The organism is Streptomyces sp. HUAS MG56 (genome assembly GCF_058673395.1).
This window is the reverse complement of the sequence record NZ_CM178722.1, coordinates 7,344,780-7,401,046: the sequence shown is the minus strand read 5'-3', so window position 1 is coordinate 7,401,046 and position 56,267 is coordinate 7,344,780. Positions and strand designations below refer to the sequence as shown.

Below are 56,267 nucleotides of genomic sequence, written 5' to 3'. Positions count from 1 at the left end.
ATCGGGCCCTCGCCGCGGACCACGACCGTGTCGCGGAAGATCTGCTCCAGCAGCCCGGCGGCCTGCGGCTGCACGGCGCCCTGGCCGGAGATCACGCCGCGCAGGAACCAGCGCGGGCCGTCCACGCCGACGAACCGCACGACCTGGAAGCCGCCGGTGCCGTCGGGCAGCTGCACCGGCACCTGGGCCCGCAGTTCCCAGCCGAGGGGGCCCTCGACCTCGTCGACGATGCCACCCTGCTGGGTGATGCCGGCCCCGATCTCCTCGCGGACCTCGCCCCAGATGCCCTCGCGCTTGGGCGCGGCGAAGGCCTGGAGCTGGACCGCGCTGTCGCGCAGCACGACCGTCGCGGCGACGATCGCGTCACCGGCGACCTCGACCCGCAGTTCCATGCCGTCGACGCCCGGGATGAACATCCCGCCGAGGTCCACGCGGCCCTCACCCGGGTCGCTCACCTCTTCGCTGTCCCAGGGCCCCTCGGGCCGGGGCCCGGGCTCCAGCCGTACGCGCTCGGCCGGCTCCTCGTTCTCGTCCGCCTCGGTGTCGACGCTGTCGACGACCTGCTCGGCCTCGCCGGCCGCGTCCTCGGCGGCACCCTTCTTCTTGCGACGTCCGAACACGTCACTGTCCTTCCCGGTCGGATACGACCGAAGCGTATCGATTCCCACCCGTCGGACCGCCAATGGCGGCCTGACTGCTTGTGCCGCTCTCGCCGCCCACCGCGGCATGGCCACCGGTGGACCCGAAGCCCCCTTCGGCCCGCGCCGAGCCGGGAAGTTCCGCCACCTCCTGGAAGCGGACCCTCTCGACCTGCTGGACGACCAGTTGGGCAATCCGGTCGAAGCGCTCGAACCGCACGGACTCGCGCGGGTCGAGATTCACCACGATCACCTTGATCTCCCCACGGTACCCGGCATCAACCGTCCCCGGGGCATTCACGAGGGCGACACCGCAGCGGGCGGCAAGGCCGGATCGCGGGTGCACGAAGGCCGCGTACCCCTCCGGGAGGGCGATCGACACTCCCGTGGGCAGTACGGCCCGCTCGCCGGGCTTCAGCTCGCAACGCTCGGTGGTGCGCAGATCGGCCCCGGCGTCACCGGGATGCTCGTACACCGGAAGCGGTACGTCGGGGTCGACGCGCCGGAGCAGGACGTCGAGGGGGCTGGGACTCACGGGTTCACCTCGAAGGCGCGGGCGCGCCGGATCTGGTCCGGGTCGTTCATGGCGGCCCGGATCTCCTCCTGGCGGCCGTGGTCGACGAAGTGGTCGACCTTCACCTCGATGAAGAGGGCGTCGGCGCGGACGGCGACGGGCCCGTCGGGGCCGCCGATGCGCCCGACGGCCCTGGAGTAGATCTTCCGCCCGGCGACGGCGGTGACCTCGGCCGCGAGGTGGAGCGTGGTGCCCACCGGGACGGGCCGCGCGAAGTCGGTCTCCAGCCGGCCGGTGACGGCGATGGTGCGCAGCAGCCAGTTCAGCGAGCCGAGGGTCTCGTCCAGGGCCGTGGCCAGCACGCCGCCGTGCGCGAGGCCCGGGGCGCCCTGGTGGGCGGGCTGGACGGTGAACTCGGCGGTCAGCGAGACGCCCTCGCCGGCCCGTGCCTCCAGGTGCAGTCCGTGTGCCTGTCCGGGGCCACAACCGAAACAGTGTTCGTAGTGGGCACCGAGGAGTTCTCCGGGCGCGGGCGCGTCGGGGTGCCGTACCGGTTTCGAGGCGTCGGCAGGAGGCTGAAGGCTTGCGGAACTACCACTCACAGGCGCAGACCTTACCCGCCCGCCCGTCACCCCAGGATCCCGTGCCAAGCTTGGCGTCATGCAGCTCTCCGCCACCCCGTACGAAGAACGCCTCACCGCCCCGCGCTCGTGGTGGTTCATCAGCTTCCTGGTGGGCGTCTCGTTCGCCCTGATCCTGCTTCCGTTCGGCACGCTTCCGCTGCTCGGCGGTCTGGTCGGCGGTACGGCCGCGGCGGCGGTGGTCGCCAGCGCGTACGGGTCCCCGCGCATCCGTGTGGTGGGTGACTCGCTGATCGCGGGCGAGGCGAAGATCCCGGTGTCGGCACTGGGCACGTCGCAGGTGCTGGACGCGGAGGAGGCCCGCGCCTGGCGGACGTACAAGGCCGACACACGCGCGTTCCTGCTGCTGCGCGCCTACATCCCGGGGGCCCTGCGGGTGGAGGTCACCGACCCCGCGGACCCGACGCCGTACCTGTACCTCTCCACGCGGGAGCCGGAGCAGCTGGCGGCGGCGATCGAGGCGGCACGGACGGCGCACGCCCAGGGCTCGGGCGCCTAGAGCTCTTCGAGTCCCTCCAGGGGCTTCGCCGGCTCCTCCAGGGGCGGCAGCTCGGGCAGCTCGTCCCAGGGCACCTGGATCCTGCGCAGGTCGGTGCGGATGCGGGCGGCGAGCTTCTTGGTGTCCCGGCGGTTCATGGCCGCGCCGACGGCCGCGCCCACCATGAACGGCATGAGGTTGGGCAGGTCGCGCACCACGCGTTTCATGATCTGCTGGCGCAGTTCGCGCTTCATGTGGCCGCTCAGGGCCGCGTCGTACGTCGACGGCTTCAGCACGTCGATCCCGCGCTCCCCCGACCAGGAGGACAGATACGCGGTGCTCCGGGTCTTGAGGCCGCCCGGCGGGCGTACGCCGTAGACCTCGTGGAGCTCGGCGACGAGCTTCAGCTCGATCGCGGCGACCCCGGTGATCTCCGCGGCCAGTTCGGTGGGCATGGCGGGCGGCACCGGCAGCATCGCCGCGACGCCGACCCCGGCGCCGACCGTCGAGGTCCCGGCCGCCGCTCCGGCCACCAGTTTGTCGGCGAGCTCCTCGGGCCCGAGGCCGGGGAACTGCCTGCGCAGGGTCGCGAGGTCGCGTACGGGGACACGAGGGGCGATCTCGATGATCCGGTCCGCGAGGTACGCCAGCCCCGCGCGAGCGCCCCTGCTGCCCTTACGGACCCCTTCCCGGGCCAGGTCCCGGGCCTTGTCACGCATCACCGCGGCCCGTCGGGCGACGGGCGCGGGCTGGCGCCGCACCGGCGCCGGGTGGTCGGCCCGGTCGTCCACCGGCGCGAGCGAGGCTCCCCTGCCGGATGAGCCCCGCTCTTCTTCACGTGCGCCGTACGGGCCGTCGAACGGCCCTGAGTCCGCTTTCCCCAGAGGGAAGCGGCGCTTCCGGGGAGGGGTCGAGCCAGTCATGGCCGACCCGTCCTCAGTCGCAGTCGCGGCAGATCGGCTGACCGTTCTTCTCGCGGGCCAGCTGGCTGCGGTGGTGCACCAGGAAGCAGCTCATGCAGGTGAACTCGTCCTGCTGCTTCGGCAGGACCCGGACGGCCAGTTCCTCGTTCGAAAGGTCGGCGCCGGGCAGTTCGAGGCCTTCGGCGGCCTCGAACTCGTCGACGTCCACCGTGGAGGAGGTCTTGTCGTTCCGCCGGGCCTTCAGCTCTTCAAGGCTGTCGGAGTCGACATCGTCGTCGGTCTTGCGTGGAGTGTCGTAATCGGTTGCCATATCGCTCTCCCCCTCTGGGTGTCTGCGGTGTCTCCAGCGCACGTAACGCGTGAGAGGCCGGACTTGTGCCCGACCTGAGGCGGAGATTTTGCCTCACATCAAGGTCTGTTACTCAATCGACACCCAACCCGACCCCTCAAGTGTGATCGGCTTGGATGGCGGTGAGGACCGTACACGGTCCGAATGGGGCACCTCAAAGGCGCCTCACCGTGTACTTCCCGTGATCAAGAGCCCCGAAAACCCGGACTTTCCCGGCTTTCCACTATGTGTCATGATCACAGAGAGTGCATGGCTGAAAATCCGCCCATGTGATTGATCACACAGCAAGAACCTCGTGAGAGGTCCGGAAAATTCCGCGTAAAGCGAACACCCTCCGCGTGTGTCAATGGATCACAGCGGCAAGGTGACACGCATCACCAGGCCGCCGCCCTCGCGGGGTCGGGCCGCGATGTGCCCGCCGTGCGCGCGCGCCACGGACCGGACGATGGACAGGCCGAGACCGACCCCCTTGTCGCTACCCGTACGCTCCGTGCGCAATCGCCGGAAGGGCTCGAACAGATTGTCGATCTCGTACGCCGGCACCACCGGCCCGGTGTTCGAGACCGTGAGCACCGCCTGCCCGTGCTCGATCTCGGTGGTCACCTCGACCCAGCCGCCCTCGGCCACGTTGTAGCGCACCGCGTTCTGCACGAGGTTCAGCGCGATCCGCTCCAACAGGACGCCGTTGCCCTGCACCACGGCGGGCTTGCGCTCGCCGCGGATCTTCACGCCCTTCGCCTCGGCCTCGGCGTGCACCTGGTCGACGGCCTGGGTGGCGACCTCGGCCAGGTCGACCGGCCCCCGCTCGACGATCTGGTTGTCGCTGCGGGCGAGCAGCAGCAGGCCCTCGACCAGCTGCTCGCTGCGCTCGTTGGTGGCGAGCAGGGTCTTGCCGAGCTGCTGGAGCTCCACGGGCGCGTTCGGGTCCGACAGGTGCACCTCAAGGAGCGTGCGGTTGATCGCGAGCGGGGTGCGCAGCTCGTGCGAGGCGTTGCCGACGAAGCGCTGCTGGGCCGTGAAGGCGCGCTGGAGCCGGTCCAGCATGTCGTCGAAGGTGTCGGCCAGCTCCTTCAGCTCGTCGTCCGGGCCGTCCAGCTCGATCCGGCGGGACAGGTCCGAGCCGGCCACCTGACGCGCGGTGCGGGTGATCCGGCCGAGCGGGGACAGCACGCGGCCGGCCATCGCGTAGCCGAACGCGAAGGCGATGACGGCGAGGCCCAGCAGGGCCAGCAGCGAGCGGCTGAGCAGGTCGTCCAGGGCGGCCTGGCGCTGCCCGTCGACGCACTGGCTGATCGCGTGGTTGAAGTCCGCGAGCGACAGGCTGGTGGTGTTGATCGCCGGGCAGTTGTCGCTGGAGACCTTCAGCTCCTGGAAGCTGACGATCTTGAACAGCGGCTGGTTGCCCGTGCTGATCGCCTGTGCGGCCAGCAGATAGATGATCGACAGCAGCAGGATGCCGGCGATCAGGAACATGCCGCCGTACAGCAGCGTGAGCCGTATGCGGATGGTGGGGCGCAGCCAGGGGAACGGGGGTTGCGGTCTCCTGGGGTCCCAGGTGGGCTTCGGTGGCGCCTGAGCGGGTGCGGGGGTCGCGGCCATGGGGATCAGATCCGGTAGCCGGAGCCGGGCACGGTGACGATGACCGGTGGCTCGCCCAGCTTGCGGCGCAGCGTCATGACCGTCACGCGGACCACGTTGGTGAACGGGTCGGTGTTCTCGTCCCAGGCCTTCTCCAGCAGCTGCTCGGCCGAGACGACCGCGCCCTCGCTGCGCATCAGGACCTCCAGGACCGCGAACTCCTTCGGCGCGAGCTGGACCTCCTTGCCCTCGCGGAAGACCTCGCGGCGGTTGGGGTCGAGCTTGATGCCGGCGCGCTCCAGCACGGGCGGCAGGGGCACGCTCGTACGACGGCCGAGGGCGCGCACGCGCGCGATCAGCTCGCTGAACGCGAAGGGCTTGGGCAGATAGTCGTCGGCGCCGATCTCCAGGCCCTCGACACGGTCGCTGACGTCGCCGGACGCCGTGAGCATGAGCACGCGCGTGGGCATGCCCAGCTCGACGATCTTGCGACAGACGTCGTCGCCGTGCACGAGCGGGAGGTCGCGGTCGAGGACGACCACGTCGTAGTCGTTGACGCCGATGCGCTCCAGGGCGGCCGCACCGTCGTACACGACGTCGACGGCCATGGCCTCCCGGCGCAGTCCGGTGGCCACCGCATCGGCGAGCAGTTGCTCGTCCTCGACGACGAGTACGCGCACGTCGCATCCTTCCTCTGTCCGCCCGCCGTCGCGCACCGTGGGCGCGTGCGGGCAGGGGTGTTCGTGGGGTGTGACCTCCATCCTGCCCTTTTCGGTCGTAAGTCGGCTGTAAGGCGGGTTGCGGACCGTACGGATCGGCGCTCCGGGGCAGGAATACGAGATTTTCTCCTCCGGTTGAGGTTTCCGGGTGAGGGAGCGGGGGGAGGACGGCTTTACACCCCGCGATCACACTCTGCATGTGCCGCAGCACCATGCGGTACTCCGCCGCCGCTTTTCGCAGAGCGGGCGCGGGTGTCCGGCACCGTCGCCGCCCGGCAGGGCAGCGCTGGGCACTCGCGAGGGCCGTGATCGCCCCTTTTTCCCGACGGCACACCCCCGTGCCACCGACCCACGACCCAAGGACGAGGGGGCGCAGCATGGACGCTTTCACCGCAGGACTTCTCCAGCGCATAAAGGCGACCGAGTCCGACCTGTCGCGGGCTCGTGACGAGGGCGACGACTTCCTCGTCGAGGTGGAGCAGGCAGAGCTCGACGACCTGCGACGCCTCGCCGCCGAACACGGTGTGGAAGTCGGCGCGTCACGCGTCTGATCAGCTTGGCAGCACGACGGCGGGACCCCCGGTGAATCCAGCACCGGGGGTCCCGTCCGTTCTGCCCGTCCCGTTCTGCCTGGGCTGCTGCCCGAGCTGTTGCCGGACCCGGCTCAGCCGTGCTCAGTCATGCCACGCCCCGAAGTCCTCCAGCAGGCCCTGGAGCGGCTCGAACACGCCCGGTGACCCGGCGACGGTGAGCTCCCGCGAGGGCCGCTCCCCCGCCCGCCCGCCGACCAGCGCGCCGGCCTCCCGGGCGATGAGATCCCCGGCGGCGAAGTCCCATGCGTTGAGCCCGCGCTCGTAGTAGCCGTCCAGCCGGCCGCACGCCACGTCGCACAGGTCGATCGCCGCCGAGCCGCCGCGCCGGATGTCGCGCAGCATCGGGATCAGCCGCGCGGCCACCTCGGCCTGGTGGGCGCGGACCTCGGTGACGTAGTTGAAGCCGGTGGAGACCAGCGCCTGCTCCAGCGGGGGCGCGGGGCGGCAGGCCAGCGCCTGCTCGCCCTCCCACGCGCCCCTCGCCCAGGCTCCGCCGCCGAGCACGGCGTGGTACGTCTCTCCGCGCATCGGCGCCGCGACGACCCCGGCGACGGTCTCGCCGTCCTGCTGCGCGGCGATGGACACCGCCCAGGTCGGCAGGCCGTACAGGTAGTTGACGGTGCCGTCGAGCGGGTCGATGACCCAGCGGACGCCGCTCGTGCCCGGGACGGCGGCGCCCTCCTCGCCGAGGAAGCCGTCGTCGGGGCGGCGGCCGGAGATCAGGTCGGTGATCAGCTTCTCGGCCGCGATGTCCATCTCGGTGACGACGTCGATCGGGCTGGACTTCGTCCTCGCCACCGCCAGGTCGGCCGGGCGGCCGTCCCGCAGCAGCTCTCCGGCTCGGCGGGCGGCCTCCTGGGCCAGCTCCAGCAGGTCCCGGTGCAGGGCGTCGGTCACGGGGCTCCTCACGCGTAGGGGCTGTCGGCGCCCGCGGCGGCCGGGCGCGGGGCGCGGGCCGGGCAGCAGCCGACGGGGCAGAGGTGGTGGCTGGGGCCGAGGGCGCCCAGGGCGCAGGGGGTGACCTCCTGGCCGCGCTCCACGGCGGCGCGCTCGGTGATCAGCTCGCGGACGGCGGCGGCGAAGCGGGGGTCCGCGCCGACCGTGGCCGAGCGGCGCACCGGCAGGCCCAGCTCCTCGGCCTTGGCCCGGGCCTCGGTGTCGAGGTCGTAGAGGACCTCCATGTGGTCGGAGACGAAGCCGATGGGGGCCATGACGACGGCCGGGACGCCCGCCGCGTGCCGCTCCTCCAGGTGGTCGCAGATGTCCGGCTCCAGCCACGGGATGTGCGGGGCGCCGGAGCGCGACTGGTAGACGAGCCGCCAGGGGTGGTCGATGCCGGTGCGCTCGCGGACCGCGTCGGCGATCAGCTGGGCCACGTCCAGGTGCTGCTCGACGTAGGCGCCGCCCTCGCCGTGCGTCTCGACCGGGCCGGAGGTGTCGGCGGCGGAGGTCGGGATGGAGTGCGTGGTGAAGGCGATGTGGGCGCCCGCGCGGACGTCCTCGGGGAGGTCGGCGAGGGAGCGCAGCACGCCGTCGGTCATGGGCTCCACGAAGCCGGGGTGGTTGAAGTAGTGCCGCAGTTTGTCGATCTTCGGCAGCTCCAGGCCCTCGTCCGCCAGCGCGGCCAGCGCGTCGGCGAGGTTCTCGCGGTACTGCCGGCAGCCCGAGTAGGAGGCGTAGGCGCTGGTGGCGAGCACGAGGATGCGGCGGCGCCCGTCAGCGACCATCTCTCGCAGGGTGTCCGTCAGGTACGGCGCCCAGTTGCGGTTGCCCCAGTAGACCGGCAGGTCCAGGCCGTGTTCGGCGAAGTCCTTGCGCAGGGCGTCCAGGAGGGCGCGGTTCTGGTCGTTGATGGGACTGACTCCGCCGAACAGGAAGTAGTGCTGCCCGACTTCCTTCAGGCGTTCCCTCGGGATGCCCCGCCCGCGCGTGACGTTCTCCAGGAACGGGACCACGTCGTCCGGGCCTTCGGGGCCGCCGAAGGAGAGCAGGAGCAGGGCGTCGTACGGGGTGGCATCGAGCGCGTCTGGCATGACTCGATCCTGCCACCCGGCACTGACAGCCGGGGAACGACGGGGTGACGAGTCGGGTTCCAGTAGGTTTAGTGCGGTTTTTCCCGTGGATTTCCGTGGCGATATCCGGGTGTGCTTAGGGTCGCCTGACTCGTAAGCTGTATCGGCCGCATTCGGACCTTACGAGCCGTCCCGGAGACCACGTGCCCAGCCCCTACAGCGCCCTGTTCGCCGAGCCCGGCACGAAAGCGTTCTCCACCGCGGGATTCCTCGGCCGGATGCCGCTGTCGATGATGGGCATCGGCGTCGTCACGATGGTCTCCCAGCTGACCGGTCGGTACGGCCTCGCGGGCGCGCTGTCGGCCACCATCGCACTGTCCGCGGCGGCGATCGGGCCGCAGGTCTCCCGGCTGGTCGACCGGCACGGGCAGCGCCGGGTGCTGCGCCCCGCGACCCTGGTGGCGCTCGCGGCGGCGGCCGGGCTGCTGCTCGCCGCGCAGCTGCGCGGGCCGGACTGGGTGCTGTTCGTGTGCGCCGCCGGGATCGGTTCGGTGCCGAGCCTCGGCGCGATGGTCCGGGCGCGCTGGGCGGTCCTGTACCGGGGCACCCCGAAGCTGCACACGGCGTACTCCTTCGAGTCGGTCCTGGACGAGGTGTGCTTCATCTTCGGCCCGATCATCTCCATCGGGCTGTCCACGACGTGGTTCCCGGAGGCAGGACCGCTGCTGGCCGCCTGCTTCCTGGCCGCCGGCGTCCTCTGGCTCACCGCCCAGCGGGCCACCGAGCCCGAGCCGCACCCGCGTGAGCGCCACGGCGGCGGCAGCGCCCTGCGCTCGCCCGGCCTCCAGGTGCTGGTGGCCACCTTCGCGGCGACCGGCGCGATCTTCGGGGCGGTGGACGTGGTGACGGTCGCCTTCGCCGACGAGCGCGGGCACAAGGGAGCCGCGAGCATCGTGCTGGCGCTGTACGCGGCCGGTTCCTGTGCCGCCGGGGTGGTCTTCGGGCTGCTGCGGTTCGCCGGGGCGCCGGAACGTCGCTGGCTGCTGGGCGTGGCGGCGATGGCCGTGAGTATGATCCCCCTCCTACTGGTCGGAAACCTGCCGCTTCTGGCCGTGGCGCTGTTCGTTGCGGGGCTGTCCATCGCACCGACGATGATCACGACGATGTCCCTGATCGAAGAGCACGTACCTCGCGCGAAGCTGACCGAGGGCATGACCTGGGTGAGCACCGGCCTGGCCGGCGGCGTCGCGCTCGGCTCGTCCGTGGCCGGCTGGGTGATCGACGCAGCCGGGGCGCGGGCCGGGTACGGGGTTCCGGCCGTGTCCGGGACCGTCGCGGTCGCGGTCGGTTTCCTCGGGTACCGCCGGCTGCGCAGGCCGGTCTCGGGTCGGGGAGGCACCGTTGAGCAGCACAGCGAGCGGGAAGAACGGCACCTGGCGTAACTGGGGCGGGAACGTCATCGCCCGGCCCGCCCGGCAGGTCGCACCGGCCTCGGTGGAGGAGCTGGCCGAGGCGGTGCGCCGGGCCCGCGAGGACGGCCTGAAGGTCAAGGCGGTCGGTACGGGGCACTCGTTCACGTCGATCGCGGCCACCGACGGTGTCTTGATCCGCCCTCAACTGTTGACGGGTATCCGCACCATCGACCGGGAAGCCATGACGGTCACGGTGGAGGCGGGCACCCCGCTCAAGCGACTCAATGCCGCTCTCGCGCGCGAGGGCCTGTCGCTCACCAACATGGGCGACATCATGGAGCAGACCGTCTCCGGCGCCACCAGCACCGGCACCCACGGCACGGGGCGCGAGTCCGCCTCCATCGCCGCCCAGATCAAAGGGCTCGAACTCGTCACGGCCGACGGCTCGGTGCTCGCCTGCTCCGAGAAGGAGAATCCCGACGTCTTCGCCGCGGCCCGCACAGGTCTCGGCGCCCTGGGCGTCGTCACCGCGATCACGTTCGCCGTGGAGCCCCTCTTCCTGCTCACCGCGCGTGAGGAGCCGATGCCGTTCGAGCGGGTTCTCGCGGAGTTCGATCAACTCTGGGCCGAGAACGAGCACTTCGAGTTCTACTGGTTCCCTCACACCGGCAACACCAACACCAAGCGCAACAACCGCAGCGCCGGCCCGGAGCAGCCGGTGGGGCAGCTGGCCGGCTGGTTCGAGGACGAGTTCCTCTCCAACGGCGTCTTCCAGGCGGCCCAGTGGGTCGGCCGGGCCGTTCCCCGGACCATCCCCGCGATCGCCCGGATATCCAGCAAGGCACTGTCCGCGCGGACGTACACCGACATCCCTTACAAGGTCTTCACCTCACCGCGCCGGGTGCGCTTCGTGGAGATGGAGTACGCGGTGCCGCGCGCGGCCCTGGCGCAGACGCTGCGCGAGCTGAAGGACATGGTCGACCGCTCGGGCCTGCGCATCAGCTTCCCGGTCGAGGTCCGCACGGCACCGGCCGACGACATCACCCTGTCCACCGCGTCCGGCCGGGACAGCGCCTACGTCGCCGTCCACATGTTCCGGGGCGCGCCGTACCAGGCCTACTTCACCGCCGCGGAGCGCATCTTCACCGCGTACGAGGGCCGGCCCCACTGGGGCAAGGTGCACACGCGGGACGCCGAGTACTTCGCGCGCGTGTACCCGCGCTTCGGCGAGTTCACTGCGCTGAGGGACCGCCTTGACCCGGATCGGCTGTTCCAGAACGACTACTTGCGGAGGGTTCTGGGGGTGTAGGCGTCGCGGCGGACCCGCTGGGCGTGGGGGTCGGGGTGGCGGAGCCCTCGCTCGGCCGTCCGCTCGGCGAGTCACCGGGAGTGGGCGTCCCGCCGGGCGTCGTACCCCCGCCGGAACCGGGCGCGTGCTCGCGGGACGGCCCGTCCGAGGGGGTCGCCGGCCCGCCGGAGGGGACATCGGACTCGGACCGCTCGGGGTGCGACCCGGACGTGCCCCGTCCGCCGACCGCGTCACTGACCGTCGTACCCGCGCCGCCGCTGAAGCTGCTGCCGGAGACCAGTTCGTACGTGGTGATGCCGGCCATCGTCACACCGAACACGAGGGCGGCCGCGGCCACCGGCCGCCGCCAGCTCTTCACCCGCGCGCGGTAGACGGTCCCCCCGGTGAACTCGCCCGGCCCCGGAGCCAGTTGTTCCCGGGGGCGGGGCGCGACCGTCGCGTCCCTCAGCTGCTCCCCGGTGCGCTTGAAGAAGTGCTGGAAGAGCGTGCCGCCGCAGGTGGCGACGATGCTGACGACTCCCGCGCCGAGGATCGTGCCGTACACGCCGAAGTACGACGCCAGCTTGGCCGCCACGACCGCCGCCAGGGCGCTGCCCGCGACCTGGGGGACGCTCAGGTCGATCCGCCTGCGACCCTGCGCACGACCCTCTTCGGGCGTTACACGCATACCCGGAACTTGCCTTTCCTTCTCATACGTGACGACGCACTTGTCGTCATGGACGACATTGACGACATTGATCCATCGACTGCATGAGAAAGGGACGTACAGCAGAAACCATTAGTTCCGTTTCTGGGGATTGCGTGAAGTTCGCCACGTTCATGATCGGCGAAACCGGTTGCCGGGAGCCGAGCGGCCGCTCTTGCCGGAAGTTGGGCGGCGCGCCCATCCACGCACATGGTCCAAATGGAGTACTGTTGCGAGCCCTGGGTCCGGTCTCCCACCAGGATGTCCGGGGCCTTGCAGGACCGCCGGGAGGGGGCAAGTTGCACAGGGTGACGGAGTTGGTCACTTAGCGTTGCGAACGGTCACCGTGCCATAACGGCGGCCCCGGGCCCGTGCCCGACACGCCGGGCAACTCGGCAAGGTTGTGGCAGGCTGCACCCGGGCAGGCCACACTCGACTAGCGGAAGCAGCGACGCACGTGACGTCGGCAGGCACCACCCGGGAGGTCCCCATGCCCGAACTGCGTGTCGTGGCCGTCTCGAATGACGGCACACGGCTGGTGCTGAAAGCTGCCGACGCAACGGAGTACACCCTTCCGATCGACGAGCGCCTTCGCGCCGCCGTGCGCGGCGACCGGCCCCGCCTCGGCCAGATCGAGATCGAGGTCGAGAGCCATCTGAGGCCCCGTGACATCCAGGCGCGGATACGTGCGGGTGCCACCGCGGAGGAGGTCGCGCAGCTCGCCGGCATCCCCGTCGACCGGGTACGGCGCTTCGAGGGGCCCGTGCTGGCCGAGCGTGCCTTCATGGCCGAGCGCGCCCGCAAGACCCCGGTCCGCCGCCCCGGCGAGAACTCCGGTCCGCTGCTCGGCGAGGCCGTGCAGGAGCGGCTGTTGCTGCGCGGCGCCGAGAAGGACAGCGTGCAGTGGGACTCCTGGCGCCGTGACGACGGCACGTGGGAGGTGCTCCTCGTCTACCGGGTCGCGGGCGAACCGCACTCGGCGAGCTGGACGTACGACCCGCCCCGGCGGCTCGTGCAGGCCGTGGACGAGGAGGCTCGCTCGCTGATCGGCGAGTCCGACGATCTCGCCGTACCGGAGCCGAGCTTCCCGTTCGTCCCGCGCATCGCCCGGCTGCCGCGCGAGCGTTCGATGGACCGTGCCCTCGAACGGGTCGACCGGGAGCGGCCGAGCCTGCCCGCGCCGCCTGCCGAGGCCGCCGAGGAGTCCGCGTCCACGGCGTCCACGGGCGAACGCGACTCGCTGACCAGCCTGTTGGAGGCCGTCCCGAGTTTCCGGGGCGACCTGGTCGTCCCGGAGCGCCGGGAGGAGGCGCCGGAGGAGCCCGTCGACGAACCGGAGGCGGAAGAGCCGCCGGCGCCCGCCGCCTCGGCCGGTTCGGCGTACGCCGACGTCCTCATGCCCCGCTCGGTCGGCAGCCACCGCGACCGGCTCGTCGGCGCCACCGACCGCCAGGCCGAGGCCGACGGCGTCCGCCCCGGCCGCCGCGCCGCCGTCCCGAGCTGGGACGAGATCGTGTTCGGCACGCGCCGCAAGAAGCAGGAGTAGCCAGAGCCGTACAGCAGAAGTGGGGGCACGCGTGCGTGCCCCCACTTCCCGCTGCCGAAAAGGCTTTTCGCTACTGCGGGTCCGCCCCCACCGCGACCGGACGGTCCGGGTCGGAGGACCACTCGGACCAGGAACCGACGTACAGGGCCGCCGGGATGCCCGCCACGGCCAGCGCGAGGACCTCGTGCGCGGCGGAGACGCCCGAGCCGCAGTAGACGCCCACCTCGGCGTCCTCGGCGACGCCCAAGGCCTTGAAACGGTCGCGCAGTTCGGCCGCGGGCAGGAAGCGGCCGTCGGGACCCACGTTCTCGGTCGTCGGCGCCGACAGCGCACCCGGGATGTGCCCGCCGACGCGGTCGATCGGCTCCACCTCACCGCGGTAGCGCTCCCCCGCGCGGGCGTCCAGCAGCACGCCTGTACGGGCCAGAGCCGCGGCCTCGTCCGCGTCCAGCCGGCCGGTGGCGGCCGGTGCCGGACGGAAGTCGCCCTCGGCCGGATCCGTTGCCTCCGTGGACAGTTCGCCCGCCCAGGAGGGCAATCCGCCGTCCAGGACCCGCACGTCCGGGTGACCCGTCCAGCGCAGCAGCCACCACGCGCGCGCGGCCGCCCAGCCCTGGCCGCCGTCGTACACGACGACCGGCCGGTCCGCGCACACGCCCGCGCGGCGCATCGCGGCGCCGAACTCCCCGAGGTCCGGCAGCGGATGCCGGCCGCTCGCCCCGGGCGCCCCGGCCAACTCCCGGTCCAGGTCGACGAAGACCGCGCCGGGGATGTGCCCGGCCGCGTACTCGGCCCGCCCGTCGAAGGCCGGCGCGCCCGCCGCCCTGGCCGTGCTCAGCTGCCAGCGCACGTCCAGCAGGACCGGCGGGCGCTCACCGGTCAGCTCGTGTGCGAGGTCGGTTGCGGTGATGATGACGTTCATGGCGTCCATGCATACGCCAGGGGTGGCCGCGGCGTCCAGGTCGGGCTACTCTGCTCGGCCGGACAGGCTCGATCACGAGGAGTGGGGGATCGAGCACGTGCTGTACAGCCGACGGCCACCCTCCGGCCATCGTCAGGAAGCGCCGAAAGTCGGCAGAACGGGCATCCTCCCGGAGGTGTCGCCGAGCGGCGGCGCGGTATCGCCCGCAGCGGAGTGGAGGATGCGGGCACCGGCACGGGCGTTCCCGCCGCCGGCGTGGACACCCCTTCCGGGGAGCGGAAGCGACACGGCCACCGCGAGGGGCCGGGGAGAGAGTGATCGATGACCGAGGCACGGGAGCCGGCCCGGCCGCACGCGCGGCGCGCGCCCGGCACACCCTGCTGGGTGAGCCTGATGGCGCACGGGCTGGCCGCCACCGAGGAGTTCTACGGCGAGCTGTTCGGCTGGGAGTTCCGGCCGGGCCCGCAGCAGCTGGGCCCTTATGTGCGGGCGCTGCTCGACGGGCGGGAGGTGGCCGGAATGGGCCAGCTGCCGCCGGACCGCCGGCTGCCGATCGCCTGGACGCCGTACTTCGCCTCGGACGACGTGGACCGCACGGCGGACACGGTACGGCTGTGCGGCGGCACGGTGGCGGTCGGCCCGCTGGACGCCGCCGAGGCCGGGCGGATGGCGATCGCCGCCGACCCCTCCGGGGCGGTGTTCGGCATCTGGCAGGGTTCCGCGCACCTCGGCACGGCCCTCACCGGCGTGCCGGGCACGCCGGCCTGGAACGAGCTGGTGACGTACGAGACGGAGAGCGTCGCCAAGTTCTACGCGACCGTGTTCGGTTACGAGGAGGAGCCGGTGGTGTCCGCCGACTTCGACTACGTGACCCTGCACCTGGACGGCCGGCCGGTCGCCGGGCTGCACGGCGTGGGCCACGGCCTGCCCCGGGACCGGGGGTCGCACTGGAGGACGTACTTCGAGGTCGCCGACGCGGATCTGACCCTGCGGCAGGTCACGGAGCTGGGCGGCCGGGTCGTCCGGCCGGCGCAGGACAGCCCGCACGGGCGCGTGGCGACGGTGGCGGACCCGGAGGGCGCGGAGTTCTCGCTGATCCAGGAGCCGCACTGAGCACGCGTCCCAGGGGGCCGGCTCAGGCGGGCGGGACCGGCAGGACGTCCGGGGACAGGGCCGCCGCGCGGGCCGACGCGGCGGTCATCCGGCGCCGGTGGTGGCGGCGGCACAGGACCTCGTAGCCGACCTCGCCCGTGGAGTGGTCGACATCGCCGACGACCACCTGGGCGCCCTCGACGACCATCGCGCCGCCTATCGTGCGGGCGTTGTGCGTGGCGCGGGCGCCGCACCAGCACAGCGCCTCCACCTGGAGCACCTCGATGCGGTCGGCCAGCTCGACCAGCCGCTGCGAGCCCGGGAAGAGCTTGGAGCGGAAGTCCGTGGTGATCCCGAACGCGTACGCGTCCAGGCCGAGATCGTCCACCACGCGCGCGAGCTGGTCGATCTGTGCGGGCGCGAGGAACTGCGCCTCGTCCGCGATCACATAGTCGGCACGGCCGCCCTGCGAGAGATGGTCGACGACGTACGCGTACAGGTCCTGGTCGTCCGCGACCTCCACCGCGTCGGTGACCAGGCCGAGCCGGGAGGACAGCTTGCCCTCGCCCGCACGGTCGTTCCGGGTGAAGATCATGCCGGTGAGACCCCGGGCCGAGCGGTTGTGCTCGATCTGGAGAGCCAGCGTCGACTTCCCGCAGTCCATCGTTCCGGAGAAGAACACCAGCTCGGGCATGAGGAGTTGAACACCTTTCGGCGATAGTCGGGGGTGCGTCGGGGGCGTGTGTCAGGAGCGGACTTCGAGCAGCGGGACGAGCTGCTCGGCGGGGGTCATCGAACCGTGGTTGCCGACGAGCGCCGACTCCTTGGGCTCCCGCTCGGTGGCGATGATCAGGACGTCGTCGTGGGCGGCCGCGACCACGTCGCCGAGCCGGTCGTACACCCGCTCGTCGATCCGCGGTCCGAACCAGCCCGCCGCGATCGCCTCGTCGCGCGAGGCCACCCAGAACTGCTCGCCGAGAACCTCGCGCCAGCAGGTCAGTACGTCGTTCTCGGCGCCCGGTACCGCGTACACGTGCCGCGCCCGGCCCTCGCCGCCCAGCAGGGCGACCCCGGCCCGCAGCTCCCAGTCCGTGTCGAAGTCGAAGCGGTGCTCTTCGTCGAACGGGACGTCGACCATGCCGTGGTCGGCGGTCACGTAGAGCGCGCTGCGCGGGGGCAGCTGCTCGGCGAGGCGCTGGGCGAGCCGGTCGACGTACATCAGCTGGCCGCGCCAGGTGTCGGAGGCGACGCCGTAGCGGTGGCCGGAGCCGTCCAGCTCGGAGTAGTACGTGTAGACGAGCGAGCGGTCCCCGGCGGCCAGTTGCTCGGCGGCGGCGTCCATGCGCTCCTCGCCGCTCAGCCGGCCGTGGAAGGTGCCGCCGCTGAGCGCGATCTTCGTGAGCGGGGTGTGCTGGAAGGCGGGCGAGGAGACCTGGGCGGAGTGCACCCCGGCCTCGTGGGCCAGCTGGAAGACGGTGGGGTACGGCTGCCAGGGGCGCGGGTCGGTGTACGGCTGGAAGCGGAGCTGGTTCATCAGCTCGCCGGTGGCCGGGTTGCGGGCGCTGTAGCCGGGCAGGCCGTGGGCGCCGGGCGGCAGGCCGGTGCCGACCGAGGCGAGGGAGGTCGCGGTGGTCGCCGGGTAGCCGGCGGTGAGCGGGCGGCCGGTGCCGCCGCGCGAGCTGCCTAGCAGGGAGGTCAGGAAGGGGGCCTCGTCGGGGTGGGCCCTCAGCTGCTCCCAGCCGAGCCCGTCGACCAGGAGGACGCAGACCCGGTCGGCCGGGGTCAGTTCCCCGATCGTGGCGGTCATGCCAGGGACGCCCATGCCCGCGGCCAGGGTGGGCAGCAGGTCGGCGAGGGAGCCGGTGCCGTACTCGGGCAGCGGGGCGGTGTCCAGGGCGAGGGGTTCCGGGTGGTCCCAGGCGGAGGTGAGCTGGGACATCAGCGCGTGAGGTCCGCGGTCGCCTCCGAGACGGCCTGCGCGAAGGCGAGTGCCTGGCGCACCGTCTCGGGGCCGTCCCCGGCCTCGCTGACGCGCAGGCTGAGGTCGTCCGCCGTGGAGTTTCCGGTGTAGCCGTGGTCGGCGTCGCAGTTGGGGTCGCCGCAGGCGGCGGGCTCCAGGTCGATGCGGTTGACGGCGCCCCAGCCGATGGTGAGCACGACCTCGCGGGGCAGGGTGCCCGGGGCGTACTGCTCGGGGTTCGCGACGACCCGGCTGACCACGACCGAGGAGATCCGGCCGAGCTTGACCGACTCGGTGGAGGTGGTGGCGTACGGGGTCGGGGAGGTGCTGTCGGCGGCCTGCTCGTCGGTGTGGCTGACGATGAAGCGGTTGCCGGTGAGGACCAGGACGGTCACATGGCGGCGCACCTCGTTCTGGTCGAACGTGGTCTCCTGGTGGACCAGGTACGACCGGATCGGCTCGCCGCCCACAGCGGCCTCCACCGCCTCGGCCACGAGGGCCGGGTAGTAGCCGCTGCGCTCGATCGCCGCGCGCAGCCCCTGGGTCGTCGTACTGGTCTTGGCCATGGCGTCCATCCTAATCCGTGGGCAGGGCCGCTCCGGGCCAGTCACCGGGACCGAGGCGGGCCGTTCACGCGCGCGTGGCCCGCCCGTCGTCGTGCCGACGGACGAGCCCCGGCACGATGTCCAGCCGCTCGGCGGCGATCAGGCAGGAGACCGGTCCGGGCCCGCCGGCGTCCGCCTCGAACGCGACCACGACGGGCGGTGCCCCGCCGAGCGCCCGCCGCAGCCGCGCGGTCTCCTGTGCGGTGGGCTCCCGGAAGACGGGGTCCTGGAAGGCCGCGGGGCACGAGACGAAGCACGGGTCAGTGAGGACCACCTCCAGGCCGTGGTGGTACGTCAGGTCGTACCCGGCGGCCAGCCGCAGCAGGCCGGTGTCCCAGACGATCACTTCCCAGTCCCACCAGCTGCCCTCGGGCAGTCGCCGGCCGGCGATCTCCATGAAGTCCCCCTCTCCCCCATCTCCCTCCTCTCCCCCATCTCGTCCGCTCAGTACGCCGGCATCGTGCGCGGTCCGAGGTCGTCGCGGGCGGGCGGGGGTGCGAGGCGGAGGGTGGCGCCGAGGACGCTCACGCCGTGCGGGGCGACGACCACCGGTTCCAGGGTGACGGCGACCACCTCCGGATGATCGTCGACCAGCCGGGACACCCGCAGCAGCAGCTCCTCCAGGGCAGGGGTGTCGACGGGGGTGGAGCCGCGCCAGCCGAACAGCAGCGGGGCCGTGCGGATCGCGCGTACGAGCGAGGTCGCCTCGCGGTCGGTGACCGGGACCAGCCGGTGCGCCATGTCCCCGAGCAGCTGGGAGGCGGCCCCGGCCAGCCCGAAGGACAGCACGGCGCCGGCGGCCGGGTCGATCACCGCGCGGACGACCGTGTCGACACCTCGGGGCGCCATGCCCTGCACCACCGGCCGCAGTTCCTCCGGCGCCCCGAACAGCTCGGTCAACTCGGCGTACGCCCGTCGCAGTTGCTCCTCGTCCGCGAGGTCGAGGCGTACGCCGCCCAGGTCCGCGCGGTGCCGCAGGTGGGGGGCGGTGGCCTTGAGGGCCACGGGGTAGCCGAGGGTGCGGGCGGCCTCGGCGGCGGCGTCGGCGGTCGGGGCGGGCAGGGCCTGGCGGACGGGGATGCCGTACTTGCCGAGCAGCTCGCAGGTCTCGGCGGCGGAGATCGTGAGCCCTTCTCCGCGCGCGAGCAGCTCCCCGATCAGCCGCGCGGCCCCCTTCTCGTCGATGTCGTCGTACTCGGGCACCTTCCCGGGCTCCGCCGCCTCCCGCCGCCACTGCCCGTACTTGACGGCTTCGGCGAGGGCGCGCACCGCGCGTTCGGCGGCGGGGTAGGCGGGGATGGCCTTGTCGGACGCCGCTCCCTCGGCGGGCAGCCGTTCCGCCGGGCGGAAGGGCGGAGCGGCGCCCTCGGTTCCGGCGGTCCCGGGAGTCCTCTCGACGGCCTGCGGTGCCGTGCTCGCCGCGGCCGACAGGGCCTCGGCCAGTCCCCCCAGCTCCACATGCACCACCAGCACCGGCTTGCCCGGCACCGCCGCCGCGGCCGACCGCAGCGCCTGCGCCAGCTCGGCATCCCCCGGCGAGCCTTCTCCGATCGCGGGGATCGCGGTGACGACGACGGCGTCGCACGTGTCGTCCGCCAGCGCGGCTCCCAGCGCCCGGTGGAAGTCCTCCGCCGTCGCCGCGGTCGTCAGGTCCAGCGGGCGCGACGGGCGCAGTCCTTCGGCGAGGCAGCGGTCGTACGCCAGCACGCCCAGCGACTCGGAGTTGCCGAGGATCGTCACGCGCGGCCCGGCCGGCAGGGGCTGCCGGGCGAGCAGCAGGCCCGTGTCGACCAGTTCGGTGATCGTGTCGACGCGCAGCACTCCGGCCTGCCGCAGCAGCGCGGAGACGGTGGCGTGCGGCAGCCGCGTCGCCCGCACCGCGTGCCCCTGCGGGGCGGAGCCGACCCCCTGCACGACGACCAGCGGCTTCGCCGCCGCCGTGCGCCGCGCGAGCCGCGTGAACTTGCGCGGGTTGCCGATGGATTCCAGGTACATGAGGGCGACGTCGGTCTCGGGGTCGTCGTACCAGTACTGGAGGACGTCGTTGCCGGAGACGTCGGCGCGGTTGCCCGCGGAGACGAACGTGGAGACGCCCGTCACCCCGGTGACGCCGCCGCCGCGCCGGTGCAGCCGGGACAGCAGGGCGATGCCGATGGCGCCGGACTGGGCGAACATGCCGATACGTCCGGGGCGGGGCATCTCGGGGGCGAGCGAGGCGTTCAGCCGCACGCCGGGGGCGGTGTTGATGATCCCGAAGGCGTTGGGGCCGATGAGCCGCATGCCGTACGCGCGCGCGTGGCGCACGAGCGCCCGCTGCCGCTCCCGCCCGTCGGGCCCGCTCTCGGCGTATCCGGCGGACAGGACCACGATTCCCTGCACGCCGTGTTCGCCGCACTCCGCGACCACCGCCGGCACGTGATCGGCCGGTACCGCGATCACCGCGAGGTCGACCGGGCCGTCGATGTCCCGCACCGAGTGGTGCGCGGGCACCCCGTCGATCTCCTTGCAGTCCTCGGGGAAGGCCTGGTTCACGGCGTGCAGCAGGCCGCCGTAGCCGCCGTCGCGGATGTTGCCGAGGACGCTGCGGCCGACGCCGCCGGGGGCGCGGCCGACGCCGATGACGGCCACCGAGCCGGGCACGAGGAGCCGCCGTACCGAGCGGGCCTCGGCGCGCTGTTCCCGCGCGCGCTGGACGGCGAGCGAGCGGTCGGTCGGTTCGAGGTCGAACTCCAGGCGGACGACGCCGTCCTCGAAGCTGCGCTTCTGGGTGTACCCGGCGTCCGTGAACACCTTGATCATCTTGGTGTTGGCGGGCAGCACCTCGGCGGCGAAGCGGCGGATGCCCCGCTCGCGCGCGACGGCCGCGATGTGCTCCAGCAGGGCGGAGGCGACTCCGCGGCCCTGGTGGGCGTCCTGCACGAGGAAGGCGACCTCGGCCTCGTCGGCCGGCACGGAGGCGGGCATGCCGTCGGCGCCGATGCGGTCGTAGCGTACGGTGGCGATGAACTCGCCGCCGATGGTGGCCGCGAGTCCCACCCGGTCCACAAAGTCGTGGTGCGTGAAGCGGTGGACGTCCTTGGCGGACAGTCGTGGGTACGGCGCGAAGAAGCGGTAGTACTTCGACTCGTCCGAGACCTGCTCGTAGTAGCTGACCAGGCGGTCGGCGTCATCAATGGTGATGGGCCGGATGCGCGCGGTACCCCCGTCGCGCAGCACCACGTCCGCCTCCCAGTGGGCGGGGTACTCGTACCGGTCCTGCCGGTCCGCCGAGCTCTGCATGGGCCCCAGAGTACGGCTCGCGTCCGACAACGGCGCGAGGCAGTCTGTGGGGGACGGAAGTCGGATCGAGGCCGCGGTCCGATGTCACACCGGAGGGGACGAGGGTCCGCTCCGGACACGCTTCGCGATATGGGAAACTGGTCTAGACAACCCTGAACACCGAAGGGCAGCAACACATGGCTGAGCGCCGCGTCAACGTCGGCTGGGCCGAGGGCCTCCACGCCCGCCCCGCCTCCATCTTCGTCCGAGCCGCCACGGCCGCAGGCGTCCCGGTGACGATCGCCAAGGCTGACGGCAACCCCGTCAACGCGGCCTCCATGCTGGCCGTCCTGGGTCTGGGCGCCCAGGGTGGCGAGGAGATCGTCCTCGCCTCCGACGCCGAGGGTGCGGACATCGCCCTGGAGCGTCTGGCCAAGCTGGTCTCCGAAGGCCTGGAGGAGCTGCCCGAGACCGTCTGATCCGGCCCCGCCCGGAACACGGAAACACCGAAGCCGCGTCGCCCTTTCCGGGGCGGCGCGGCTTCGCCGTTTGGCACGGTCTTCCACAATGCGTGAACACACCTGAATTCAGGCAGCAAGAATACACCGCCACCGAATTACTCTTCTTTGTATACGGCGCTCGTGTTAATGACGCAGGCCGGTCATGTTTACGGCGTGTTGCGAAGTCCTCACACCCTCGCCGCCGGCAGAAAAGCGAAGCCGGTGCGCGGCCGTCGCGCGCTCGCCGTGCAGAGCCGTGAGCGCCCGCGCGCGCTCGCCGTCGCCGCGCGCCACCGCGTCCACGATCGCGCCGTGCTCCGCCCAGGACTCGACCGGGGTCGGCAGCGCCTCCACCGCGTACATCCAGGCGATCTTGTGGCGCAACTGGGTCAGCATCGAGGTCAGCGAGGGGCTCGCGCAGGCCTGGGCGAGCGTCTCGTGGAACCAGCCGCCCAGTGACCGAAGATCCTCGCTGCTGCCCCGCCTGGCCCGCTCCTGGCCCAGTCTGACCAGGCCGCGCAGCACCTTCAGATGTGCCTCCGTGCGCCGCTGCGCGGCCCGGGCGGCGCCGAGCGGCTCCAGGAGCATCCGCATCTCCAGCAGGTCGGCCGCCTCCTGCTCGGTCGGCTCGGCCACGCACGCGCCCGCGTGCCGGCGCGTCACCACGAAGCCCTCCGCCTCCAGCGTGCGCAGGGCCTCGCGGACGGGGACGCGCGAGACGCCGTAGCGGCGGGCCAGGACTTCCTCGGTGAGGCGGCTGCCGCGCTCGTGGACACCGGCGACGATGTCGTCCCGGATCGCCGTGCATACCGAGTGCGCCGGAATACGCATGACCGACCTCCGCCTTAATCCCCGTGACACGTCGACGATGGACGCGTGTTCCGTGACTCTATTGCAATGAGCCAGAATTTCCGACGGCGGGCCGGAATCCATGGATATTTTTTGGACAGCGACTCCCGTAAGCGCACCGGGGACACCGTGGAAAAACGACGAAAGCCCCGGCTCGGTGAGCCGGGGCTTCGGATGCCGTGTCTCGTGCGCCGTGCGCGTCAGACGTTCACGCCGTGCTCGCGGAGGTAGGCGACCGGGTCGACGTCCGAGCCGTAGTCGGGGGTCGTACGGGCCTCGAAGTGCAGGTGCGGTCCGGTGACGTTGCCGGTCGCGCCGGACAGGCCTATCTGCTCGCCCGGGGTGACCTGTTGGCCCACCGTGACGCCGATGGACGACAGGTGGCCGTACTGGGTGTACATGCCGTCGGCCATCCGGATCACGATCTGGTTGCCGTACGCGCCGCCCCAGCCGGTGGAGACGACGGTGCCGGAGCCGACCGCGTGGACGGGCGTGCCGCTGGCCGCGTGGAAGTCGATGCCGGTGTGGGAGCCGGAGGACCACAGGGAACTGCTGGCCTTGTAGCCCGTGGAGACGTACGAGTCCGTGATCGGGGCGACGAAGCGGTTCAGCCGCTCGCGCTCCGCCTCGCGTGCGGCGCGGGCCTTGGTCTCGTGGATCTCCTGGGCCCGCCGGGCCGCGGCCTCCTCGGCCGCCTTCTGCGCGGCGGCCTGCCGCTGGGCGGCTGCCTGCGCGTCGATCTGCTCGGCGATGTCGTCGCCCACGCTGATCACCGGGGTGAGGCCGGTCTGCTCGACGGAGTTCTGGGCGGCGGACGCGGGGGAGGCCGCGAGGGTGCCGATGACACCGGTGGTGAGGGCCGCGACGCCGGCCGCCTGAGCGGCGGTGCGCGTGACCCGGCCGGGCTTGCGGTGCTTCCCGGTGGCGCACATGAACGCCATGGAGTGGCTGGTCCTTTCCTTCCCTCTCGCCTACCGGGTTAGCTGACGGGTTCGGAGCAGGAAGGTCTCCTACGGCCCCCACGCGCACGCGTGGGCGTCCGATTCACCCCAGGGGACGTTGTGGGTCCCCGGCTCCCCTGGCTCGCGCCGTACGGGGACTCGGCGATGGCTGTCCGGTGCCGCGGGTGCGGCGCACTGCCTGACGAACAGCCCGGACGACGCTAGGCGGGCCTGCCGCCGGTCCCCAAACCGAACCGGGCTTTTGTAGCGCATCCCACAGGGCAGACAGGCAACCTCCGTCCCAAATCGGGCATCTGGGGAAGGGCGCGGAACGACGAGGGGCCCTGACGGCCCGTAGGCGGTCAGGGCCCCACGCGGGCGTGCCCTACTCGGCCGCGACCACGCTGACTTCGCCGATGCCGAGAGCCTCCACCGGCGCCTTGATCTGCGAGGCGTCACCGACGAGGACGGTCACCAGGCCGTCCACCGGGAAGGCGTTCACGACGGCGGCCGTGGCCTCCACCGTGCCCGTGGCGGCCAGCTGCCGGTACAGCGTCGCCTGGAAGTCGTCGGGCAGATGCTGCTCGACCTGGTCGGCCAGCGTGCTCGCGACGGCCGCCGCCGTCTCGTACTTGAGCGGCGCGACCCCGACGAGGTTCTGGACGGCCACGTCCCGCTCGGCGTCGGTCAGTCCCTCCGCCGCGAGGGTGCGCAGCACCGTCCACAGGTCGTCCAGCGCGGGGCCGGTGTTCGGCGTGTCCACCGAGCCGCTGATGGCGAGCAGGGAGGCACCCGTGCCGTCCGCGGCGGACCGCAGGACCTGGCCGAAGGCACGCACACCGTAGGTGTAGCCCTTCTCCTCGCGCAGGACGCGGTCCAGGCGGGAGGTGAGGGTGCCGCCCAGGCAGTACGTGCCGAGCACCTGCGCGGGCCACACGCGGTCGTGCCGGTCGGGGCCCACGCGGCCGATCAGCAGCTGCGTCTGGACCGCACCGGGCCGGTCCACGATGACCACGCGGCCGGTGTCGTCGGCGCTCACGGCCGGCACGGGCCGGGGCTGCCCCGGGGTACCGCTCCAGGCACCCAGGGTGTCGCCGAGCAGGGCGTCCAGGTCGATGCCGGTGAAGTCGCCGACCACGACCGTGGTGGCCGTCGAGGGGCGCACATGGCGGTCGTAGAAGGCGCGTACGGCGGCCGCGTCGATCTTCTCGACCGTCTCCTCGGTGCCCTGGCGCGGACGCGACATGCGCGAGGTGGCCGGGAACAGCTCCTTGGACAGCTCCTTGGCGGCCCGGCGGGTGGGGTTGGCCAGCTCGTGCGGGATCTCGTCCAGGCGGTTGCGGACCAGCCGCTCGACCTCGCTCTCGGCGAACGCGGGCGCGCGCAGGGCGTCGGCGAGCAGGCCGAGGCCCTTGGCGAGGCGGGAGGCGGGCACCTCCAGGCTGATGCGGACACCGGAGTGGTCGGCGTGCGCGTCGAGCGTGGCACCCGCGCGCTCCAGCTCGGCCGCGAACTCCTCGGCGGAGTGCTGGTCGGTGCCCTCGGAGAAGGCCCGCGCCATGATCGTGGCGACGCCGTCCAGACCGGCCGGCTCGGCGTCCAGGGGCGCGTCGAGCAGCACCTCGACGGCGACGACCTGCTGGCCGGGGCGGTGGCAGCGCAGCACCGTCAGGCCGTTGTCGAGCGCCGCGCGCTCGGGGGCCGGGAACGCCCACGGCTTGGCCTCGCCGGGCCGCGGCTGAGGGTGGAAGTCCATGCTGGCGAGCTGCTCGGTCACTTGGCCGTCTCCTCGTTCTCGTTGCCGGCCTCTACGGTCGCTTCCTGCTCCGGGTCCTCGGGCACGTCGGCGTCGGGGGCCGCTTCCGGGGACTTCGGCTCGTAGACGAGGACCGCGCGGTTGTCGGGACGCAGGCGGGCCTTGGCGACCTCCTGGACCTCCTCGGCGGTCACCGCCAGGACGCGCTGCACAGCCGTGAGGGCGAGCTGCGGGTCGCCGAACAGGACGGCGAACCGGCACAGTTCGTCGGCGCGGCCCGCCACCGTGCCGAGCCGGTCCAGCCACTCGCGCTCCAACTGGGCCTGGGCGCGCTCCATTTCCTCCGGCGTCGGGCCCTCCTCGGCGAACCGGGCGAGCTCCTCGTCGATGGCGGCCTCGATGACCGGCACCTCGACGTCGCCGGAGGCCTTCACGTCCAGCCAGCCCATCGAGGGCGCGCCGGCGAGGCGCAGCAGGCCGAAACCGGCCGCGACGGCCGTACGGTCGCGGCGCACCAGCCGGTTGTACAGCCGGGAGGACTCGCCGCCGCCGAGGACGGTCAGGGCGAGGTCGGCCGCGTCGCACGCGCGCGTGCCGTCCTCCGGCAGCCGGTAGGCGGCCATCAGGGCGCGCGCCGGGACCTCCTCGACGACGACCTCGCGCTTCTGCTCGCCGATGACCTCGGGCAGGGAGCCGTCGCGGGGCGCGGGCTTGCCGTCGTGCGCGGGGATCGAGCCGAAGTACTTCTCGATCCAGGCGAGGGTCCGTACGGGGTCGATGTCGCCGACCACGGACAGCACCGCGTTGTTCGGCGCGTAGTAGGTGCGGAAGAACTGGCGGGCGTCCTCCAGGGTGGCCGCGTCCAGGTCCGCCATCGAGCCGATCGGCGTGTGGTGGTAGGGGTGGCCCTGCGGGTAGCTGAGGGCGGTCAGCTTCTCGAAGGCGGTGCCGTAGGGGACGTTGTCGTAGCGCTGGCGGCGCTCGTTCTTGACGACGTCCCGCTGGTTCTCCATGGACTCGTCGTCCAGGGCGGCCAGCAGCGAGCCCATGCGGTCGGCCTCCAGCCAGAGCGCGAGCTCCAGCTGGTGGGCGGGCATGGTCTCGAAGTAGTTGGTGCGCTCGAAGCTGGTGGTGCCGTTCAGCGAGCCGCCGGCACCCTGCACCAGTTCGAAGTGGCCGTTGCCCTTCACCTGTCCCGAGCCCTGGAACATCAAGTGCTCGAAAAGGTGAGCCAGGCCGGTACGCCCCTTGACTTCGTGGCGGGAGCCGACGTCGTACCAGAGGCAGACCGCCGCCACCGGGGTCAGGTGGTCCTCGGAGAGCACCACGCGCAGACCGTTGGCCAGGCGGTGCTCGGTCGCTGTCAGGCCCCCGGAGCCTGCCTCGGCTGTGGTCGTGTGACCCATGGGCATGTACGTCCCTTCGCGAGCGGAGGCGGTTGTGCAAACCGCGGTTTTCCTGCCGTGCCTGCCACTGTATGCAAAGCGTGCGGGGCCTCGGCGAAGTTCCCGCGGGCCGTACGCCCACAGCGGATCGCGCACACCGTTCCGGGCGGGTGCCGGAGCGGGTGCCGGGACGGGTGCCGGGACGGCTTCCGGCAGCCGACGGGGCCGCGGACACCGGGTCGTGGCACGGGTTGTCAGTGCCTCGGTCCACAATGGTCGGCGTCAGATCCGTCAAACGCTTCAGCAAGGAGCCAGGCAGGATGGCCCGCCGCAGCACGAAGACCCCGCCGCCCGACGACTCGTACGAGGAGAAGATCCTCGACATCGACGTCGTGGACGAGATGCGTGGCTCCTACCTCGAGTACGCGTACTCGGTCATCTATTCGCGCGCCCTGCCGGACGCCCGTGACGGCCTCAAGCCGGTGCACCGCCGGATCGTGTACCAGATGAACGAGATGGGCGTGCGCCCCGACCGCGCCTACGTGAAGTGCGCGCGTGTCGTCGGCGAGGTCATGGGCAAGCTGCACCCGCACGGCGACGCGTCGATCTACGACGCCCTGGTGCGCATGGCCCAGCCGTTCTCCATGCGCGTGCCGCTCGTCGACGGCCACGGCAACTTCGGCTCGCTGGGCAACGACGACCCGCCGGCCGCGATGCGGTACACCGAGTGCCGGATGGCCGAGGCGACGAGCCTGATGACCGAGTCGATCGACGAGGACACGGTCGACTTCGCGCCCAACTACGACGGCCAGGAGCAGGAGCCGGTGGCTCTGCCGGCCGCCTTCCCGAACCTGCTGGTCAACGGCTCCTCGGGCATCGCGGTCGGCATGGCGACGAACATGCCGCCGCACAACCTCGGCGAGGTGATCGCGGCCGCCCGCCATCTGATCCGGTCTCCGAACGCCGACCTGGACGCGCTGATGCGGCACGTCCCGGGCCCGGACCTGCCCACCGGCGGCCGGATCGTCGGCCTCGACGGCATCCGGGACGCGTACGCGACGGGCCGCGGCACCTTCAAGATCCGGGCCACGGTGTCGGTGGAGACGGTGACGGCCCGCCGCAAGGGCCTGGTCATCACCGAACTGCCCTTCACGGTCGGCCCCGAGAAGGTCATCGCGAAGATCAAGGACCTGGTCAACGCGAAGAAGGTCCAGGGCATCGCCGACGTCAAGGACCTCACCGACCGCGAGCACGGCCTGCGCCTGGTCATCGAGATCAAGAACGGCTTCGTGCCGGAGGCGATCCTGGAGCAGCTGTACAAGCTGACCCCGATGGAGGAGTCCTTCGGCATCAACAACGTGGCGCTGGTGGACGGCCAGCCGCTCACCCTGGGCCTGAAGGAGCTGCTGGAGGTCTATCTCGACCACCGCTTCGACGTGGTCCGGCGCCGCAGCGAGTTCCGCCGCACCAAGCGCCGCGACCGGCTGCACCTGGTCGAGGGTCTGTTGACCGCGCTGGTCGACATCGACGAGGTCATCCGGCTGATCCGCTCCAGCGAGAACTCCGCGCAGGCCAAGCAGCGCCTGATGGAGCGCTTCTCACTGAGCGAGATCCAGACGCAGTACATCCTCGACACGCCGCTGCGCCGGCTCACCAAGTACGACCGCATCGAGCTGGAGGCGGAGAAGGACAGGCTCACCGCGGAGATCGAGGAGCTGACCCGGATCCTGGAGTCCGACGCGGAGCTGCGCAAGCTGGTCTCGGCCGAACTGGCCGCCGTGGCCAAGAAGTTCGGCACCGACCGGCGCACGGTCCTGCTGGAGTCCGCGGGTGCCCCGGTGGCCGCGGTGCCGCTCCAGGTGGCCGACGACCCGTGCCGGGTGCTGATGTCCTCGACCGGTCTGCTGGCCCGCGCGGCGGCCGACGCGGCGTTCCCGGAGGAGGCCGGCGCGAAGCGCGTCAAGCACGACGTGATCGTCTCGGCGGTGCCGGCGACCGCACGCGGTGAGATCGGGGCGGTGACCTCGGCGGGCCGGCTGCTGCGGATCAACGTGGTCGACCTGCCCCAGCTGCCGCAGACGGCGACCGCGCCGAACCTCGCCGGGGGCGCCCCGCTCGCGGAGTTCGTGTCCCTGGTGGACGACGAGACGGTGGTCTGCCTGACCACGCTCGACGAGTCGTCCCCGGGCCTCGCGCTCGGCACGGAACAGGGTGTCGTCAAGCGCGTGGTGCCCGACTACCCGTCCAACAAGGACGAGTTGGAGGTCATCACGCTCAAGGAGGGCGACCGGATCGTCGGCGCGGTGGAACTGCGCACCGGCGACGAGGACCTGGTCTTCATCACGGACGACGCGCAGCTGCTGCGCTTCCAGGCGTCCATCGTGCGCCCGCAGGGCCGCCCGGCGGGCGGTATGGCGGGCATCAAGGTCGCCGACGGCGCCAAGGTGATCTCCTTCACGGCGGTCGACCCGGCCGCCGACGCGGTGGTCTTCACGGTGGCGGGTTCGCGCGGCACGCTGGACGACTCCGTGCAGACCACGGCCAAGCTGACCCCGTTCGACCAGTACCCGCGCAAGGGCCGGGCCACGGGCGGCGTGCGCTGCCAGCGGTTCCTGAAGGGCGAGGACTGCCTGTCGCTGGCCTGGGCGGGCCCGGTTCCCGCGCGCGCGGCCCAGAAGACCGGCGCCCCGGCCGAGCTGCCGGAGCTGGACCCACGCCGGGACGGCTCGGGCACGTCGCTGCCGATGACGGTCTCGGTCGTCGCGGGGCCGGTCTTCTAGACCGGCGGGTCCTGCGGCCCGGCCCCCGTCTCCTGCGGTCCCTGGACGTACCGCAGGACGCCCCACATGCCGTGTTCGTCGGCGTGTGGGGCGTCGTTCCTGGCCGCCTCCAGCTCCTTGCCCAGGGCGTCGGTGTCGATGCCGGAGCCGATCAGCACGAGCTGGGTGAGCCGGTCGCCGGCCGCGGTCCAGGGCTCGGGGTAGAAGCGCAGGAACCGGCCGACGGCGTGCACGGCGTACCGGTTGCGGGTGTCGTACGGCCCGAAGTTGACGTACCCCTTGATCCGGTACAGCCCCTCGGGCCGGCTGTCCAGGAACCGCATGAGCTCGCGCGGGTCCATGGGCAGGTCGGAGGTGAAGGACAGGCTGTCGTAGCCGGTGTGGAGATGACCGGTGTGGTCGTCGTCATCGGTGTGGTCGTGCAGGTCGTCGAAGGACAGCTGCCCGATGCGCTCCTCGCTGGGCTTGCAGTCGAAGAGGAACTCCGGGTCGATACGGCCGTAGGCGGCGGGGACGACGGCGGCTCGGTCGGCGAGGGACCGTACGAGGCCGAGCACGCGCTCGCCGTCCGCGGCCCGGTCGAGCTTGTTGACCACCACGAGGTCGGCGAGGGCCAGGTGCCGGTCGACCTCGGGGTGGCGGGCCCGGGTGTCGTCGAACTCGGCGGCGTCCACGACCTCGACCAGGCCGCCGTAGACGATCCCGGGGTGCTCGCTGGCCAGCACCATCCGCACGAGTTCCTGGGGCTCGGCGAGCCCGCTGGCCTCGATGACGATCACGTCGATGCCGACGCCGGGGGCGGCGAGCCGGTTCAGGTAGACGTCGAGCTCGCTCGCGTCGACGGCACAGCACAGGCAGCCGTTGCCCAGCGAGAGGGTCGAGTCGCCGAGGGCACCGGCGACGGCCATCGCGTCGATCTCGATGGCCCCGAAGTCGTTGACGATCGCGCCGATCCGGCTGCCGCCGCTGCGGTGCAGGAGGTGGTTGAGGAGCGTGGTCTTGCCGGAGCCGAGGAATCCGGCGAGCACGACGACGGGGATCTGCTGCGGGGTGCTGCTGTTGCCCAACGGGCGCCCTCTCTCACGTGGACCGACTGCCGGTCCAGGATAAGAGCGGCGCCCCCGGGCCCGGGCTCACGGCTGAACCGGCACCGCCACCGGGGGCTCCGGTCCGACGTAGCGGGCGACGGGGCGGATGATCTTCGGATCGGCCGCCTGTTCCAGGATGTTGGCGCTCCAGCCCACCACCCTGGCCGCCGCGAAGGTGGGGGTGAACATCTCGCGGGGCAGCCCGCACAGTTCCATGACCACGCCGGCGTAGAACTCGACGTTGGTGTGGAGTTCACGGCCGGGCTTCAGCTCTTCGAGGATCGCCTCGACCTTCCGCTCGACCTCCACGGCGAACGCGACGCGCGGGCCGCCGAAGCTCTCGGCGATCTCCCGCAGCATCCGCGAACGGGGGTCCTCCGTGCGGTAGACGGCGTGCCCGAACCCCATGATCCGGTCGCCGCCGAGCACCCGCGCGCGGATCCAGGAGTCGATCCGGTCCGGGGTGCCGATGGCGTCCAGGGTGTCCAGGGCCCGGCTGGGCGCGCCGCCGTGCAGCGGCCCGGACAGGGCACCCACGGCCCCGGTCAGACAGGCCACCACGTCGGCGCCGGTGGAGGCGATGACCCGGGCGGTGAAGGTTGACGGGTTGAATCCATGGTCAATGGTGGAGATCAGGTATTGCTCGACCGCACGGGCGTGCCGAGGCTCGGGTTCCTCGCCGGTGAGCATGTACAGGTAGTTGGCCGCGTGGGCGAGGTCCTCGCGCGGCTCGACCGGATCGAGTCCCTGCCCGAGCCGGTACAGGGCGGTGAGCAGGGTGGGTACGGCCGCGCAGGCGGCCAGGGTGTCGGCGCGGCGCCGGTCGGCGTCGATGTCGTACACCGGCCGCATGCCCTGGGACGCGCCCAGCAGTGACAGGGCCGTGCGCAGCCCGGACAGCGGGCCGGAGACCCGGCTCGCGGCGGCGATCGCGGGCAGTGCGGCGCGGACCTCCGCGGGCAGCCGGCGCAGCGCGGCGGTCTCGGCCGCGAAGGCGGCCCGGTGCCGCGCGTCCGGGAGTGCGCCGTGGACCAGGAGATGCCAGACGTCCTCGAAGCCGCGGGTCCGCGCGAGTTCGACGGCCGAGTACTGGCGGTAGTGGTAGAAGCCCTGCCGTCCCCGGACGTCACCGATCTCGGTCTCGGTGACGACAACGCCGGCGAGGCCGCGCGGGGCGTCGATGAGCGGAGTGGCGGCTCTGTTGATGGACATGGATTCCCTCCCGGTTTTCCACTCTGGACTTGATTCGACTGTCCATGCTTGACTGTTTTCTTGTCAACGTTGATTGAATCAATGTATCGCTATCAAGATGTGCAGAGACGGCTACGGTGACCCCTATGCGCGATCACGAACCCGCTCCCGGCCGCCCCGGGCGAAGGCTGACCACCAAGGAGACCGCCGAACTGCTCGGTGTGAAGCCCGAGACGGTCTACGCGTACGTGAGCCGCGGTCTGCTCAGCAGCAGACGCGAACCGGGCGGCCGGGCCAGCACCTTCGAGGCGAAGGAGGTCGAGGCCCTCGCCCGGCGCAACCGGCGTGAGGCGGCCGGGACTCCGGGCTCCGGCGGCGACCTGTCGGTGCGGACCCGCATCACGCTGATCGAGCAGGACCGCTACTTCTTCCGCGGCGTGGACGCCGTCGACCTGGCCCTGCGCCACTCGTACGAGGAGGTCGCGGAATGGCTGTGGACGGGCCGGCCGGCTCCGGGGGCCGCCTTCTCCGCCCCCGCCGCCACGGTCGAGGTCGCCCGCCGGGCGGTGAACGCGCTGTCCGAGCACGCCTCCCCCACCGACCGGCTCCGGGTGGCGGCGATCGCCGCGGCGGCCGAGGACCCGCTGCGCTTCGACCTGTCCGAGGACACGGTGCTGAACACCGCGCGGATCCTCATCCCCACCCTCGTCGCCGCGCTGCCGCCGGCCCGGCACGCCCACAGGGACGACGGCCCGCTGGCCCACCGGCTGTGGGGCCGGCTGACCGGACGCCCTGCCGACGAGGCGTCCCTGCGGGTCCTGGACACCGCGCTCGCCCTGCTCGCCGACCACGACCTGGCCGCGTCCACGCTCGCCGTCCGGGTCGCCGCCTCGGCCCGGGCCCACGCCTACGCGGCCGTCTCGGCCGGGCTCGGCGTCCTGGAGGGCCCGCTGCACGGTGCCGCGAGCGGCGGCGCCCACCGCATACTGCTCGACGTGCTCGACCAGGGCACGGCGGTCCCGGTGATCGCCGACGAACTGCGCGCGGGCCGTCGTGTCCCCGGACTCGGCCACCGGCTGTACGCGGGCGAGGATCCCCGCGCGCGCGTGCTGTTCAGCCTCCTGGAGCAGGTGCCGCGCGCGGAGTCCGCCCTGCTCGCGGCCCGGGACATCGTCGCCACGACCGCCCGGCACACCCCGCTGCACGCCAACGTCGACCTGGCCCTGGCGGTGTTCACGGCGTCCAGCGGCATGCCCGCCACGGCCGGCGAGACGATCTTCGCGGTCGCCCGGACGGCGGGCTGGATCGCGCACGCGCTGGAGGAGTACGGCGAGCGCCCCCTGCGCATGCGCCCCGTCGGCCACTACGTCGGCGCACGACCGCCGCAGCCCCTTCCGGAGTAGGGCCCGCGCCGCCCGCCGGAGCAGTACTCGGTCACGGCCGGAAGTCGCCCCGCACGAAGTCAGGTTAGGCTCACCTCTGTGAGTAGGTGCGCGACCGTCTCCCGGAGCCTCGACGAGCCCGTTTCCGGCACGGCGGCCACGGCGACGACGTGGCTGCTGCTGGAACAGCCCGGCCCGTGGGGCGCCAAGGCGCTCACTTCCAGCCATCTGGACCCCGGGTTGGGACGAGCGCTGGAGCGGGCGGCCGAGGGAACCGGCGTGCGCGTGGCCCTCATACGGCGCCCCGGGCGGCACGCCGACCCCGGCACGCCACCGCTGCGGCATGTGTACGCGGCCCACACCGTTCCGGGAAACGCGTGGCTGCACAGCGCCACCGTCCGCGCACCGGAACGGCTGCTCGACCTCGACTTCACCGCTCTCGGCACGGGCGACCACCGCTCCTTCGGCGCCGCGCTCGACGGCCGCCCGCACCGGGGCGACCCGCTCGCGCTCGTGTGCACCAATGGCAAGCGCGACCGCTGCTGCGCCCTTCTGGGCCGCCCGCTCGCCGGCGAGCTGGCCGCCTCGGGGGTGCACGGGGTCTGGGAGGTCACCCATCTGGGTGGACATCGTTTCTCGCCGACGGTGCTCGTCCTGCCGTACGGCTACGCCTACGGCCGCGCCGAGGCGCGCACGGTCAAGGAGGCCCTGCACGGCGTCCGCGAGGGGCGTGTGGTGGTCGAGGGATGCCGGGGGTGCTCCGCTTGGGAACGGCCCGGCCAGGCGGCCGAGCTGGCCGTGCGGAGGGCGGCGGGCGAGGACCGCGCGGGCGTGCTGAGCGTCGTACGGACCGACGGCGCGGCCCCGCGCTGGGAGGTCGCCGTCGCCCACACCGACGGCCGTCTGTGGCGGGTCACCATGGCGCAGGGGGCGTCGCTGCCGCCGCGCGCGGAGAGCTGTGGCGCGGAAGTGCTGGGCACGCCCGCGCGGATGGACGTGACCGCGGTGCGCGAACTGCAGCCGACGGCACTGGCGAGTTGAGCGCACCCCCGTCGTTCAAGAATTGGTCAAGAGATCCCCACCACAACCCCTGGGGCACACGGGGCCTTCCCACGTAACGTCGTCCCCATGAGCCCGCCTCCGCCCGCCCGCCGCCTGCGCGTCGGTCTGCCGCGACGGGCGTTCTCCCAGGTGCTGCTCATGCAGGTGACGATCGCGGCGGGAGTGGCGGTGCTGGCGACCGGGCTGTTCCTGGCACCGCTGAGCAAGCAGCTGGACCACGAGGCGATGCGCCGCGCGCTGGTCATCGCCCAGACCACGGCCCAGGACCCGCAGATCGCCGAGGGCGTGCTGACCACCGAGCCGACGACGGACGGGCCGGTGCAGCGGGAGGCGGAACGGATCCGACAGGCCACCCACGCCGAGTACATCGTGGTGATGGACCGGCGGGGCGTGCGCTGGTCGCACACCACTCCGTCGGAGATCGGCGCGCACGTCTCGACCGACCCCCGCGAAGCGCTGGCCGGCAAGCAGGTCATGGAGATCGACGACGGCACCCTGGGCCGCTCGGCCCGTGGCAAGGTGCCGCTCTACGACGCCGGCCACCGGATCGTCGGCGCGGTCTCCGTCGGCATCGCGTACGACAGTGTGCGGGCGCGGCTGATCAGCGCGATCCCGGGGCTGTTCGCGTACGCCGGCGGCGCTCTCGCGGTGGGCGCGCTGGCCGCCTGGGTGATCTCCCGCCGGGTCCAGCGGCAGACCCGCGACCTGGCGTTCTCCGACATCTCGGCGCTGCTCGCGGAGCGCGAGGCGATGCTGCACGGCATCCGGGAGGGCGTGGTGGCCCTGGACCGCGGCGGCCGCGTCCGGCTGCTCAACGACGAGGCGCGGCGGCTGCTGGGCATCGGCGACGAGGCGGTCGGCCGCACGCCCGACGAGGCGCTCGGCGAGGGCCGTACGACCGATGTCCTGGCCGGGCGGGTCACGGGGACCGACCTGCTCACCGTGCGCGGTCAGCGCGTCCTGGTCGCCAACCGCATGCCCACCGGCGACGGCGGCGCCGTGGCCACCCTGCGCGACCGCACCGAACTGGAGCGGCTCGGGCGCGAACTGGACTCCACGCGCGGGCTGATCGACGCCCTGCGCGCCCAGGACCACGAGCACGCCAACCGCATGCACACCCTGCTCGGGCTGCTGGAACTGGACATGTACGACGACGCCGTGGAGTTCGTCGGCGAGGTGGTCGGCGACCACCGGGTCACCGCCGAGCAGATCACCGAGAAGATCCAGGACCCGCTGCTGGCGGCACTGCTGGTCGGCAAGGCGACCGTGGCGGCCGAGCGCGGCGTCGCCCTGTGGGTGTCGGAGCGCACTCTCCTCCCGGACCGGCTGATCGACCCCCGGGGCCTGGTCACGGTCGTGGGCAATCTGGTGGACAACGCCCTGGACGCGGTCGCGGGCACGCCGCACGCGCGCGTGGAGGTCGAATTGCGCACCGAGGGGCGTGCGGTCGTCCTCAGGGTGCGCGACACCGGCCCCGGCATCCCGGCGGCCCAGCGGGAGTTGATCTTCACGGAGGGCTGGTCCACCAAGGAGCCGCCCGCGCACGGCAAACGGGGCCTCGGGCTCTCGCTGGTGCACCGGCTGGCCGAACGGCAGGGCGGCAGGGCGACGGTGGGGACCGCGGACGGCGGCGGTGCCGAGTTCGCCGTGGTCCTGCCCGAGGCGCTCACCGAGCCGGAGCCGGAACGGGCACCGGCGCTCACGGGACCGGCCGCGCCGGCCCCCGAGCACACCCCCGCCGCTGCCGAGGAGGAGGCTCGATGATCGAGGTCCTGGTCGTGGACGACGACACCCGCGTCGCCCGCGTCAACGCCGCCTACGTCGAGAAGGTCCCGGGCTTCCATGTGGCGGGCGAGGCGCACAGCGCGGCCGAGGCGCTGCGTCTGGTGGAGACGCTGGCTCGGGTGGACCTGGTGCTCATGGACCACTATCTGCCGGACGACACCGGGCTCTCGGTCGTGCGCGAGATGCGCCGGCGCGGCCACCAGACCGACGTGATCATGGTGACGGCGGCACGGGACGTGTCGACCGTACAGGCCGCCTTGCGGCACGGGGCACTGCAGTACCTGGTGAAGCCGTTCGCCTTCGCCGGCCTGCGGAGCAAGCTGGAGGCGTACGCGGACCTGCGGCGCACCCTGGACGGCGGCGGGGAGGCCGGGCAGGCGGAGGTGGACCGGATCTTCGGTGCCCTGTCCGCTCCGTCGGAGCCCGGCCTGCCCAAGGGCCACTCCCCCACGACGGCCGAGCTGGTGCGTCAGGCGCTGATGCATGCTCAAGCGCCGCTGTCCGCACAGGAGATCGCGGAGCGGACGGGGGTGAGCCGGCAGACCGCACAGCGCTATCTGAAGCTCCTGGAGCGCACGGGACGGGCGCGGCTCACTCTCAAGTACGGCGACGCGGGCCGCCCGGAACACCGTTACGTGTGGGCGACCCGCGTCTGAACGGGCAGGGCCTGCGCGCTACTTGGCGGCCTTGACGAACTCGGTCGTGTACGTCTTGCTCAAGTCGACCTCGGCGTTCTTGATGTTGGGGTTGAACGACTTGAGGACCTTCTCCACGGTCTCGGGGCCGCCCTCGGGCATCACGCCGTCCTTGGTGAACATCGGCAGGGTGCTCTTGACGGCCTGGGTGTAGAGCGCCTTGTTGCCCTGGGAGTAGTCGGCGGGCATCTTGGCGGCGATCTCGTCGGCGCTGTGGGTGGACATCCAGGTGAGCGTCTTGACGAATGCATTGACCAACTTCTGGACGGTGTCCTTGTGTCCGTTCACCCAGTCCGTCTTCATGTACAGACTTGACGAGGGGTACGGCCCGCCCAGCGCCTCCTGCGAGCCCTCGGGGGTGCGCATGTCGAGGAGGATCTTGCCCGCCTTCTTGTCCAGGATCGTCGCGACGGTCGGGTCGGTGGTCATACCGCCGTCGATCGCGCCGTTCTGCAGCGCAGCGATGAACGTCGGCCCGGCGCCGACCGAGACCGGCGTGAACTCGCTGACGTCGACGCCGTTCTTGACCGCCAGGTACTTGGTGAGGAAGTCGGTGGAGGAGCCGAGGCTGGTCACGCCCAGCTTGCGGCCCTTGAAGTCCTTGGGTGACGTGAGGTCGCCCGCCGCCTTGCCGGAGACGACCTCGACCTCGCCGGGCGCGTGGGAGAACTGGACGACCGACTCCACCGGCTTGCCCTTCACCTGGAGGTCGAGGGTGTGGTCGTAGAAGCCGACCGCTCCCTGCACCTGGCCGGAGACGAGCGCGGTCTCGGCCTGGACCCCGGCGGGCTCACTGAGCAGCTGGACGTTCAGTCCCTCCGCCTGGAAGTAGCCGAGGCGCTGTGTGAGCATCGCGGGCAGGTAGATGACCTTGTCCAGGCCACCGACCATGATCTTGACCGACTCGCCCTTGCCGCCCCCGCCGCTGCCGGTGTCGGCCGTGGAGCTCGCCGCGTCGTTGGCGCAGGCGGTGAGCGAGGAGAGGGCGAGGAGTCCGGCGGCGGCCAGGGAGGCGTATCTGGCGGTCTTGCGCATGGCGGTGTCACGTCCTTGTGAGAGGGGCGGTGCGGGAAAGGCGTGGGGGGCTGGTTTGAGAGGGGCCGGTCAGTCGTCGGAACCGGCGGGCTTCCAGCGGAAGATGCGGCGCTCGGCGAAGGTGAGCAGCCCCTCGGCGACGAGGGCGACGAGGGCGAGGATGACCATCGCCGCGTAGACACCGGCCGCGTTGAAGGTGTTCTGCGACTGCGAGACGAGCAGGCCGATGCCCTTGGTGGCGCCGATGTACTCACCGACGATGGCGCCGATCAGCGCGAAGCCGAAACTGACGTGCAGGCTGGTGAAGATCCAGGAGGTGGCCGACGGGATGACCACCTGCAGGGTCACCCTGCGGTCGCTGGCACCCAGGATGCGGGCGTTGGCCACGAGGTTGCGGTCCACCTCCCGGGCGCCCTGGAAGGCGTTGAAGAACACCGGGAAGAAGACGAGCACGACGGCCGAGGCGACCTTCGAGGAGGGACCGAGGCCGAACCAGATCAGGAAGATGGGTGCGAGGACGATCCTGGGGATCGAGTTGAGCACCTTGATGTATGGACCAAGCACCTCTGCGAGCAATCTGATCCGCCCGAGCGCAATACCGAGCAGCACACCGGCGACCACACCGATGATCCAGCCGAGCAGTGCCTCGTAGAGCGTGTACCAGATCTGTTCGCCCAGGGATCCGAGCGCGGTGCCGTGCATGACCCAGGTCCAGATCTGGTCCCAGATCTTCGACGGCATCGAGAAGTTGAACGGGTCGATCGCCTTGGCCCGGGACAGTCCCTCCCACAGACCGAGGACGGCGACCAGGAGCGCCACGCGCACGGCGTTGACGAAGACCTTGCGGCGGCGGGCGGCCTGAGCGCGGCTCTGCGCGCGATCGGGGACCTTGGCGGTCTCGACGTCAGGTGTGCTGAGAACGTCAGGCGACACGGGCGGCACCCCTCTCGCGGGTGATGCGGACCTCTTCGCCGAGCGACTCCCAGATCTCGCGGTAGATCTCGATGAACCGCGGCTCCAGGCGCACCGATTCGACCTTGCGCGGCCGCGGCAGATCGATGTCGAAGACCTGCTTCACGGTCGCGGGCCCTGCGGTCATCACGACCACCCTGTCGGCGAGCGCGATGGACTCCTCCAGGTCGTGGGTGACGAAGACGACCGAGGCGCCCGTGCCCTCCCACAGCTCCAGCAGCTCGTCCGACATCAGCGCCCTGGTCTGCACGTCGAGCGCGGAGAACGGCTCGTCCATCAGCAGGATCTCGGGGTCGTTGACGAACGTGGCGGCGAGGGCGACGCGCTTGCGCTGACCTCCGGAGAGCTGGTGCGGGTAACGGTCCTCGAAACCGGAGAGTCCGACCCGGGCCAGCCAGTCCCGCGCCTTCTCCTTCGCCTCCGCCTTCGGCACGCCCCGGAAGCGCGGGCCGGCCATCACGTTCGACAGCACCGTGCGCCAGGGGAAGGTGGCGTCCTGCTGGAAGACGAAGCCGACCTTGTCGCCGACGCCGCCGACCGGCTCCCCGGCCACCAGCACCTCGCCCTCGCTGGGCTCCTCCAGGCCGCTGACCAGCGTCAGCGTGGTGGACTTTCCGCAACCGGTCGGTCCTACGACGGCCACGAACTCGCCGCGCCGCACGGTGAGGTCCAGGCCGCGCACGGCCGTGTGCAGTCCCCCGGACGGGGTTCTGAAGGTCTTGCTCGCGCCCCGCAACTCGATGGCGGGGCTGGTGTGTGCGCTCATGGCCCGGACGGTAGGTGTGGCTCCGGCCACAGCAGGAGTCTTGTGGGCACAAGCCGTTCTTTTGCTCGCAGGAGCCTGTTGTGCTCTTTTTGCTCGCGCTACAACTGCGGAGCCGAAACACGGGTTTAACACCCGTCGGCCTTGAAGGAGAGGCCTGATGATTGACGTCCTGGTCGTGGACGACGATTTCCGCGTCGCAGAGATAAACGCCAAGTACGTGGGAAAGGTTCCCGGGTTCCGGGTGACCGCCCGCGCGCACAGCGCCGCCCAGGCGCTGGCGGCCGTCGAACGCGGCAGCGTCGACCTGGTCCTGCTCGACCACTTTCTGCCGGACCGGACCGGCCTCGACCTCGTCCACCGCATGCGTGAACAGGGCCACCGCACGGACGTCATCATGATCACGGCGGCCAGCGAGGTGACGACCGTTCAGCAGGCGATGCGCCTGGGCGCCCTGCACTACCTGGTCAAACCGTTCACCTTCGCCGCGCTGCGCACCCGCCTGGAGTCCTACGCCGCCCTGCGCCGCACCGTGGACCGGGTGGGCGGCCACGGCCTGACGGGCCAGGAGCAGGTCGACCGCATCTTCGGGGCATTGCGCGCAGCCCCCGCACCGTCCGCGCCCGGCCTGCCGAGCGGTCACTCGGAGCCCACGACGGACCTGATCTGCGGCGTCCTGCATCACGCCGACCAGCCGCTGTCGGCCCACGAGGTGGCCGCCAGGACCGGCCTGAGCCGCTCCACGGCCCAGCGCTACCTCCGCCATCTGGAACAGGCCGGCCGGCTGCGCCTCTCCCTGAAGTACGGCGACACCGGCCGTCCGGAGCACCGCTACGCGTGGGTGGCGCCGTAACGATCCGTTCGGCCCGCTACGCGGCCCCGGCACCGGTCAGCGACCGCACCTCGGTCTCGGCGTACTTGGCCTCGTCCGCGACCTCGGCCGAGGTGACCGTGCCCAGCCAGCCGGCCACGAAGCCGAGCGGGATGGAGACGATGCCCGGGTTCTGGAGCGGGAAGTACTGGAAGTCGACGCCCGGGAACAGCGAGTCCGGGCTGCCGGAGACCACCGGGGACAGCAGGACGAGCCCCAGCGCCGGGAGCAGCCCGCCGTACACGGCCCACACCGCGCCGCGGGTGGTGAAGGCGCGCCAGAACAGCGAGTACAGCAGCACGGGCAGGTTCGCCGACGCCGCGACCGCGAACGCCAGGCCCACGAGATAGGCGACGTTGAGGTCGCGGGCCAGCAGGCCGAGTGCGATCGCCACGACGCCGATGCCGAGCGCCGCGAACCGTGCCACCACGACCTCGCCGCGCGGCGTGCCGGGCGACCGCCGCAGCGACGCGTACAGGTCGTGCGCCACCGAGGCCGACGAGGCGAGCGTGAGGCCGGCGACCACGGCGAGGATCGTGGCGAAGGCGACGGCGGCGACGACCGCGAACAGAACCGTTCCACCAGTGGAACCCGCGCCGCCGCCCAGGTCGAGGGCGAGGAGCGGCACCGCCGTGTTCCCGGCCGCGTTCGAACCCCGTACGGCATCCGGCCCGACCAGCGCGGCGGCGCCCAGGCCGAGGACGATCGTCATCAGGTAGAAGCCGCCTATCAGCCCGATGGACCACACGGCGGAACGGCGGGCGGCCCGCGCGGTGGGCACCGTGTAGAAGCGGGACAGGATGTGCGGAAGTCCCGCCGTGCCCAGCACCAGGGCGAGCCCGAGGCTGATGAAATCGAGGCGGGCGGTCCAGCTCCCGCCGTACTTCAGGCCCGGGGCCAGGAACGCCCTGCCGTGACCGCTGCGGTCCGCTGCCGTGAGCAGCAGCCGGTCGAAGTCGCCGTGGAAGCGCAGCAGGACGAGCACGGTCAGCACGACCGTCCCGCTCAGCAGCAGCACCGCCTTCACGATCTGGATCCAGGTGGTGGCCCGCATCCCGCCCAGCGACACATAGATCACCATGAGCGCGCCGACCCCGATGACCGTCCAGGCCCGGGCCGCCCCGCCGGTCCGCCCCATCAGCAGCGCCACCAGACTGCCCGCACCGACCATCTGCGCCACCAGATACAGGACGGACACCGTCACCGAGGACGTTCCCGCCGCGATCCGCACCGGCCGCTCGCTCATCCGCGCGGCCACCACGTCGGCAAGGGTGAACCGCCCGCAGTTGCGCACCAGTTCGGCCACCAGGAACAGCACCACCAGCCAGGCCACCAGGAATCCCACGACATACAGCAGCCCGTCGTATCCGTAGAGCGCGATCAGCCCGGTCACCCCGAGGAAGGAGGCCGCCGACATGTAGTCACCCGCGATGGCGAAACCATTTTCCATCGGAGAGAACAAGCGTCCGCCCGCGTAGAACTCCTCCGCCGAACCGCGCCGCCACCGACTCACCCACGTCGTGATCCCGAGAGTGACGGCCACAAAAGCGCTGAACAGCAGCAGCGCCAGCGTCTGATGGCCACCGGTCACGAGGCACCTCCCCGCGCCTCGCGGGTCAGCTCCTGGGTGTCCCAGCGCAGCTCCAGCGCCGCGCGGTCCCGCCGCAGCCGCGCGTGCCGGGCGTAGGCCCACGCGAGCAGGAACGTGCTGAGGAACTGTCCGAGCCCGGCCAGCATGCCCACGTTGACCGCTCCCGCCACGGGCCGGGCCATGAGTCCGGGCGCGGCCGTGGCGGCGACCACATATCCCACGTACCAGACGAGGAAAGCGACGACTCCCGGCACGACGAACCGCCGGTACCTGCTGCGCACCTCCTGGAACGCCGCGCTGCGCTGTACCTCGACGTACACGTCACGCGTGCGAACTGCCGGTCCGCTCTGCTCACCGCGAGCGGACGGCACCACCGACGCCGGCATGCCCGCGCCGTCCAGCTCACCCCAGCCGGACGCCAGCGCGTCGTACCACGGGTCCTCGTACATCGCGTCGTGCGAGGGCGTGCCGTGCTCTTCCTGGCTCCCGCCCGAACTCTCGGGACCGTCCCCGGCTCCGCGGGCACGACCGTTGCTTGACTGCATGCCCAAGGATGGACAGATCGGGAAGTTCCCTGACTCTTCTTCCCCCGGCTCTTCACCCCATCAGGTGATTCACTGTGTGGGCGGCCTCACCAGCCCCTTGCCGTAGGCGTAACGCACCGCCTGCGCCCGGTCCTTGAGGCCCGTCTTGGCGAAGAGGTTGTTGATGTGCGTCTTCACCGTCGCCGTCGACACATGCAGCCTGCGGGCGATCTCCTGGTTGCTGAGCCCGTCGGCGATCAGCACCAGGACCTCGGTCTCGCGTGCGGTCAGCCCGTCGGGCGCGACATCGGCGGGTTCCGGCTCGGGCGGGTGCTCGGGCTGCGACAGCCGCTCCAGCAGCCTGCGCTGCACACTGGGAGACAGCCCCGCGTCCCCCGACAGCACGCTCTCCACGGCCCTCACGATCTCGTCGCCACCGGCGTCCTTCGTCAGATAGCCGCGGGCACCCGCGCGCAGCGCGGGGAACAGCGACTCGTCGTCCGCGTACGTGGTGAGCACGACGACCTGGGTCCTGGGGTACTGCGACCGGATCCGCCGGGTGGCCTCCACGCCGTCGCAGCGGGGCATCCTGAGGTCCATCAGGACGACGTCCGGGGCGAGTTCGCCGACCAGCTGCACCGCCTCCTCGCCGTCTCCCGCCGCACCGACGACCTCCACGCCGGACAGCAGCCCGAGGAGCATCACGATGCCTTCCCGGACCACGGTCTGGTCGTCGGCGACCACCACCCGCGCGGGCTTCTTCTCTCCCTCCGTCTCGGTCATACCGGCACCTTCAGCGTCACCACGAACCCCTCCTCGTCCGGACCCGCGTCCAACGAGCCGCCCAGCAGCTCGGCACGCTCGCGCATACCCAGCAGACCGTACCCGCCGCCGGATCCGGTGAGTTCGCCCGGCAGCCCGCCCGAGTCCCTTACGTTCAGCGTCACTTCGTGGTCGCTGTAGTCGAGCCACAGCTGCACCTTGGCGCCCTGGGCGTGCTTGCGGACGTTGGTGAGCGCCTCCTGCGCGACCCGGCGCACGGTCTGGGAGGCCTCGGCCGGCAGTGGTCTGCGCTCACCCGTGACGGTGACCTCGGCGCCGTCGGCTCCGGTGACGAGTTCGCTCAGGAAGTCTTCCAGCGGGGTCAGTTCGCCCCGCAGCGCCGACAGTGCCTGCCGGGTCTCCGCGAGCCCGTCGCGGGCCATTCCGCGCGCGGCCACCACCCGCTCCAGGATCCGTTCGCGGTCGGCGCCGTTCTCGATCAGCAGCCGGGCCGCCTCCAGGTGCACGAGCTGAGCCGAGAGGCTGTGGGCCAGCACATCGTGGATCTCGCGCGCGATCCTTGTGCGCTCGGCCAGTGCCGCGGACTCGGCCTCGGCGGCCCGGGCGGCCCGCTCCTGGGCGAGCAGCCGCTGCGCGCTGCCACGGGCTTCGGCGTCCAGCCGCAGGACGTATCCGGCGAGGGCCATGCCGGCCACCGTGGCCGCCGTGGTCAGCCAGACGTCGTTGTTGAACGCGGAGTACGACGCCAGGGCCACCGAGGTCACGGGCACGGCCGCTGCGAGCGGCAGCCGCTCCAGGGCGCTGATCCCGCATCCGCACCAGAGCACCAGGGCCGGTCCTCTGAACCCTGTGGCCTCGGCGGCGACCGCGATGGCCAGGAGCACACCCATGAGCGCGAGCGAGGAGACCAGCCGGTGCTGGTAGGTGGTCCGGAAGAGGGCCCAGGAGACGGCGGCGGCGAGGAGCACCCCGGCCGCTGCCCCGAGCGCTCCTGCAAGGTCGACGTGTTTCTGGTTGAACGCGCCCCACAGGAGCAGCGCGAGCACGAGGAGCCGCACGGCCCAGGCGAGCATGCGCCGGGGCCGGCTGATTCCTGCACGGCCGAGCGCCTCGCGCGACGGCCAGCGGGTCCAGAGGTTCTCCGTCACACGCTCTCCTTCCGGGCCGTCCACATGCCGTCACCGTACGCCGGAGAGGGACGGGTCGCGGTGCCGAGGGATTGGGCCCGCCAGACCAGGACGCCGCCGCGGACCAGCAGGGTGCCGGCGAGGCCGAGCATCAGGGCCGAGCTGTCCTGGTGCAGGCCCAGCGCGGTGCCGAGGGCGTAGATACCGATCCGCAGGGCGATGCCCACGGCCCATACGGCGCCGCTCGCCTTGGTGCTCTTGGTCCACACGACGCCGTCCGGAGCGGTCCAGAGGCGGGTGGTCCAGGCCCAGCCGGCGCCGGTGGCCACCCCTATGAGCACCTCCACGGCGAGCAGCGCGGCGGACTCCGTGCGGTGATGTGCGTCGAGGATGCCGGGCTCGCGCAGCGCGACGACGGCGAGGATCACGGGGATCAGCCACCAGCGCCGGTCGGTGTTGATCGCGCGGGCGCGGAACTGCCGCACCACCACTATGGTGACCACGGCCACGATCACCAGCGCGTTGACGAGCCCGGACATCAGAGCCTCCGTGAGCGGGAAGGTAGTGCCGGAGCAGGCGCTGCCGACACCAACGACGCTACGGAAATTCGCAGGTCCGGAGATCGGAGCGGAGGTGGATCACGGGTGGAAACCTCGGGCGGCTCCTCTCCACCCACGGGTGTAGACGCCGGGCGAAGAAGACGCTGGGAAGGGACGAGGCAGGGGGCACCGGGGCGGGGCGGGATGGCGCCGGACGCGGTGCTGGACCTGGCACTGGGTGCGCTGAGGGGTGAGCAGCAGCGGGAGATCGGCACGGCGCCGGTGTCTGGGTGCGGGTGACGGGTGGCCTGGCGACGGAGCCCGGAATCCGGGTGGAGATGACAGCTCAGGGGCGGCGGGACGGGGAGGACCCGGAGCGAGGTGTCGTGGGAGTGCGACGGCCGATCCCGATCGGCTTGGGGAAGACCACGGTGACTCGGCCGGGCCGACGCCACGGCTGCGGCGGGCGTGATGCACCGGCGCGACAAGGCGGCGGCCCGGGCCCGCCGGAGCGGCCCGAGATCCGCACCGGCTGGCCGGCCCTGCCGGCCCGGCTACGCACCGGACCACCTCAGGCGGCCCGGACAGGCACCCAACCGCGACCGCGACGCCGACCCGGCCCCGCTCGCCGCCCCAGGGCCAAGGCCCCGCATCCAGGCCGCGCTGCCTGCACGACCCGTCGGATCTGCCTCGCTCCGGCCTGCCGGGACACCCCCCGGTCGGCCGGAGCCCGGCGCAGCGGCTACGCGTCGATGCGCGAACGGTCGAGCGTCGCCGCCGAGCTGGAGATGAACTCCTTGCGGGGTGCCACGTCGTTGCCCATCAGCAGGTCGAAGACCTGTTCCGCAGCTTCCAGGTCGGCGAGGTTGATCCGGCGCAGGGTGCGATGGCGCGGGTCCATCGTGGTCTCGGCCAGCTGGTCGGCGTCCATCTCGCCCAGACCCTTGTAGCGCTGGATGGAGTCCTTGTACCGGATGCCCTTGCTCTGGAACTCCATGAGCTTGTCACGCAGCTCGCGGTCGGAGTACGTGTAGACGTACTTGTCCTGGCCCTTCTTGGGCTGGACGATCTCGATCCGGTGCAGCGGCGGCACCGCGGCGAAGACCCGGCCGGCCTCGACCATGGGCCGCATGTAGCGCTGGAAGAGCGTGAGCAGCAGGCAGCGGATGTGGGAGCCGTCCACATCCGCGTCGGTCATCATGATGATCTTGCCGTAGCGGGCCTGGTCGATGTCGAAGGTGCGGCCCGAGCCCGCTCCTATGACCTGGATGATGGCACCGCACTCGGCGTTCTTCAGCATGTCGGTCACCGACGACCGCTGGACGTTGAGGATCTTGCCCCGGATCGGCAGCAGAGCCTGGAACTCGGAGTTCCGCGCCAGCTTCGCCGTACCGAGCGCGGAGTCACCCTCGACGATGAACAGTTCGCTGCGGTCGACGTCGTCGCTGCGGCAGTCGGCGAGCTTCGCCGGCAGGGACGAGGACTCCAGGGCCGTCTTCCGCCGCTGGGCGTCCTTGTGCTGGCGGGCCGCGACGCGCGTACGGGCGGCCGCCACGACCTTCTCCATGACGACCCGGGCCTGCGCCGCGGCGTCGCGCTTGGTGGCGGTCAGGAACGCCTTCAGTTCCTTGGTGACCACGTTGTTCACGATGCGGCGGGCCGCCGAGGTGCCGAGGACCTCCTTGGTCTGGCCCTCGAACTGCGGCTCGGCCAGGCGCACGGTGACGACGGCGGTGAGGCCCTCCAGGGCGTCGTCCTTGACGATGTTGTCCTCGGCCACGCGCAGCATCTTCTTGGCGCGCAGCACATCGTTCATCGTCTGCGTGAGGGCCTGCTCGAAGCCGGCCACGTGGGTGCCGCCCTTGGGCGTGGCGATGATGTTGACGAAGGACCTGACGGTCGCGTCGTAGCCCGTGCCCCAGCGCAGCGCGACGTCCACGCCCAGTTCGCGGGTGACCTCGGTGGGCGTCATCTGGCCGTGCTCGTCCAGGACCGGGACGGTCTCCTTGAAGGTGCCCTGTCCCGAGAACCGCAGGACGTCGCAGACCGGCTTGTCGTTCGCCAGGTACTCGCAGAACTCGCTGATGCCGCCGTCGAAGCGGAAGGACTCCTCGCCCTTGCTGCCGCCCTCGCCCAGCCCGAACTCGTCACGGACGACGATCGTCAGGCCCGGCACCAGGAAGGCGGTCTGCCGGGCGCGCTGGTGCAGGTTCTCCAGGGAGAGCTTGGCGTCCTTGAGGAAGATCTGCCGGTCGGCCCAGTACCGCACGCGCGTGCCGCTGCGGGTCTTCGGGACCTTCCTGGTCTTGCGCAGGCCGCTCTTGGCCTCGAACTTCGCCTCGGCACCGTCGCCGGCGAAGGCACCCGGCACGCCCCGCCGGAAGCTGATGGCGTGCGTGTGGCCACCCCGGTCCACCTCGACGTCGAGACGGGCGGAGAGGGCGTTGACCACGGAGGCACCGACGCCGTGCAGACCGCCGGAGGCGGCGTAGGAACCACCGCCGAACTTGCCGCCTGCGTGCAGCTTGGTCATCACGACCTCGACGCCGGACAGGCCGGTCCTCGGCTCGACGTCCACGGGGATACCCCGGCCGTTGTCGCGCACCTCCACGGAGCCGTCGTCGTGGAGGACCACCTCGATGTGGTCACAGACACCCGCGAGGGCCTCGTCCACGGAGTTGTCGATGATCTCCCACAGACAGTGCATCAGACCGCGGCTGTCGGTCGAGCCGATGTACATGCCCGGGCGCTTGCGCACGGCTTCGAGGCCCTCGAGGACGAGCAGGTGCCGCGCGGTGTAGTTGGAACCGTCCCGGTCTGCTCCTGCCAGCAGCGCTGTGGACGGCACGGACGTATCGGCGGTCACGCGGTTCGCTCCTCGCTGAATTTCAGTTGACCCCTTGTTGGGTAAGGGGGCGGCTTCGGTTGCCGCTCAGAGGGTACCGAGGCCTGGTAGAGCCGGTGTAACGCCACCCTCGTCGAAAACTCAGACTAGTCCAGTCTCGCATGCGTGTTCGATCCCTCGTTGGAGTGAAGCACACATCACGTTCCCTTGGAGGCATGAACCATTTAGGCTCCGGGCACGTCCTCATGAACAACCGGCAACCCGGCCGGGAGGACCGAGACACAACACTGCGCGAAACCGTAAGCACGCAAGAGACGCACTACGGCACATTCGCCGCCAACCGGCAGCAGACAGCCGCCCCGGAAGATTTTTTTCGAGGAAAAGCCACGAGCGGGAACGTTTTCGGGCTGGTTGGATGTTGACCCTGGTACGACAGCTCGTCGAGCTAGAGAAGAGGCGACGTGACTACTGTTCTGACCCCCGCGAGCCCGCTGACGGCCGCCGATCGCTGCGACCGCTGCGGCGCCCAGGCATACCTGCGCGTCGTCCTGCTGAGCGGCGGAGAACTGCTCTTCTGCGCCCACCACGGTCGCAAGTTCGAGCCGGAACTCAAGAAGATCGCCGCCGAGATACAGGACGAGACGGAGCGGCTGACGACCGTTCCGAACAACGTTTCCGAAGAAGAGCGCTGAATCTCGCACACACGACGAGCCAGCGCCGGCACAAGCCGGTGGAAACGGGCGGCGGCTCCCGACCGGGAGCCGCCGCCCGTACTCGTACCCTGGTGCGCCCCTCAAGAGGACTCGCCGGAACCCGCCCGGCCGCCCGAGGACACGTCCAGCGCTCGTGCGACCTCGGAGACGCGCGTGTAGACGCCGGGGCTCCCAGGTCTGCCGCAGCCGCTCCCCCAGGACACCAGCCCGATCAGCCGTCCCGAGGCCACCAGAGGGCCTCCGCTGTCGCCCTGGCAGGCGTCGGGGCCACCCTTGGCCTCTCCCGCGCAGAGCATGCTGCCCGCCCGGTAGGCGCCCTCCGGGCCGCCCGGATAGGCGCGGGCACAGGCGTCGTCGGGCAGCACGCGTACGCGTGCCGCGTGGAGCCTGCGCGCGTAGGCGCCCCCGCCGCTCGTGTCGCCCCATCCGGAGACGAGAGCCTCGGTGCCCGGCGCGTAGGCCGTATCTCCCGCACCGGCCAGGGCGACGACCGCGCTGCGCGGCAGCGGCTTGGCGAGGGTGAGGACGGCGAAGTCGCCGGCATTGGTCGTGGCGTCGTACCCCGGGTTGACCCGGGCGTCCCGTACCGCGATCTCCTCGCCCTTGTCCGACAGCAGATCCGTACGGCCCGCGATGACCTTGAGGTCGCGCACCGTGTTCGGCGGCCCCCCGAGCACGTCCTCGCCGAGGCAGTGGGCCGCCGTGAGCACGGTGGTCCGTGCGACCGCCACGCCGCCGCAGAACTGACCCGCCCGCGTACCTCCGAACCGGTCACGGCTGGACAGCGCGACCGTCCACGGGGCCTGTGAGACGTCGATCGGAAACCCCCCGACCACGACGCTGTCAGCGGCCACGGGGGCCGCGTCGACCAGGGGTATGGCGGCTGTGGCGGCCGCCAGGGCCAGCGGCCGGACCAGGGCCCGGGCAACGGAACGACGCATGAGGGAACCTCGCTCTCGGGTGATGTCGGAACACCCAGAGTGATCCACGGCTCCGTTGCGCGCAGCGCGAAGACCCGGCTCCCGCAGTGGGGAACCGGGTCTTCGGTGTCGTACGGACGCGACCTAGTCGAGGTAGTCGCGCAGCACCTGGGAACGCGACGGGTGGCGCAGCTTCGACATGGTCTTGGACTCGATCTGGCGGATGCGCTCACGCGTCACGCCGTAGACCTTGCCGATCTCGTCGAGGGTCTTCGGCTGACCGTCGGTGAGACCGAACCGCATGGAGACGACACCGGCCTCGCGCTCGGACAGGGTGTCCAGCACCGAGTGCAGCTGCTCCTGGAGGAGCGTGAAGCTGACGGCGTCGGCGGGGACGACGGCCTCGGAGTCCTCGATGAGGTCACCGAACTCACTGTCGCCGTCCTCGCCCAGCGGGGTGTGCAGCGAGATGGGCTCGCGGCCGTACTTCTGGACCTCGATGACCTTCTCCGGGGTCATGTCGAGCTCCTTGGCCAGCTCCTCCGGGGTGGGCTCACGGCCCAGGTCCTGGAGCATCTGGCGCTGCACGCGCGCGAGCTTGTTGATGACCTCGACCATGTGCACCGGGATACGGATGGTGCGGGCCTGGTCGGCCATGGCGCGGGTGATCGCCTGCCGGATCCACCAGGTGGCGTACGTGGAGAACTTGTAGCCCTTGGTGTAGTCGAACTTCTCGACCGCGCGGATCAGACCGAGGTTGCCCTCCTGGATGAGGTCCAGGAAGAGCATGCCGCGGCCGGTGTAGCGCTTGGCCAGGGAGACCACCAGACGGAGGTTGGCCTCCAGGAGGTGGTTCTTGGCGCGCCGGCCGTCCTCGGCGATGATCTCCAGCTCGCGCTTGAGCTTCGGCGCCAGTTTGTCGGCGTTGGCCAGCTTGTCCTCGGCGAACAGGCCCGCCTCGATCCGCTTGGCCAGCTCGACCTCCTGCTCGGCGTTGAGCAGGGGGACCTTGCCGATCTGCTTCAGGTAGTCCTTGACGGGGTCGGCGGTGGCGCCGGCCGCGGCGACCTGCTGCGCGGGCGCGTCGTCCTCGTCCTCGTCGGACAGGACGAAGCCGGCGCTCTCGGCACCCTCGGGCTCGTCGGCCACCTTGGTGTCCTCAAGAACCTCGTCCTCGAGAATCTCGGCGTCGTCCTTCTTGGCCGCGGTCTTCTTGGCAGCCGTCTTCTTCGCGACGGTCTTCTTGGCGGCCACCTTCTTGGCGGTCGTCTTCTTGGCCGCGGCCTTCTTGGCGGGTGCGGCTTCCTCGGCGGAATCGGCTGCGACCGGAGCGGCGGGCGCCACGGGGGCGGCCGTGGTGGCGGTGGCCTTCCTCGTCGTCACCGTCTTCGCCGCGACCGTCTTGGTGGCGGTGCGCTTGGCCGGACTCTTCGCTGCGACGCTCTTGCGGGTGCGCTTGGGCTCTGCGGCACTGACCATCAGCGTCACACCCTCTTCCTCAAGGATCTGGTTGAGGCTGCGCAGTACGTTCTTCCACTGAGTGGCCGGAATCTGGTCAGCTTCGAAGGCCCGACGCACATCGTCGCCGGCGATCTGCCCATCAGCCTTTCCCCGCTCAATGAGAGCCATGACAGAGACGGACTCGGCGATCTCCGGCGGGAGCGTACGGGATGTGCTGGCCGACACGAACAACCTCTCGGAACGTTGGAAAACGGCTTCCGGCACCGTCCACTGCGGACAGGAGCCGACCACCGGCCTGGGGATGGGCCGACGGCGCGGGCGGGGGCCGGGGAGATGCACAGCGCCTGTCATGGCGTCCGTATTCCCTCCGCGGCTGTCACCTCTTAGGTCATCGCGCTGTTTCCACGAGCGTTACGCCCAATCCGCGTGGCCCGAGTCACACCCCGTAAGCAAACAAAAACGGTCAGACACGGACAGATGAGATCACTGCCGCCCTCGCGTCCGGTCACGCCCGCGACCACGGCCGCCCGTCGCACCGCCGGACCCCGCCGATCCGCACGGGATCCGGCGGGGTCCGGCAGCGGCCGGTACCCGAGCCCGGCATCGACACGAGACCCACGAGAAGCACGCTGACACCGCACGCCGGCGACCACATCGCCTTCATGGCACGGATCAGCGCTTGCGTCAGTGCTCGCGCGGGGCGGGCACCACGCGTTCGACCTCGGGGTGGACCGTGAGCAGTTGACGCATGGCCGTCTCCGCTGCCGCGCCGTCGCCGGTGCCGAGAGCGTCGACGATGCGCGCGTGCTGCGCGAGGGACGCCTCGTTCGGCCGGTCGCAGGCCGTCACCGGGCCGCCCGACACCTGGAGGGCGGCGGACACGATCCCGGACAGGTGCTCCAGCATGCGGTTGCCGGCGATCTGGATGAGCAGGCCGTGGAACTCGTTGTCGGCGCGCGAATAGGTCAGCGCGTCGCCCTGTGCCATGGCGTGGCTCATGATCTCCACCATGTCGCACAGGCGCTGCTGCACCTCCTCCCGTCCGTGCCCCGCGGCGAGGCGGGCGGCGAGCGGCTCGATGGTCCAGCGCAGTTCGCTCAGTTCCCGGCGCTGGTCGTCGCGCTGCGGCCCGAAGGCCCGCCATTCGATGATGTCCGGATCGAGCAGGTTCCAGTCGCTGACGGGACGCACGCGCGTGCCGACGTTCGGGCGGGCGCTGACCAGGCCCTTGGCCTCGAGGACTCGGAGGGACTCGCGGACGACGGTACGGGACACCTCGAAGCGCTGGCCGATCTCCTCGGGCACCAGCGGACGGTCCGCGCCCAGGTCGCCCGAGACGATCATCTGTCCCAGTTGTTGGACGAGTTGGCCGTGCAGGCCGCGTCCGCGGCTGCCCGCGGCCCGCCTGCCGACGCGGCCCAGCTCGGGTTCCGCGCCCTCCCAGGAGGGTGTTCCCACGCGATCGGGCACAGCGGCCTCGGCGTAGGGGTAGCGGTCGAGTTCGCCCGGGCCGGCCAGACCGGAGTCGGTGGAGCGGGCGGCGGTCATCATGGTGTGCGCAAGGGTACTCACGGAACCTTTGTCGGCGCCGTTTCCAACTCCCTTGAGGTCTTTGGTGAAAAGCACACGAAAGGGTGATCGCTCACGCCGTCGCAATTGACGCCTTATCGGAAAGAAATGGGCTTTCTGAGGGGAGTTGTGCACACGGCGAGATCGAAAGTGGACGCGCATCCCTCACCGGAAACCGGTGCGCAGCGTCGTGAACAGGTACGCGCACAGGAGCGCCGCGAGCGACAACACCAGTGCGCCGCCCATGGGTTGAGCGAGCACGCGTGCCAGCCCGAGGGCATACCTCTCCCCTCCGAAGGGCCACGGGAGCAGGAACACCTCTCTCAACCGTCCAGGAAATCCGGCCGCCGTACGCGGGGCGGGTCCCTGCATCGCCTTGTGCAGGACGGGAACGACGAGGACAGGTACGGCGAGTACGGCGGCGAGGCCTCCCGTGGTGGACCGGAAGACACCGGCCGCGAGGACTCCTGCCCAGGCGCAGCCGATGAGGAGGCCGAACCAACTCACGCCCAGCGAAAGCCAGTCCGCGGGAACTCGCGCCAGCTCCCGTCCGTAGACGAGGTAGAGCGCCTCGGCGTCGCAGCCCAGGGTGAGGAAGGCGAGCAGCGTCGCGGTGACTCCGGAGACGAGAAGTTTGGCCGCCAGCAGTCCCAGCCGGCGGGGCACGGTGCCGCGGTCCGCCGCGAGGGCGGGGTGGCGGAACTCGTCCCCGAAGGCCAGCGCACCGAGCAACCCCGCCGTGAGCGCCGCGGGCGGCAGCGGCAGCTCCCGCGGCCATGCGGCGAACAGCCGTGCCTGCGGGGTGTGGCCGAGCCGAGCCAGCAGTACGGCGGTGAGCACGGACACCGCCAGCACGGCAGCGCAGGTGAGGAAGCCGGCGCCGATCCCGATGGTGCGCCGGATCTCGTAGCGCAGGGGGCGGAGGGGACCGGGGGTGGAGCGGACGGAGATGGGGGGCGGGAGGGCGGAGAGGTTGTCGAGGGCGTGGACGCCTTCAGGACGGGCGGCGCGATCGGCCCAGATCTGACGCGTGCCCGGATTCCTGGCACCGGGCAGACGGGCGCGGAGTGCGGAGATGCCCGCCGCGGGGATGCTCGTTCCGGCGGCCTTCGCTTCCTGAGTCGCCGCGGCCCGGCCCTGCGCGACGCGGGCGCCTCGCGCAGAGTGGGTGCCCTGCGCGCCGGCGCTCCGGCCGACGTCGGCACCAGCGAGTACGTCTGCGGGGACCGCTCCTTCGACCCAGCCGCGCATGTCCTCATCGCCGGACTTCACAGCTCCGTGCGCCGTCCCGCCGGCTTCCGGGAGGGCTCTTGGCGGCGCGCCCTCCGTCGCGGCGTCCCGCGCCGCCTCCGCGCACTCCGCCCCCGGACGGAGGTCGGGCACGTTCCCGTAGGACGGTCGCTCACCGTCGGCCGTCTGCGCCCGCTTTGCCGACGCGAGCGCGGAGGTCCGCCCCACCTCGCCCGAGGCGAGACCGGTCCCGCACGGCTCCGGCGTCGGCGCATCCGCTTCCGCGCACTCCCGCCCCTCCGCCGAGAAGCCCGCCGGCACTGAGCCCCGTTCACTCACCTGGGCCTCCGTCGCCGTGTCGCTCGGTTTCGCCGGCGAGAAGCCGAACGCCATCGCGGCCTTGCCCGCCGCGGGCGAGCCCGGTGCCGGGGAGCCCGGCCCGGCCGGGGACGGGGCCGACGCCGAGGTGCCCGACTCCGCCGTCGGCAGACCGGGCGCCGCGGTCTGCGCCTCCACCACCGAGGCGTCCGTCTCGTCGCGCTCGCACCGTGCCCGTGGCCCGGTCGCCACGACCCCGCTCGCCTCCGCCGGCCCGGCGCCGGACCCCGTACCGGCACCCGGGCCCATGTCACCGACCTCGTCGGCGAGTTGGTGAACGAGAATGCCGTTGCGGAAGGCCGTCTCACCGATGTCGGCGGTCGTGGAGCCGTACACCGAGAGGCGGTTGCCGTCCTCCCGCACGACCTCCACGGACCGGCGCGCACCACGGGCTTCCTTGGCGAGCAGGGACGCGAGTCGTCCCGCCTGGGGGCTGCGGACGGCGACACGCGGGCGCAGTCGGGTGCGGGCGAAGTCCCCGGCGTCCTGGTCGGCCACGAGCCTGCCGCCGTCGAGGGTGACGACACGGTCGGCCCTGCGTGCCGCCTCCTTGGCGTCGGCCGTGGTGAAGACCACGGTGCCGCCCTGCCGCGCGTGGGCCCGCAGCATGCCGTGCAACCACTGCGCCTCGTGGGCGGAGAGGCCGGCGGCGGGCTCGTCCAGGACGAGCGTGTGCGGGTCGGGCAGCAGTGCGCAGGCGAGGCCGAGCCGGCGGTCCATGCCGCGCGAGAGCCTGCCGAGGCACTCTTCACGGAGGCTGACGAGGCCGACGCCTTCGAGGACCTCGTCGGCGCGGCGCACGGGAACGCCCGAGGCCGCGCAGAGCATCCGCAGATGGCCGCGGACGGAGCGGGCAGGGTGCCCCGGCACATCGCCGAGGAGCACGCCGACCTCCCGGGACGGGTGGGCGATCCGGTGCAGGGGCCGCCCTCTGAAGTAGGTGATGCCGCGCCCCTGTTGGAGTTCGAGCATCAGTCTGAGCGCCGTGGTCTTGCCCGCGCCGGCACATCCGAGGAGCGCGGTGACCTCTCCGGCACGCGCTTCGAAGGAGACGTCGTCGACGGCGGGCGGCTGCGCCTTGCGGGGATTGCTGGTCAGTCCGAAGGCCTGGATCACCTGAAGCAAGATAGCTTGCGATGTCTGATTTTTCTGGTATCACCCGATCTGCTTCTAGACATGGCGCCGCCGGAATCGGCTGACGTCCGCCGTTCGCCGCAACCGGAGCCCCGGTGTCGGCGCCCGGCCTCTCCGCCGTCCGGCCGACCGCTGTACGCCTCAGATCTCGGGGCGCAGCATGGGAGGATTGAGGAGAGTGGCCCCGCCGGCCCGGAAGAGCTGCGCCGGCCGGCCGCCCTGGCGCGTGGTCGTCCCTCCCGTGGGAACGAGGAATCCGGGCGTGCCGGTGACCTTCCGGTGGAAATTGCGGGGATCGAGCGCCACTGCCCACACCGCCTCGTACACCCGGCGCAGCTCACCCACGGTGAACTCCGGCGGGCAGAACGCGGTGGCCAGCGAGGAGTACTCGATCTTGGACCGGGCCCGCTCCACCCCGTCGGCGAGGATCTGGGCATGGTCGAAGGCGAGCGGCGCCACCGGCTCGCCGTCGCGTCCGTAGCCACCCCGCTGAAGCAGTTCCTCGACCGGTGCCCAGCGCGCGTTGCTGGCGTCGCCCCCCGCGCGCGGGGCCGGCAGGTCGGGCGCGAGCGCGAGGTGCGCGACGCTGACCACCCGCATGCGCGGGTCCCGCTTGGGGTCGCCGTAGGTGGCGAGCTGCTCGAGGTGGGCTCCGTTGTCCCGGGCCGGGACCGCGGGGTCGTGCGCCGTCAGCCCGGTCTCCTCCTCGAGTTCGCGCGCCGCCGCCTGGGACAGGTCCTCGTCGGCCCGCACGAACCCGCCCGGCAGCGCCCAGCGCCCCTGGAAGGGGGGCTCGCCCCTGCGTACCGCCAGCGCGCACAGGGCATGACGGCGCACGGTCAGCACGACCAGGTCCACGGTGACGGCGAAGGGCGGAAAGGCTGACGGGTCGTAGGGCATGCGGCGATCATAGTCGTCTGCCTGACGATAAACACTCCCTTCGTCGGTCGCATCGGTGGTGGTTCCGCTTCGTTCCGTTATGGGGCGCAGGGCCGGCTCCCCTTCTTCGCTCGGTCTCGTCGTACGAGGTCACACTCCCAGTTGCAGGCCGTCCGCCGCTTCCTCGACCATGGCGAGGCCCAGCCGGCTGATGCGTACGGCGAAGGGCGCGCCGGCGAGACGCAGCCCGGTGAGACCGAGTTCGCCGAGCGGCGCGCTGCGCAC

The 56,267-nt window shown here is 71.7% G+C and carries 51 protein-coding genes and 1 riboswitch (2 of these 52 cut by a window edge); of the genes, 14 read left to right on the top strand and 37 right to left on the bottom strand.

Annotated features, from left to right (window positions below):
- The 3 genes in view from AC4OXY_RS34765 to AC4OXY_RS34755 are tightly spaced (at most 1 nt apart) and all read right to left on the bottom strand, a layout consistent with a single transcriptional unit that may run on beyond the window.
- A protein-coding gene (locus AC4OXY_RS34765; protein ID WP_071374222.1) for a DUF3710 domain-containing protein crosses the window boundary here: on the bottom strand, positions 1–620 show its 5' portion. It extends 139 nt beyond the left edge of the window; only the first 620 of its 759 coding nucleotides appear in the window; it begins with the start codon at positions 618–620; its stop codon lies beyond the left edge, outside the window.
- Position 621: 1 nt separating this feature from the next.
- Positions 622–1,173: a dUTP diphosphatase gene (gene dut, locus AC4OXY_RS34760; RefSeq protein ID WP_376286934.1), complete on the bottom strand. Its 552-nt coding sequence runs from the start codon at positions 1,171–1,173 to the stop codon at positions 622–624.
- Positions 1,170–1,754 carry a PaaI family thioesterase gene (locus AC4OXY_RS34755; RefSeq protein WP_362822528.1) on the bottom strand — a complete coding sequence of 195 codons (585 nt, stop codon included), beginning with the start codon at positions 1,752–1,754 and terminating at the stop codon, positions 1,170–1,172. Before AC4OXY_RS34755 ends, dut begins: the two co-directional genes overlap by 4 nt.
- A 58-nt stretch (positions 1,755–1,812) precedes the next feature.
- Here AC4OXY_RS34755 and AC4OXY_RS34750 point away from each other — a divergent pair, with 58 nt between their 5' ends.
- Positions 1,813–2,292, top strand: a complete 480-nt coding sequence (locus AC4OXY_RS34750; RefSeq protein WP_362822527.1) for a DUF3093 domain-containing protein — start codon at positions 1,813–1,815, stop codon at positions 2,290–2,292.
- Here the strand turns inward: AC4OXY_RS34750 and AC4OXY_RS34745 are convergent.
- From AC4OXY_RS34745 to AC4OXY_RS34730, 4 genes are all read right to left on the bottom strand, one after another.
- The gene (locus tag AC4OXY_RS34745) at positions 2,289–3,194 is read right to left on the bottom strand and encodes a hypothetical protein (protein WP_362822526.1); all 906 of its coding nucleotides are present in this window, start codon (positions 3,192–3,194) and stop codon (positions 2,289–2,291) included. The two genes, AC4OXY_RS34750 and AC4OXY_RS34745, sit on opposite strands and share 4 nt — an antisense overlap.
- Positions 3,195–3,207: 13 nt before the next feature.
- Positions 3,208–3,504 carry a DUF4193 domain-containing protein gene (locus tag AC4OXY_RS34740; protein WP_071374226.1) on the bottom strand — a complete coding sequence of 99 codons (297 nt, stop codon included), beginning with the start codon at positions 3,502–3,504 and terminating at the stop codon, positions 3,208–3,210.
- A gap of 390 nt (positions 3,505–3,894) precedes the next feature.
- Positions 3,895–5,142, bottom strand: coding sequence for a sensor histidine kinase (locus AC4OXY_RS34735; protein WP_356021473.1), 1,248 nt, complete (start codon positions 5,140–5,142; stop codon positions 3,895–3,897).
- 5 nt (positions 5,143–5,147) lie between these two features.
- Positions 5,148–5,801, bottom strand: coding sequence for a response regulator transcription factor (locus tag AC4OXY_RS34730; RefSeq protein ID WP_055494404.1), 654 nt, complete (start codon positions 5,799–5,801; stop codon positions 5,148–5,150).
- Between the two features lie 416 nt (positions 5,802–6,217).
- On the opposite strand from AC4OXY_RS34730, the gene AC4OXY_RS34725 reads away from it, so the two are divergent.
- The gene (locus AC4OXY_RS34725) at positions 6,218–6,391 is read left to right on the top strand and encodes a hypothetical protein (RefSeq protein WP_167381439.1); all 174 of its coding nucleotides are present in this window, start codon (positions 6,218–6,220) and stop codon (positions 6,389–6,391) included.
- A 123-nt stretch (positions 6,392–6,514) separates the two neighbouring features.
- On the opposite strand, the gene AC4OXY_RS34720 is transcribed toward AC4OXY_RS34725, so the two are convergent.
- Together AC4OXY_RS34720 and AC4OXY_RS34715 are read right to left on the bottom strand one after the other, a co-directional pair.
- Entirely contained in the window at positions 6,515–7,330 is an 816-nt protein-coding gene (locus AC4OXY_RS34720; protein ID WP_491991622.1) for an inositol monophosphatase family protein, read from the bottom strand.
- Between the two features lie 8 nt (positions 7,331–7,338).
- Positions 7,339–8,466 carry a ferrochelatase gene (locus AC4OXY_RS34715; protein WP_376286943.1) on the bottom strand — a complete coding sequence of 376 codons (1,128 nt, stop codon included), beginning with the start codon at positions 8,464–8,466 and terminating at the stop codon, positions 7,339–7,341.
- A gap of 182 nt (positions 8,467–8,648) precedes the next feature.
- On the opposite strand from AC4OXY_RS34715, the gene AC4OXY_RS34710 reads away from it, so the two are divergent.
- Together AC4OXY_RS34710 and AC4OXY_RS34705 are read left to right on the top strand one after the other, a co-directional pair.
- On the top strand, positions 8,649–9,887 hold the full coding sequence (locus AC4OXY_RS34710; RefSeq protein WP_491991621.1) for an MFS transporter: 1,239 nt from the start codon (positions 8,649–8,651) through the stop codon (positions 9,885–9,887).
- Complete coding sequence (locus AC4OXY_RS34705) at positions 9,847–11,166, top strand: D-arabinono-1,4-lactone oxidase (protein ID WP_491991620.1); 1,320 nt, start codon at positions 9,847–9,849, stop codon at positions 11,164–11,166. Before AC4OXY_RS34710 ends, AC4OXY_RS34705 begins: the two co-directional genes overlap by 41 nt.
- Here AC4OXY_RS34705 and AC4OXY_RS34700 read toward each other — a convergent pair.
- The gene (locus AC4OXY_RS34700; RefSeq protein ID WP_491991619.1) at positions 11,090–11,833 is read right to left on the bottom strand and encodes a hypothetical protein; all 744 of its coding nucleotides are present in this window, start codon (positions 11,831–11,833) and stop codon (positions 11,090–11,092) included. The two genes, AC4OXY_RS34705 and AC4OXY_RS34700, sit on opposite strands and share 77 nt — an antisense overlap.
- A 508-nt stretch (positions 11,834–12,341) precedes the next feature.
- Between AC4OXY_RS34700 and sepH the strand changes: the two genes are divergently transcribed.
- Positions 12,342–13,397, top strand: a complete 1,056-nt coding sequence (gene sepH, locus AC4OXY_RS34695) for a septation protein SepH (RefSeq protein ID WP_491991618.1) — start codon at positions 12,342–12,344, stop codon at positions 13,395–13,397.
- 70 nt (positions 13,398–13,467) lie between these two features.
- Here sepH and AC4OXY_RS34690 read toward each other — a convergent pair whose 3' ends face one another.
- Complete coding sequence (locus AC4OXY_RS34690) at positions 13,468–14,319, bottom strand: sulfurtransferase (protein WP_356021459.1); 852 nt, start codon at positions 14,317–14,319, stop codon at positions 13,468–13,470.
- Positions 14,320–14,640: 321 nt separating this feature from the next.
- Here AC4OXY_RS34690 and AC4OXY_RS34685 point away from each other — a divergent pair, with 321 nt between their 5' ends.
- Positions 14,641–15,432, top strand: coding sequence for a VOC family protein (locus tag AC4OXY_RS34685; RefSeq protein ID WP_356021457.1), 792 nt, complete (start codon positions 14,641–14,643; stop codon positions 15,430–15,432).
- A 22-nt stretch (positions 15,433–15,454) separates the two neighbouring features.
- Here AC4OXY_RS34685 and AC4OXY_RS34680 read toward each other — a convergent pair whose 3' ends face one another.
- The 5 genes from AC4OXY_RS34680 to AC4OXY_RS34660 are packed head-to-tail and all read right to left on the bottom strand — an operon-like array spanning position 15,455 to position 21,255.
- Complete coding sequence (locus AC4OXY_RS34680) at positions 15,455–16,105, bottom strand: thymidine kinase (RefSeq protein ID WP_356021455.1); 651 nt, start codon at positions 16,103–16,105, stop codon at positions 15,455–15,457.
- 51 nt (positions 16,106–16,156) lie between these two features.
- The gene (locus AC4OXY_RS34675) at positions 16,157–17,350 is read right to left on the bottom strand and encodes an alkaline phosphatase family protein (protein ID WP_491991617.1); all 1,194 of its coding nucleotides are present in this window, start codon (positions 17,348–17,350) and stop codon (positions 16,157–16,159) included.
- The gene (locus AC4OXY_RS34670; RefSeq protein WP_356021452.1) at positions 17,350–17,946 is read right to left on the bottom strand and encodes a DUF5998 family protein; all 597 of its coding nucleotides are present in this window, start codon (positions 17,944–17,946) and stop codon (positions 17,350–17,352) included. The genes AC4OXY_RS34675 and AC4OXY_RS34670 overlap by 1 nt, the downstream gene beginning before the upstream one ends.
- Before the next feature lie 55 nt (positions 17,947–18,001).
- Complete coding sequence (locus AC4OXY_RS34665) at positions 18,002–18,373, bottom strand: hypothetical protein (protein ID WP_356021450.1); 372 nt, start codon at positions 18,371–18,373, stop codon at positions 18,002–18,004.
- Between the two features lie 47 nt (positions 18,374–18,420).
- Positions 18,421–21,255, bottom strand: a complete 2,835-nt coding sequence (locus tag AC4OXY_RS34660) for a bifunctional acetate--CoA ligase family protein/GNAT family N-acetyltransferase (protein ID WP_491991616.1) — start codon at positions 21,253–21,255, stop codon at positions 18,421–18,423.
- 176 nt (positions 21,256–21,431) lie between these two features.
- Here AC4OXY_RS34660 and AC4OXY_RS34655 point away from each other — a divergent pair, with 176 nt between their 5' ends.
- Positions 21,432–21,713, top strand: a complete 282-nt coding sequence (locus AC4OXY_RS34655) for an HPr family phosphocarrier protein (protein ID WP_356021447.1) — start codon at positions 21,432–21,434, stop codon at positions 21,711–21,713.
- Between the two features lie 165 nt (positions 21,714–21,878).
- On the opposite strand, the gene AC4OXY_RS34650 is transcribed toward AC4OXY_RS34655, so the two are convergent.
- The 4 genes from AC4OXY_RS34650 to AC4OXY_RS34635 all read right to left on the bottom strand — a co-directional run bounded on the left by AC4OXY_RS34650 (position 21,879) and on the right by AC4OXY_RS34635 (position 26,692).
- Positions 21,879–22,565 (bottom strand): GntR family transcriptional regulator, encoded by a 687-nt coding sequence (locus tag AC4OXY_RS34650; RefSeq protein ID WP_356021445.1) that lies wholly within the window; start codon positions 22,563–22,565, stop codon positions 21,879–21,881.
- 218 nt (positions 22,566–22,783) lie between these two features.
- A complete protein-coding gene (locus AC4OXY_RS34645; RefSeq protein ID WP_356021443.1) occupies positions 22,784–23,524 on the bottom strand; it encodes a M23 family metallopeptidase in 741 nt (246 codons plus the stop codon).
- A gap of 12 nt (positions 23,525–23,536) precedes the next feature.
- Positions 23,537–23,699: riboswitch (cyclic di-AMP (ydaO/yuaA leader) on the bottom strand.
- Between the two features lie 210 nt (positions 23,700–23,909).
- Positions 23,910–25,280 carry a M16 family metallopeptidase gene (locus AC4OXY_RS34640; protein ID WP_491994681.1) on the bottom strand — a complete coding sequence of 457 codons (1,371 nt, stop codon included), beginning with the start codon at positions 25,278–25,280 and terminating at the stop codon, positions 23,910–23,912.
- 17 nt (positions 25,281–25,297) lie between these two features.
- Entirely contained in the window at positions 25,298–26,692 is a 1,395-nt protein-coding gene (locus tag AC4OXY_RS34635) for a M16 family metallopeptidase (RefSeq protein WP_362822516.1), read from the bottom strand.
- Positions 26,693–26,985: 293 nt separating this feature from the next.
- On the opposite strand from AC4OXY_RS34635, the gene AC4OXY_RS34630 reads away from it, so the two are divergent.
- A complete protein-coding gene (locus AC4OXY_RS34630; RefSeq protein WP_362822514.1) occupies positions 26,986–29,445 on the top strand; it encodes a DNA gyrase/topoisomerase IV subunit A in 2,460 nt (819 codons plus the stop codon).
- On the opposite strand, the gene AC4OXY_RS34625 is transcribed toward AC4OXY_RS34630, so the two are convergent.
- Both AC4OXY_RS34625 and AC4OXY_RS34620 read right to left on the bottom strand, forming a co-directional pair.
- On the bottom strand, positions 29,442–30,512 hold the full coding sequence (locus AC4OXY_RS34625; protein ID WP_491991615.1) for a CobW family GTP-binding protein: 1,071 nt from the start codon (positions 30,510–30,512) through the stop codon (positions 29,442–29,444). The two genes, AC4OXY_RS34630 and AC4OXY_RS34625, sit on opposite strands and share 4 nt — an antisense overlap.
- A 66-nt stretch (positions 30,513–30,578) precedes the next feature.
- Positions 30,579–31,745 (bottom strand): citrate synthase/methylcitrate synthase, encoded by a 1,167-nt coding sequence (locus AC4OXY_RS34620; RefSeq protein WP_356021435.1) that lies wholly within the window; start codon positions 31,743–31,745, stop codon positions 30,579–30,581.
- A 125-nt stretch (positions 31,746–31,870) separates the two neighbouring features.
- Here AC4OXY_RS34620 and AC4OXY_RS34615 point away from each other — a divergent pair, with 125 nt between their 5' ends.
- From AC4OXY_RS34615 to AC4OXY_RS34600, 4 genes are all read left to right on the top strand, one after another.
- Positions 31,871–33,127, top strand: coding sequence for a citrate synthase (locus AC4OXY_RS34615; RefSeq protein ID WP_376286967.1), 1,257 nt, complete (start codon positions 31,871–31,873; stop codon positions 33,125–33,127).
- Between the two features lie 78 nt (positions 33,128–33,205).
- A complete protein-coding gene (locus tag AC4OXY_RS34610; protein ID WP_491991614.1) occupies positions 33,206–34,147 on the top strand; it encodes a ferredoxin family protein in 942 nt (313 codons plus the stop codon).
- Between the two features lie 87 nt (positions 34,148–34,234).
- A complete protein-coding gene (locus tag AC4OXY_RS34605; RefSeq protein WP_491991613.1) occupies positions 34,235–35,932 on the top strand; it encodes an ATP-binding protein in 1,698 nt (565 codons plus the stop codon).
- Entirely contained in the window at positions 35,929–36,609 is a 681-nt protein-coding gene (locus tag AC4OXY_RS34600) for a response regulator (RefSeq protein WP_362822510.1), read from the top strand. The genes AC4OXY_RS34605 and AC4OXY_RS34600 overlap by 4 nt, the downstream gene beginning before the upstream one ends.
- Before the next feature lie 18 nt (positions 36,610–36,627).
- Here AC4OXY_RS34600 and AC4OXY_RS34595 read toward each other — a convergent pair whose 3' ends face one another.
- From AC4OXY_RS34595 to AC4OXY_RS34585, 3 genes are all read right to left on the bottom strand, one after another.
- Positions 36,628–37,683, bottom strand: a complete 1,056-nt coding sequence (locus AC4OXY_RS34595; RefSeq protein ID WP_362822509.1) for an ABC transporter substrate-binding protein — start codon at positions 37,681–37,683, stop codon at positions 36,628–36,630.
- Between the two features lie 69 nt (positions 37,684–37,752).
- Positions 37,753–38,616, bottom strand: coding sequence for an ABC transporter permease (locus AC4OXY_RS34590; RefSeq protein WP_356021424.1), 864 nt, complete (start codon positions 38,614–38,616; stop codon positions 37,753–37,755).
- The gene (locus AC4OXY_RS34585) at positions 38,606–39,421 is read right to left on the bottom strand and encodes an ABC transporter ATP-binding protein (protein WP_376286977.1); all 816 of its coding nucleotides are present in this window, start codon (positions 39,419–39,421) and stop codon (positions 38,606–38,608) included. Before AC4OXY_RS34585 ends, AC4OXY_RS34590 begins: the two co-directional genes overlap by 11 nt.
- A 157-nt stretch (positions 39,422–39,578) precedes the next feature.
- On the opposite strand from AC4OXY_RS34585, the gene AC4OXY_RS34580 reads away from it, so the two are divergent.
- Entirely contained in the window at positions 39,579–40,271 is a 693-nt protein-coding gene (locus AC4OXY_RS34580) for a response regulator (RefSeq protein WP_491991612.1), read from the top strand.
- A gap of 16 nt (positions 40,272–40,287) precedes the next feature.
- Here AC4OXY_RS34580 and AC4OXY_RS34575 read toward each other — a convergent pair whose 3' ends face one another.
- The 6 genes from AC4OXY_RS34575 to AC4OXY_RS34550 all read right to left on the bottom strand — a co-directional run bounded on the left by AC4OXY_RS34575 (position 40,288) and on the right by AC4OXY_RS34550 (position 47,719).
- Positions 40,288–41,880, bottom strand: a complete 1,593-nt coding sequence (locus tag AC4OXY_RS34575; RefSeq protein WP_356021419.1) for a monocarboxylic acid transporter — start codon at positions 41,878–41,880, stop codon at positions 40,288–40,290.
- Entirely contained in the window at positions 41,877–42,425 is a 549-nt protein-coding gene (locus AC4OXY_RS34570) for a DUF485 domain-containing protein (RefSeq protein ID WP_356021417.1), read from the bottom strand. The genes AC4OXY_RS34575 and AC4OXY_RS34570 overlap by 4 nt, the downstream gene beginning before the upstream one ends.
- 69 nt (positions 42,426–42,494) lie before the next feature.
- Positions 42,495–43,187, bottom strand: a complete 693-nt coding sequence (locus AC4OXY_RS34565; RefSeq protein ID WP_356021415.1) for a response regulator transcription factor — start codon at positions 43,185–43,187, stop codon at positions 42,495–42,497.
- The gene (locus tag AC4OXY_RS34560; protein WP_356021413.1) at positions 43,184–44,335 is read right to left on the bottom strand and encodes a sensor histidine kinase; all 1,152 of its coding nucleotides are present in this window, start codon (positions 44,333–44,335) and stop codon (positions 43,184–43,186) included. The genes AC4OXY_RS34565 and AC4OXY_RS34560 overlap by 4 nt, the downstream gene beginning before the upstream one ends.
- Positions 44,332–44,853, bottom strand: a complete 522-nt coding sequence (locus AC4OXY_RS34555; protein ID WP_491991611.1) for a DUF1453 domain-containing protein — start codon at positions 44,851–44,853, stop codon at positions 44,332–44,334. The genes AC4OXY_RS34560 and AC4OXY_RS34555 overlap by 4 nt, the downstream gene beginning before the upstream one ends.
- Before the next feature lie 742 nt (positions 44,854–45,595).
- Positions 45,596–47,719 (bottom strand): DNA gyrase/topoisomerase IV subunit B, encoded by a 2,124-nt coding sequence (locus AC4OXY_RS34550; protein WP_356021409.1) that lies wholly within the window; start codon positions 47,717–47,719, stop codon positions 45,596–45,598.
- A 440-nt stretch (positions 47,720–48,159) separates the two neighbouring features.
- On the opposite strand from AC4OXY_RS34550, the gene AC4OXY_RS34545 reads away from it, so the two are divergent.
- Positions 48,160–48,390, top strand: coding sequence for a DUF7455 domain-containing protein (locus AC4OXY_RS34545; RefSeq protein WP_491991610.1), 231 nt, complete (start codon positions 48,160–48,162; stop codon positions 48,388–48,390).
- A 101-nt stretch (positions 48,391–48,491) separates the two neighbouring features.
- Here the strand turns inward: AC4OXY_RS34545 and AC4OXY_RS34540 are convergent, their stop codons facing one another.
- The 6 genes from AC4OXY_RS34540 to AC4OXY_RS34515 all read right to left on the bottom strand — a co-directional run.
- A complete protein-coding gene (locus AC4OXY_RS34540) occupies positions 48,492–49,352 on the bottom strand; it encodes a serine protease (RefSeq protein ID WP_491991609.1) in 861 nt (286 codons plus the stop codon).
- A 123-nt stretch (positions 49,353–49,475) separates the two neighbouring features.
- Complete coding sequence (locus tag AC4OXY_RS34535; RefSeq protein WP_356021405.1) at positions 49,476–51,017, bottom strand: RNA polymerase sigma factor; 1,542 nt, start codon at positions 51,015–51,017, stop codon at positions 49,476–49,478.
- A gap of 459 nt (positions 51,018–51,476) precedes the next feature.
- Positions 51,477–52,364, bottom strand: a complete 888-nt coding sequence (locus AC4OXY_RS34530; protein WP_356021403.1) for a FadR/GntR family transcriptional regulator — start codon at positions 52,362–52,364, stop codon at positions 51,477–51,479.
- 162 nt (positions 52,365–52,526) lie between these two features.
- On the bottom strand, positions 52,527–55,085 hold the full coding sequence (locus AC4OXY_RS34525) for an ABC transporter ATP-binding protein (protein WP_491991608.1): 2,559 nt from the start codon (positions 55,083–55,085) through the stop codon (positions 52,527–52,529).
- Positions 55,086–55,244: 159 nt separating this feature from the next.
- Complete coding sequence (locus tag AC4OXY_RS34520; RefSeq protein WP_356021399.1) at positions 55,245–56,003, bottom strand: NUDIX hydrolase; 759 nt, start codon at positions 56,001–56,003, stop codon at positions 55,245–55,247.
- Between the two features lie 129 nt (positions 56,004–56,132).
- Positions 56,133–56,267: the final stretch of a glycogen debranching N-terminal domain-containing protein gene (locus tag AC4OXY_RS34515; protein WP_491994680.1), read on the bottom strand. It continues 1,815 nt past the right edge of the window; 135 of the gene's 1,950 nt are visible here — the last part of the coding sequence; the start codon falls outside the window, past its right edge; the stop codon is at positions 56,133–56,135.

Bases quoted from the DNA above. Each gene is read 5' to 3' on its own strand.
- AC4OXY_RS34700 (WP_491991619.1), bottom strand. From the start codon at position 11,833: ATGCGTGTAACGCCCGAAGAGGGTCGTGCGCAGGGTCGCAGGCGGATC.
- AC4OXY_RS34690 (WP_356021459.1), bottom strand. From the start codon at position 14,319: ATGAACGTCATCATCACCGCAACCGACCTCGCACACGAGCTGACCGGT.
- AC4OXY_RS34675 (WP_491991617.1), bottom strand. From the start codon at position 17,350: ATGTCCCAGCTCACCTCCGCCTGGGACCACCCGGAACCCCTCGCCCTG.
- AC4OXY_RS34650 (WP_356021445.1), bottom strand. From the start codon at position 22,565: ATGCGTATTCCGGCGCACTCGGTATGCACGGCGATCCGGGACGACATC.
- AC4OXY_RS34685 (WP_356021457.1), top strand. From the start codon at position 14,641: ATGACCGAGGCACGGGAGCCGGCCCGGCCGCACGCGCGGCGCGCGCCC.
- AC4OXY_RS34630 (WP_362822514.1), top strand. From the start codon at position 26,986: ATGGCCCGCCGCAGCACGAAGACCCCGCCGCCCGACGACTCGTACGAG.
- AC4OXY_RS34555 (WP_491991611.1), bottom strand. From the start codon at position 44,853: ATGTCCGGGCTCGTCAACGCGCTGGTGATCGTGGCCGTGGTCACCATA.
- AC4OXY_RS34715 (WP_376286943.1), bottom strand. From the start codon at position 8,466: ATGCCAGACGCGCTCGATGCCACCCCGTACGACGCCCTGCTCCTGCTC.
- AC4OXY_RS34595 (WP_362822509.1), bottom strand. From the start codon at position 37,683: ATGCGCAAGACCGCCAGATACGCCTCCCTGGCCGCCGCCGGACTCCTC.
- AC4OXY_RS34655 (WP_356021447.1), top strand. From the start codon at position 21,432: ATGGCTGAGCGCCGCGTCAACGTCGGCTGGGCCGAGGGCCTCCACGCC.
- AC4OXY_RS34620 (WP_356021435.1), bottom strand. From the start codon at position 31,745: ATGTCCATCAACAGAGCCGCCACTCCGCTCATCGACGCCCCGCGCGGC.
- AC4OXY_RS34565 (WP_356021415.1), bottom strand. From the start codon at position 43,187: ATGACCGAGACGGAGGGAGAGAAGAAGCCCGCGCGGGTGGTGGTCGCC.
- AC4OXY_RS34635 (WP_362822516.1), bottom strand. From the start codon at position 26,692: ATGCCCATGGGTCACACGACCACAGCCGAGGCAGGCTCCGGGGGCCTG.
- AC4OXY_RS34600 (WP_362822510.1), top strand. From the start codon at position 35,929: ATGATCGAGGTCCTGGTCGTGGACGACGACACCCGCGTCGCCCGCGTC.
- AC4OXY_RS34580 (WP_491991612.1), top strand. From the start codon at position 39,579: ATGATTGACGTCCTGGTCGTGGACGACGATTTCCGCGTCGCAGAGATA.
- AC4OXY_RS34750 (WP_362822527.1), top strand. From the start codon at position 1,813: ATGCAGCTCTCCGCCACCCCGTACGAAGAACGCCTCACCGCCCCGCGC.
- AC4OXY_RS34640 (WP_491994681.1), bottom strand. From the start codon at position 25,280: ATGGACTTCCACCCTCAGCCGCGGCCCGGCGAGGCCAAGCCGTGGGCG.
- AC4OXY_RS34585 (WP_376286977.1), bottom strand. From the start codon at position 39,421: ATGAGCGCACACACCAGCCCCGCCATCGAGTTGCGGGGCGCGAGCAAG.
- AC4OXY_RS34540 (WP_491991609.1), bottom strand. From the start codon at position 49,352: ATGCGTCGTTCCGTTGCCCGGGCCCTGGTCCGGCCGCTGGCCCTGGCG.
- AC4OXY_RS34680 (WP_356021455.1), bottom strand. From the start codon at position 16,105: ATGCCCGAGCTGGTGTTCTTCTCCGGAACGATGGACTGCGGGAAGTCG.
- AC4OXY_RS34670 (WP_356021452.1), bottom strand. From the start codon at position 17,946: ATGGACGCCATGGCCAAGACCAGTACGACGACCCAGGGGCTGCGCGCG.
- AC4OXY_RS34745 (WP_362822526.1), bottom strand. From the start codon at position 3,194: ATGACTGGCTCGACCCCTCCCCGGAAGCGCCGCTTCCCTCTGGGGAAA.
- AC4OXY_RS34665 (WP_356021450.1), bottom strand. From the start codon at position 18,373: ATGGAGATCGCCGGCCGGCGACTGCCCGAGGGCAGCTGGTGGGACTGG.
- AC4OXY_RS34735 (WP_356021473.1), bottom strand. From the start codon at position 5,142: ATGGCCGCGACCCCCGCACCCGCTCAGGCGCCACCGAAGCCCACCTGG.
- AC4OXY_RS34740 (WP_071374226.1), bottom strand. From the start codon at position 3,504: ATGGCAACCGATTACGACACTCCACGCAAGACCGACGACGATGTCGAC.
- AC4OXY_RS34605 (WP_491991613.1), top strand. From the start codon at position 34,235: ATGAGCCCGCCTCCGCCCGCCCGCCGCCTGCGCGTCGGTCTGCCGCGA.
- AC4OXY_RS34520 (WP_356021399.1), bottom strand. From the start codon at position 56,003: ATGCCCTACGACCCGTCAGCCTTTCCGCCCTTCGCCGTCACCGTGGAC.
- AC4OXY_RS34570 (WP_356021417.1), bottom strand. From the start codon at position 42,425: ATGCAGTCAAGCAACGGTCGTGCCCGCGGAGCCGGGGACGGTCCCGAG.
- AC4OXY_RS34615 (WP_376286967.1), top strand. From the start codon at position 31,871: ATGCGCGATCACGAACCCGCTCCCGGCCGCCCCGGGCGAAGGCTGACC.
- sepH (WP_491991618.1), top strand. From the start codon at position 12,342: ATGCCCGAACTGCGTGTCGTGGCCGTCTCGAATGACGGCACACGGCTG.
- AC4OXY_RS34645 (WP_356021443.1), bottom strand. From the start codon at position 23,524: ATGGCGTTCATGTGCGCCACCGGGAAGCACCGCAAGCCCGGCCGGGTC.
- AC4OXY_RS34725 (WP_167381439.1), top strand. From the start codon at position 6,218: ATGGACGCTTTCACCGCAGGACTTCTCCAGCGCATAAAGGCGACCGAG.
- AC4OXY_RS34660 (WP_491991616.1), bottom strand. From the start codon at position 21,255: ATGCAGAGCTCGGCGGACCGGCAGGACCGGTACGAGTACCCCGCCCAC.